General features: G+C 64.5%; 57 protein-coding genes, 1 tRNA gene and 1 pseudogene (2 of these 59 cut by a window edge). 49 read left to right on the top strand and 10 right to left on the bottom strand.

Annotated features, from left to right (window positions below; all coding sequences use genetic code 11):
- Window positions 1–517: the 3' portion of a methyltransferase domain-containing protein gene (locus tag A9995_RS02910; protein ID WP_067608868.1), read on the top strand. The gene continues 170 nt to the left of window position 1, outside the view; the window shows 517 of its 687 coding nt (coding positions 171–687); its start codon lies off the left edge, out of view; its stop codon occupies window positions 515–517.
- Window positions 514–1,617, top strand: coding sequence for an NAD(P)/FAD-dependent oxidoreductase (locus tag A9995_RS02905; protein ID WP_233998055.1), 1,104 nt, complete (start codon window positions 514–516; stop codon window positions 1,615–1,617). The genes A9995_RS02910 and A9995_RS02905 overlap by 4 nt, the downstream gene beginning before the upstream one ends.
- Before the next feature lie 9 nt (window positions 1,618–1,626).
- Here A9995_RS02905 and A9995_RS02900 read toward each other — a convergent pair whose 3' ends face one another.
- Together A9995_RS02900 and A9995_RS02895 are read right to left on the bottom strand one after the other, a co-directional pair.
- A complete protein-coding gene (locus A9995_RS02900; RefSeq protein WP_067608863.1) occupies window positions 1,627–2,706 on the bottom strand; it encodes a branched-chain amino acid aminotransferase in 1,080 nt (359 codons plus the stop codon).
- A 482-nt stretch (window positions 2,707–3,188) separates the two neighbouring features.
- On the bottom strand, window positions 3,189–3,719 hold the full coding sequence (locus tag A9995_RS02895) for a hypothetical protein (protein WP_168157312.1): 531 nt from the start codon (window positions 3,717–3,719) through the stop codon (window positions 3,189–3,191).
- Window positions 3,720–3,804: 85 nt separating this feature from the next.
- Between A9995_RS02895 and A9995_RS02890 the strand changes: the two genes are divergently transcribed.
- From A9995_RS02890 to A9995_RS02845, 11 genes and pseudogenes are all read left to right on the top strand, one after another.
- Window positions 3,805–4,545 (top strand): TlyA family RNA methyltransferase, encoded by a 741-nt coding sequence (locus tag A9995_RS02890; RefSeq protein ID WP_067608857.1) that lies wholly within the window; start codon window positions 3,805–3,807, stop codon window positions 4,543–4,545.
- An 87-nt stretch (window positions 4,546–4,632) separates the two neighbouring features.
- Window positions 4,633–6,163 (top strand): annotated as a pseudogene (locus A9995_RS02885) (acyl-CoA carboxylase subunit beta).
- A 2-nt stretch (window positions 6,164–6,165) separates the two neighbouring features.
- Window positions 6,166–6,729, top strand: a complete 564-nt coding sequence (locus A9995_RS16480; RefSeq protein ID WP_168157311.1) for a hypothetical protein — start codon at window positions 6,166–6,168, stop codon at window positions 6,727–6,729.
- A complete protein-coding gene (gene mce / locus A9995_RS02880) occupies window positions 6,726–7,175 on the top strand; it encodes a methylmalonyl-CoA epimerase (protein WP_067608854.1) in 450 nt (149 codons plus the stop codon). The genes A9995_RS16480 and mce overlap by 4 nt, the downstream gene beginning before the upstream one ends.
- Window positions 7,176–7,209: 34 nt before the next feature.
- Complete coding sequence (locus A9995_RS02875; RefSeq protein WP_067608850.1) at window positions 7,210–7,821, top strand: glutathione S-transferase family protein; 612 nt, start codon at window positions 7,210–7,212, stop codon at window positions 7,819–7,821.
- Between the two features lie 36 nt (window positions 7,822–7,857).
- Complete coding sequence (gene scpA / locus A9995_RS02870) at window positions 7,858–10,038, top strand: methylmalonyl-CoA mutase (protein ID WP_067608849.1); 2,181 nt, start codon at window positions 7,858–7,860, stop codon at window positions 10,036–10,038.
- 318 nt (window positions 10,039–10,356) lie between these two features.
- Window positions 10,357–11,367: a biotin synthase BioB gene (gene bioB, locus A9995_RS02865; RefSeq protein WP_067608846.1), complete on the top strand. Its 1,011-nt coding sequence runs from the start codon at window positions 10,357–10,359 to the stop codon at window positions 11,365–11,367.
- 46 nt (window positions 11,368–11,413) lie between these two features.
- Window positions 11,414–12,214, top strand: coding sequence for a DUF3445 domain-containing protein (locus A9995_RS02860; protein WP_067608843.1), 801 nt, complete (start codon window positions 11,414–11,416; stop codon window positions 12,212–12,214).
- A gap of 40 nt (window positions 12,215–12,254) precedes the next feature.
- Entirely contained in the window at window positions 12,255–12,692 is a 438-nt protein-coding gene (locus A9995_RS02855) for a lysozyme inhibitor LprI family protein (RefSeq protein WP_233998054.1), read from the top strand.
- A gap of 2 nt (window positions 12,693–12,694) precedes the next feature.
- Window positions 12,695–14,716, top strand: coding sequence for an acetyl/propionyl/methylcrotonyl-CoA carboxylase subunit alpha (locus A9995_RS02850; protein ID WP_067608840.1), 2,022 nt, complete (start codon window positions 12,695–12,697; stop codon window positions 14,714–14,716).
- A 15-nt stretch (window positions 14,717–14,731) separates the two neighbouring features.
- Entirely contained in the window at window positions 14,732–15,103 is a 372-nt protein-coding gene (locus A9995_RS02845) for a tRNA-binding protein (RefSeq protein ID WP_067608838.1), read from the top strand.
- A 3-nt stretch (window positions 15,104–15,106) separates the two neighbouring features.
- Here A9995_RS02845 and aroB read toward each other — a convergent pair whose 3' ends face one another.
- A complete protein-coding gene (gene aroB / locus A9995_RS02840; RefSeq protein WP_067608836.1) occupies window positions 15,107–16,216 on the bottom strand; it encodes a 3-dehydroquinate synthase in 1,110 nt (369 codons plus the stop codon).
- Window positions 16,207–16,776 carry a shikimate kinase gene (locus A9995_RS02835; protein ID WP_067608833.1) on the bottom strand — a complete coding sequence of 190 codons (570 nt, stop codon included), beginning with the start codon at window positions 16,774–16,776 and terminating at the stop codon, window positions 16,207–16,209. The genes aroB and A9995_RS02835 overlap by 10 nt, the downstream gene beginning before the upstream one ends.
- A gap of 72 nt (window positions 16,777–16,848) precedes the next feature.
- On the opposite strand from A9995_RS02835, the gene A9995_RS17495 reads away from it, so the two are divergent.
- From A9995_RS17495 to A9995_RS02815, 5 genes are all read left to right on the top strand, one after another.
- On the top strand, window positions 16,849–16,983 hold the full coding sequence (locus tag A9995_RS17495) for a hypothetical protein (protein WP_255360137.1): 135 nt from the start codon (window positions 16,849–16,851) through the stop codon (window positions 16,981–16,983).
- Entirely contained in the window at window positions 16,980–18,827 is a 1,848-nt protein-coding gene (locus A9995_RS02830; protein ID WP_067608830.1) for a hypothetical protein, read from the top strand. Before A9995_RS17495 ends, A9995_RS02830 begins: the two co-directional genes overlap by 4 nt.
- Window positions 18,828–18,846: 19 nt before the next feature.
- Window positions 18,847–19,734 carry a tyrosine recombinase gene (locus tag A9995_RS02825; protein ID WP_067608827.1) on the top strand — a complete coding sequence of 296 codons (888 nt, stop codon included), beginning with the start codon at window positions 18,847–18,849 and terminating at the stop codon, window positions 19,732–19,734.
- 10 nt (window positions 19,735–19,744) lie between these two features.
- Window positions 19,745–20,689: an acetyl-CoA carboxylase carboxyltransferase subunit alpha gene (locus tag A9995_RS02820; protein WP_067608826.1), complete on the top strand. Its 945-nt coding sequence runs from the start codon at window positions 19,745–19,747 to the stop codon at window positions 20,687–20,689.
- A 117-nt stretch (window positions 20,690–20,806) separates the two neighbouring features.
- Entirely contained in the window at window positions 20,807–22,276 is a 1,470-nt protein-coding gene (locus A9995_RS02815; RefSeq protein WP_067608821.1) for a M48 family metalloprotease, read from the top strand.
- A gap of 87 nt (window positions 22,277–22,363) precedes the next feature.
- Here the strand turns inward: A9995_RS02815 and A9995_RS02810 are convergent, their stop codons facing one another.
- The gene (locus A9995_RS02810; RefSeq protein WP_067608818.1) at window positions 22,364–22,564 is read right to left on the bottom strand and encodes a Flp family type IVb pilin; all 201 of its coding nucleotides are present in this window, start codon (window positions 22,562–22,564) and stop codon (window positions 22,364–22,366) included.
- 125 nt (window positions 22,565–22,689) lie between these two features.
- Window positions 22,690–22,869 (bottom strand): Flp family type IVb pilin, encoded by a 180-nt coding sequence (locus tag A9995_RS02805; RefSeq protein WP_067608814.1) that lies wholly within the window; start codon window positions 22,867–22,869, stop codon window positions 22,690–22,692.
- A gap of 83 nt (window positions 22,870–22,952) precedes the next feature.
- On the opposite strand from A9995_RS02805, the gene A9995_RS02800 reads away from it, so the two are divergent.
- Window positions 22,953–23,402 (top strand): (deoxy)nucleoside triphosphate pyrophosphohydrolase, encoded by a 450-nt coding sequence (locus tag A9995_RS02800; protein ID WP_067608811.1) that lies wholly within the window; start codon window positions 22,953–22,955, stop codon window positions 23,400–23,402.
- A 122-nt stretch (window positions 23,403–23,524) separates the two neighbouring features.
- Window positions 23,525–23,601, top strand: a tRNA-Arg gene (locus tag A9995_RS02795).
- 93 nt (window positions 23,602–23,694) lie between these two features.
- On the opposite strand, the gene A9995_RS02790 is transcribed toward A9995_RS02795, so the two are convergent.
- Entirely contained in the window at window positions 23,695–24,087 is a 393-nt protein-coding gene (locus A9995_RS02790; RefSeq protein ID WP_082992459.1) for a metallopeptidase family protein, read from the bottom strand.
- A gap of 107 nt (window positions 24,088–24,194) precedes the next feature.
- On the opposite strand from A9995_RS02790, the gene A9995_RS02785 reads away from it, so the two are divergent.
- The 4 genes from A9995_RS02785 to A9995_RS02770 all read left to right on the top strand — a co-directional run bounded on the left by A9995_RS02785 (window position 24,195) and on the right by A9995_RS02770 (window position 27,401).
- Window positions 24,195–24,686: a hemerythrin domain-containing protein gene (locus A9995_RS02785; RefSeq protein WP_067608805.1), complete on the top strand. Its 492-nt coding sequence runs from the start codon at window positions 24,195–24,197 to the stop codon at window positions 24,684–24,686.
- Window positions 24,687–24,708: 22 nt separating this feature from the next.
- Window positions 24,709–26,244: a phospholipase D-like domain-containing protein gene (locus A9995_RS02780; protein WP_067608803.1), complete on the top strand. Its 1,536-nt coding sequence runs from the start codon at window positions 24,709–24,711 to the stop codon at window positions 26,242–26,244.
- Window positions 26,241–26,849: a GTP cyclohydrolase I FolE gene (gene folE / locus A9995_RS02775; protein ID WP_067608801.1), complete on the top strand. Its 609-nt coding sequence runs from the start codon at window positions 26,241–26,243 to the stop codon at window positions 26,847–26,849. Before A9995_RS02780 ends, folE begins: the two co-directional genes overlap by 4 nt.
- Before the next feature lie 102 nt (window positions 26,850–26,951).
- The gene (locus A9995_RS02770; protein WP_067608799.1) at window positions 26,952–27,401 is read left to right on the top strand and encodes a PA2169 family four-helix-bundle protein; all 450 of its coding nucleotides are present in this window, start codon (window positions 26,952–26,954) and stop codon (window positions 27,399–27,401) included.
- 108 nt (window positions 27,402–27,509) lie between these two features.
- Here A9995_RS02770 and A9995_RS02765 read toward each other — a convergent pair whose 3' ends face one another.
- Entirely contained in the window at window positions 27,510–27,989 is a 480-nt protein-coding gene (locus A9995_RS02765; protein WP_067608798.1) for a peroxiredoxin, read from the bottom strand.
- A gap of 217 nt (window positions 27,990–28,206) precedes the next feature.
- On the opposite strand from A9995_RS02765, the gene ahcY reads away from it, so the two are divergent.
- From ahcY to trxA, 8 genes are all read left to right on the top strand, one after another.
- Entirely contained in the window at window positions 28,207–29,616 is a 1,410-nt protein-coding gene (gene ahcY, locus A9995_RS02760; protein ID WP_067608795.1) for an adenosylhomocysteinase, read from the top strand.
- A 123-nt stretch (window positions 29,617–29,739) separates the two neighbouring features.
- Entirely contained in the window at window positions 29,740–32,082 is a 2,343-nt protein-coding gene (locus tag A9995_RS02755; protein ID WP_067608792.1) for a PAS domain-containing sensor histidine kinase, read from the top strand.
- The gene (gene tsaE / locus A9995_RS02750; RefSeq protein WP_067608790.1) at window positions 32,079–32,516 is read left to right on the top strand and encodes a tRNA (adenosine(37)-N6)-threonylcarbamoyltransferase complex ATPase subunit type 1 TsaE; all 438 of its coding nucleotides are present in this window, start codon (window positions 32,079–32,081) and stop codon (window positions 32,514–32,516) included. The genes A9995_RS02755 and tsaE overlap by 4 nt, the downstream gene beginning before the upstream one ends.
- The gene (locus A9995_RS02745; protein ID WP_067608787.1) at window positions 32,513–33,487 is read left to right on the top strand and encodes an aminoglycoside phosphotransferase family protein; all 975 of its coding nucleotides are present in this window, start codon (window positions 32,513–32,515) and stop codon (window positions 33,485–33,487) included. The genes tsaE and A9995_RS02745 overlap by 4 nt, the downstream gene beginning before the upstream one ends.
- Window positions 33,484–34,206 (top strand): nucleotidyltransferase family protein, encoded by a 723-nt coding sequence (locus A9995_RS02740; RefSeq protein WP_067608784.1) that lies wholly within the window; start codon window positions 33,484–33,486, stop codon window positions 34,204–34,206. Before A9995_RS02745 ends, A9995_RS02740 begins: the two co-directional genes overlap by 4 nt.
- Window positions 34,199–37,219 carry a double-strand break repair protein AddB gene (gene addB / locus A9995_RS02735; RefSeq protein ID WP_067608781.1) on the top strand — a complete coding sequence of 1,007 codons (3,021 nt, stop codon included), beginning with the start codon at window positions 34,199–34,201 and terminating at the stop codon, window positions 37,217–37,219. The genes A9995_RS02740 and addB overlap by 8 nt, the downstream gene beginning before the upstream one ends.
- Window positions 37,216–40,704: a double-strand break repair helicase AddA gene (gene addA / locus A9995_RS02730; protein WP_067608778.1), complete on the top strand. Its 3,489-nt coding sequence runs from the start codon at window positions 37,216–37,218 to the stop codon at window positions 40,702–40,704. Before addB ends, addA begins: the two co-directional genes overlap by 4 nt.
- 57 nt (window positions 40,705–40,761) lie before the next feature.
- Window positions 40,762–41,082 carry a thioredoxin gene (gene trxA, locus A9995_RS02725; protein ID WP_067608775.1) on the top strand — a complete coding sequence of 107 codons (321 nt, stop codon included), beginning with the start codon at window positions 40,762–40,764 and terminating at the stop codon, window positions 41,080–41,082.
- Here trxA and A9995_RS02720 read toward each other — a convergent pair.
- A complete protein-coding gene (locus A9995_RS02720) occupies window positions 41,079–41,879 on the bottom strand; it encodes an inositol monophosphatase family protein (protein WP_233998053.1) in 801 nt (266 codons plus the stop codon). The two genes, trxA and A9995_RS02720, sit on opposite strands and share 4 nt — an antisense overlap.
- Window positions 41,876–43,102, bottom strand: a complete 1,227-nt coding sequence (gene argJ / locus A9995_RS02715; RefSeq protein WP_067608772.1) for a bifunctional glutamate N-acetyltransferase/amino-acid acetyltransferase ArgJ — start codon at window positions 43,100–43,102, stop codon at window positions 41,876–41,878. The genes A9995_RS02720 and argJ overlap by 4 nt, the downstream gene beginning before the upstream one ends.
- An 86-nt stretch (window positions 43,103–43,188) precedes the next feature.
- Between argJ and A9995_RS02710 the strand changes: the two genes are divergently transcribed.
- The 17 genes from A9995_RS02710 to A9995_RS02645 all read left to right on the top strand — a co-directional run.
- Window positions 43,189–43,461, top strand: coding sequence for a hypothetical protein (locus tag A9995_RS02710; RefSeq protein WP_067608769.1), 273 nt, complete (start codon window positions 43,189–43,191; stop codon window positions 43,459–43,461).
- 104 nt (window positions 43,462–43,565) lie between these two features.
- A complete protein-coding gene (gene secA / locus A9995_RS02705; protein ID WP_067608766.1) occupies window positions 43,566–46,325 on the top strand; it encodes a preprotein translocase subunit SecA in 2,760 nt (919 codons plus the stop codon).
- A gap of 29 nt (window positions 46,326–46,354) precedes the next feature.
- Window positions 46,355–47,095 (top strand): sulfite exporter TauE/SafE family protein, encoded by a 741-nt coding sequence (locus A9995_RS02700; protein ID WP_067608763.1) that lies wholly within the window; start codon window positions 46,355–46,357, stop codon window positions 47,093–47,095.
- A gap of 255 nt (window positions 47,096–47,350) precedes the next feature.
- Entirely contained in the window at window positions 47,351–48,532 is a 1,182-nt protein-coding gene (locus tag A9995_RS02695) for a site-specific integrase (protein WP_067608760.1), read from the top strand.
- The gene (locus tag A9995_RS16475) at window positions 48,525–49,205 is read left to right on the top strand and encodes a hypothetical protein (RefSeq protein WP_145916767.1); all 681 of its coding nucleotides are present in this window, start codon (window positions 48,525–48,527) and stop codon (window positions 49,203–49,205) included. The genes A9995_RS02695 and A9995_RS16475 overlap by 8 nt, the downstream gene beginning before the upstream one ends.
- Window positions 49,206–49,263: 58 nt before the next feature.
- Window positions 49,264–49,455 carry an AlpA family transcriptional regulator gene (locus tag A9995_RS02690; protein WP_199797198.1) on the top strand — a complete coding sequence of 64 codons (192 nt, stop codon included), beginning with the start codon at window positions 49,264–49,266 and terminating at the stop codon, window positions 49,453–49,455.
- Entirely contained in the window at window positions 49,455–49,613 is a 159-nt protein-coding gene (locus A9995_RS16940) for a hypothetical protein (RefSeq protein ID WP_168157310.1), read from the top strand. Before A9995_RS02690 ends, A9995_RS16940 begins: the two co-directional genes overlap by 1 nt.
- Window positions 49,610–49,810 carry a hypothetical protein gene (locus A9995_RS02685; protein ID WP_067608754.1) on the top strand — a complete coding sequence of 67 codons (201 nt, stop codon included), beginning with the start codon at window positions 49,610–49,612 and terminating at the stop codon, window positions 49,808–49,810. The genes A9995_RS16940 and A9995_RS02685 overlap by 4 nt, the downstream gene beginning before the upstream one ends.
- The gene (locus A9995_RS02680; protein WP_067608751.1) at window positions 49,807–50,118 is read left to right on the top strand and encodes a hypothetical protein; all 312 of its coding nucleotides are present in this window, start codon (window positions 49,807–49,809) and stop codon (window positions 50,116–50,118) included. Before A9995_RS02685 ends, A9995_RS02680 begins: the two co-directional genes overlap by 4 nt.
- Window positions 50,111–51,526, top strand: a complete 1,416-nt coding sequence (locus A9995_RS02675) for a primase-helicase family protein (RefSeq protein WP_067608748.1) — start codon at window positions 50,111–50,113, stop codon at window positions 51,524–51,526. Before A9995_RS02680 ends, A9995_RS02675 begins: the two co-directional genes overlap by 8 nt.
- Window positions 51,527–51,687: 161 nt before the next feature.
- Complete coding sequence (locus tag A9995_RS02670) at window positions 51,688–51,891, top strand: hypothetical protein (RefSeq protein ID WP_067608745.1); 204 nt, start codon at window positions 51,688–51,690, stop codon at window positions 51,889–51,891.
- Between the two features lie 71 nt (window positions 51,892–51,962).
- Complete coding sequence (locus A9995_RS02665; RefSeq protein ID WP_067608742.1) at window positions 51,963–52,466, top strand: hypothetical protein; 504 nt, start codon at window positions 51,963–51,965, stop codon at window positions 52,464–52,466.
- Complete coding sequence (locus tag A9995_RS17595; RefSeq protein ID WP_369815795.1) at window positions 52,459–52,851, top strand: HNH endonuclease; 393 nt, start codon at window positions 52,459–52,461, stop codon at window positions 52,849–52,851. Before A9995_RS02665 ends, A9995_RS17595 begins: the two co-directional genes overlap by 8 nt.
- Window positions 52,852–52,946: 95 nt before the next feature.
- Window positions 52,947–54,446, top strand: coding sequence for a terminase large subunit (locus tag A9995_RS02660; protein ID WP_082992458.1), 1,500 nt, complete (start codon window positions 52,947–52,949; stop codon window positions 54,444–54,446).
- A gap of 132 nt (window positions 54,447–54,578) precedes the next feature.
- A complete protein-coding gene (locus A9995_RS02655; protein ID WP_233998052.1) occupies window positions 54,579–55,793 on the top strand; it encodes a phage major capsid protein in 1,215 nt (404 codons plus the stop codon).
- A gap of 3 nt (window positions 55,794–55,796) precedes the next feature.
- Complete coding sequence (locus tag A9995_RS02650; protein ID WP_067608736.1) at window positions 55,797–56,360, top strand: HK97 family phage prohead protease; 564 nt, start codon at window positions 55,797–55,799, stop codon at window positions 56,358–56,360.
- Between the two features lie 17 nt (window positions 56,361–56,377).
- A protein-coding gene (locus A9995_RS02645) for a phage portal protein (protein ID WP_255360146.1) crosses the window boundary here: on the top strand, window positions 56,378–56,595 show its 5' end (the start). 898 nt of this gene lie beyond the right edge of the window; 218 of the gene's 1,116 nt are visible here — the first part of the coding sequence; its start codon is at window positions 56,378–56,380; its stop codon lies beyond the right edge, outside the window.

Below are 56,595 nucleotides of genomic sequence, written 5' to 3'. Positions count from 1 at the left end.
CCTGCTCGATGTCGGCTTCGGTGATGGCGACATGTTGCGCGAAATTGCGGCCTGGGCGAAACGCCGCGGGAAGAAGGCCTATCTGGTCGGGGTCGATCTCAACCCCAAGAGCAAAACTGTCGCGCGCGAGAGCACATCCCGCGATCTGCCGATCGAATACTGGACCGGCGATTATGCCGAGGTGATCGCGCGCGATTTCGACGTCGTTATTTCCAGCCTCGTCGCGCATCATATGACGCATGACGAGCTTATCGCCTTCCTGATCGCGATGGACACGCATGCTCGCTCCGGCTGGTTCATCAACGATCTGCACCGCCACGGCGTCTCCTATTTCGCCTATCCGCTGCTCGCGCAACTGGCCGGCTGGCACCCGATTGTGCGCCACGACGGCCATATGTCGATCGCGCGCTCCTATCGCCCGGCGGAGTGGAAATCGATCCTGTCCGAGGCAGGGATCGCGGATGCCCGTGTCCGCCGCGTGTTTCCCTTCCGCCTCTGCGTGGAGAAGCGGAAGTGACCGCGCCAGCGACTATGCCAGCGACCGCGCCGGTGGTTCTGGGGGCGGGGCCTGCCGGCTGCGCCGCTGCAATCGTGCTGGCCCGGAGCGGGGCCGAACCCCTTCTGATCGACCGCGACGCCGAGGTCGGCGACGCGCTGTGCGGCGGTTTCATGAGCTGGCGCACGGCTGCGACCACCAGGAAGCTTGGCATCGACCTCGAGCAACTCGGGGCGCAGCGGGTAACCGCGCTGCGGCTGTTCGCCGGTCGTCGGTTTGCGCAGAGTGCGTTGCCCGAACCCGCCTATGGCCTTTCGCGCCGCGGATTCGACAGCGCGCTGCGCCGCACCGCAGTTGCGGCGGGCGCGCGGCTCGAAGTCGACACGATCCGCGCCCTCGCGCCGGGCTGTGCCAGCGGCGAGAGCCGCGAGTACCGTTCCGATTCGCTGTTCCTCGCCAGTGGCAAGCACGATCTGCGCGGGGCCACCCGTCCGCGCGGCGCGCGCGATCCCGCGCTCGGGCTGCGGCTGCGGATCGCGCCCGACCCGCAGCTGACCGCGCTGATCGGCGAGACGATCGAGCTGCATCTGTTCGCGGGCGGCTATGCCGGGATCGTGCTGCAGGAGGACGGCAGCGCCAATATCTGCCTCGCCCTGCGCAAATCGCTGCTCGCCCGCGCGGGCAATGATCCCGCGCAATTGCTCGACCTGCTGGCCGGGGAATCCGAATCCTTCGCAGCGCGGTTGCAATTCGCGCCCGCCAACCCGCGCGTCGATACGATCGCCGCGGTCCCCTATGGCTGGATCGCGCAGGATACCGCGCCCGGTCTGTTCCGGCTGGGCGATCAGGCGGCGGTGATCCCGAGCCTTGCTGGCGAGGGGATGAGTATCGCCATCGCCAGCGGGATGGCTGCGGCGCAGGCCTGGCAGCAAGGCGGGGGCGGGGCGGCGCCGGCCTATCAGCAGACGTTCGCCCGCCGCGCGCGGCGCCCCGTCCGAGTTGCGGAAGCAATCTGGCAGCTCGCCGAACGCGAATTGGGCGGCCACGCGCTGACGCAAATTGCCCGGAGCGTGGCTCCGGCGGCACGGCTGGCGATGCGGCTCAGCCGGATTGCCGCCTAAAGTCTGCGCCTAAAGCTTGGTGACCCAGCCGCGGTCGTCGGCGACGGTGCCGCGCTGAATTCCCACCAACCGGTCGCGAAGCTTGCTGGTCAGCTGGCCGGGACCACCCGAGCCGATCGTGAACTCGCCGTCGGGTCCGGCGACTGTACCAACCGGGGTGACCACCGCCGCGGTGCCGCAGGCCATCGTCTCGAGCAGGTGCCCGGTGCCGGCGTCGATCCGCCACTGGTCGATACTGTAGGGTTCCTCGCGCACGGTCAGCCCCTCGTCGCGTAGCAGCGCGATCAGGCTGTCGCGGGTGATGCCGGGCAGGATCGTCCCGGTCAGCGGCGGGGTGATAACGCTGCCATCGTCGAAGACGAAGAACAGGTTCATGCCGCCCAGCTCCTCGATCCATTTCTTGTCGACCGCATCGAGGAACACGACCTGGTCGCAGCCTTGCGCGGTGGCTTCGGCCTGGGGGACGAGGCTGGCGGCGTAATTGCCTCCGGTCTTGGCGAAGCCCGTGCCGCCGGGCGCGGCGCGGGTGTAATTGCGGCTGACCCAGATCTTGACCGCCGGGGCGCCTGATTTGAAATAGCCGCCCACCGGGCTGGCGATGACGATATATTTGTACTGCCGCGCGGGGCGAACGCCGAGGAACGCCTCGCTGGCGAACATGAAGGGCCGCAAATACAGCGCGCCGCCCTCGATCTCGGGATACCAGTCGCGATCCTTGAGCACGAGCTGGCGGATCGATTCGAGAAACAGCTCCTCGGGGAGTTCGGGCATCGCCATCCGCCGCGCCGAATCGTTGAAGCGGCGCGCATTGGCCTCGGGACGGAACAGCGCGAGGCTATCGTCCTCGTGACGATAGGCCTTCATTCCTTCGAAGATTTCCTGGGCATAATGCAGCACCGCCGCCGCCGGATCGAGCGTGATCGGCTGGCGGGGGCCGATCCGAGCGGCGAACCAGCCGCCCTTGTCCGCATCATAGTCGATCTCGACCATGTGATCGGTGAACAACTTGCCGAATCCGGGATCGGCGAGCGCTTGGCTGCGGGTCGCGCCGGGGACGGGAGCGGGGTGGGCGATCTGTTCGAAGTCCATGACGAGCGGGTAATGCGACCGCCGCGCCAGAGCAAGCGGTGTGCATATCCGAACCGACCGGAGATCCCCGAATGGGTGAAAATAGCGCAAAAAGAAATTATGTTGCTACGGCCAACAACAAATGCCGCAAATATGTGAAGGGCAGCCCCGGCCCGGCACAAGTGCCAGGGATGGAACTGCCCTTCGCATGGTCAGCGGCGGGAAGCGCCGCTTCACGGAGCCTCTAAGGGTTGGTTTTACCGATAGTGCTCCGCGCGGAAACTTGCCGACCTCTCTGCTGAACCATGAGACATCGGATCACCTCCTTTCGCGCTGTTAGAGCCAAAGTACCCCGTCTCCGGGGACAAGACCGCGTTTCGCCGCTGATCTTGAGTCGCAATCTGGTTCGGACGCGGTTTTAAAACAAGGCTTGTAATAAAGTTTTCCCACGTCAGTATTGATCTTTCCGGTTCGCGCGATCCGCGCCGGGGTTTCATTGCAATTCAGCGACAGTCCTCGATCACCCGGGTCACTTCGGCCCAGGCAGGCAGATAAAGCGTCTGCGAGCCCTGCGCCTCGATCGCGAAGCGCCCCTTGGTCAGCGCCATGGCATCGAGGATCGGATCGCGCGCCGGGATCGCCACCGCCACCGAAGAGACCTGCCCTGCGACCGGCTGCGCCGTCACCACGCGTTCTGCGGTTTCGGTGCGGATCCGCATCGGCACCGGCTGCCCCGATCCCGATTCGCGGGTCAGCACGATCTCGCGCTGCGCGGCGTTGCAACGCATCGCAAAACCCGCCCCGGCTCCGGGCGTGCCGAACTGCGCCAGCGAACCGCCGGCCTGCGTCCGGTAGCTCCAGTCGCCCGCGGTGCGCGGCGCGTCCATCCAGTTTGAATAGGTCGGTTGCGCTGGCGCGGCAGGAGGGGGCGGGGGTGGAGAAGTCTGCACTGGCGGAGGCGTCGGAGCGGGCTCGGGGCGCGGCGCCGGGATACAGGCGGCGAGCGCAAAGGTGAGACCCAGGGCGGCGGCCATATGGCTGTAGATCGGTTTCATATGCCAACAATGCGCGCTAGGCCGCTTGTTTCCAATGGAACATCGCAAACCATGAGCAAGAACCATGAGCAAGAAACGCCGGATCGATCAGCTGCTCGTCGAGCGCGGGCTGGTGGAAAGCCGCACCCGCGCGCAGGCGCTGGTGATGGCCGGGCTGGTGTTTTCCAACGAGACCAAGCTCGCCAAGCCGGGCCAGCAATTGCCCGAGGATGCACCGCTCGAGGTGCGCGGGCGCGACCATCCCTGGGTCAGCCGCGGCGGGATCAAGCTGGCGCATGCGCTCGCCCATTTCGATCTCGATCCCGCTGGCGCAAATGCGATGGATATCGGCAGCTCGACCGGGGGCTTCACCGATGTGCTGCTGCATCACGGCGCGAGCCATGTCTTCGCGGTCGACAGCGGCACCAACCAGCTGGCGTGGAAGCTGCGGCAGGACCCGCGCGTCACCGTGCTCGAACAGACCAGCGCGCGCATCCTCACGCCTGCACTGATCGACCGCCCCTGCAGCTGGGTGGTCTGCGATGCGAGCTTCATATCGCTGGCCAAGGTGCTCGAGCGCCCGCTTGAGCTGGCGGCGCCGCAATGCCGGCTGGTGGCGCTGATCAAGCCGCAGTTCGAAGTGGGTCGTGAAGAGGTCGGCAAGGGCGGGGTGGTGCGCGATCCCCTCCTGCACGCGCGGGTCTGCGACGAGGTCCGGGGGTGGATCGCGGGGCTGGGCTTCGCGGTGCAGGGGGTGGTCGAAAGCCCGATCACCGGGCCGGAGGGCAATGTCGAGTTCCTGATTTCCGCGCTGCGCGACGCATAGACCGGCCTTGCGATTGACGGGTCGCGGTATTGTGCGAAGCGGCTGCGCTGGCTAACCGCAGGGCGCAGAAGTTTTCAGGGGAATCCGATGTCCGCCAATATCGCCGAAATGGAACGTCGCCGCGAGGCCGCGCAGATGGGAGGCGGGCAGAAGCGGATCGACGCGCAGCACGCCAAGGGCAAGCTGACGGCGCGCGAACGGCTCGAAGTGCTGCTCGACGAGGACTCATTCGAGGAAGTCGACACCTATGTCGAACACGATTGCACCGATTTCGGGATGCAGGACCAGAAAATCCCCGGCGATGGCGTGGTCACCGGGTCGGGCACGATCAACGGCCGGCTGGTGTTCGTTTTCAGCCAAGATTTCACCGTCTTCGGCGGCTCTCTTTCCAAGCGCCATGCTGAGAAAATCTGCAAGGTGATGGATATGGCGCTGAAAGTCGGCGCGCCGGTGATCGGGATCAACGATAGCGGGGGCGCGCGGATTCAGGAAGGCGTGGCGTCGCTCGGCGGCTATGCCGAGGTGTTCCAGCGCAACGTGCTTGCCAGCGGCGTCGTTCCGCAGATCAGCCTGATCATGGGCCCGTGCGCCGGCGGGGCGGTCTATTCCCCCGCAATGACCGACTTCATCTTCATGGTGAAGGACAGCTCATATATGTTCGTCACCGGGCCCGAGGTGGTCAAGACGGTCACAAACGAGGTGGTGACTCAGGAGGAACTGGGCGGGGCGGTGACCCACACCACCAAGACCAGCGTCGCCGATCTCGCCTTCGAGAACGATATCGAGACGCTGCTCGCGACGCGCGATTTCTTCGACTTCATGCCGCTCTCCAACCGGCTCGAAGTGCCCGAGCGGCCGACCGCCGATGCCTGGGACCGCGAGGAAACCAGCCTCGACACGCTGATCCCCGACAGCGCCTACCAGCCCTACGACATGCACGAAGTCCTCGCCAAGGTGCTCGACGAAGGCGATTTCTTCGAGATCCAGCCCGCACGCTGGTAACATCCTGTGCGGCTTCGGGCGGATCGAGGGGCGCACCGTGGGCGTCGTCGCCAACCAGCCGATGGTGCTCGCCGGGGTGCTCGATATCAACTCGTCCAAGAAGGCCGCGCGCTTCGTGCGCTACTGCGACGCCTTCTCGATCCCGATCGTGACCTTCGTCGATGTCCCCGGCTTCCTGCCCGGCACCGCGCAGGAGCACAATGGCATCATCAAGCACGGCGCCAAGCTGTTGTTCGCCTATGCCGAGGCGACCGTGCCCAAGATCACCGTGATCACCCGCAAGGCCTATGGCGGTGCCTACGACGTCATGGCGTCCAAGCATCTGCGCGGCGATTTCAACTACGCCTGGCCGACCGCCGAGATTGCGGTGATGGGCGCCAAGGGCGCGGTCGAGATCATCTTCCGGCAGGACCGCGACGATCCGGGCAAGATCGCCGAGAAGACCGCCGAATACGAGGAGCGCTTCGCCAACCCCTTCGTCGCGGCCTCACGCGGCTATATCGACGAGGTGATCCACCCGCGCGCCACCCGGCGGCGGATCGCGCTCGGGTTGAGGAAGCTACGCGGGAAGGTGTTGGAGAATCCGTGGAAGAAACATGACAACATTCCGCTTTAGGTTTGAAAAATGAGATGTTGAGGAATCTTACGTTTTGGAGTTGGATCATTGGTCTCGGCTGCGGGATCCTCGTTGGTCTATTGATGTCAACGGGATTTGCGTTCGATGATGAGGCCTCAGCGCGTTTCATGGGCGCGTTTGCAGGATCAATTTTCGCGGTTGGCGGTGCCGCCTCACTCTATTATTTACGCGAACGTGACGTTCAAAAAAAGCGAGAGGTTCACTTTCGGTCGTTGCTTGAGCAATCATGTCAATTTCTCGCTATGTCAGCTAAAGAATTGACGGGCAAAGACGTCCACGCCTTTTCTTTAGAGTCTACACGGATTCAAGTTGAACGCTTAAAGAGGTATGCAGACAATCAAGAATTCGATGACTTGAGGGTCAGTCAGGCAAATATTCATCTGAGTGGAATAGATCCAAAGTCCATAAAGTTGGATAAAGAACTTTTAGAAAACGATGAATATATTTCCAAAAAAGCAGCATACTTGCTAACAATAAAGAATCTTACTGATCAAGCCCTAGATGCATTTGATGGATATAAGTTAATTCGGAAGAAAACTAAATGAAACTCGGCCGTCTCAATCATATCGGCGTCGCGACGCCCTCAATCGAGGAATCGATCCGCTATTATCGCGAGGTGATGGGGGCGAACAACTTCCACAAGCCCTTCGATCTCGAAGAGCAGGGTGTGAAGGTCTGCTTCGTCGATACGCCCGGCGAGAACGGGACCCATGGCACCCAGATCGAGCTGATCGAGCCGCTCGGTCCCGACAGTCCCATCGCCAAGTTCATCGAGAAGAACCCCGCCGGGGCGCAGCACCATGTCTGCTACGAGGTTGCGGATATCGAGGAAGCTCGCGCGTGGTTCGAGGGGCTGGGCAAGCGCATCCTCGGGCCGACGCGGATCGGGGCGCATGGCACGCCGATCTTCTTTCTGCATCCCAAGGACATGATGGGCCAGCTGACCGAGATCATGGAAACGCCCAAGGACGCCACGCACTGGTCGAACTGACCGACTGGCACTGATCAACAAGGGACAAAATACCATGCTATTCTACGACAGCCCCAATCCTGCCCCCAATCCGCGCCGGGTGCGCATCTTCGCGGCGGAAAAGGGTATCGACCTGCCATCGCAGGAGGTCTCGATCCCCAAGCGCGAGCAAAAAGCAGCCGATTTCGTCGATAAAAATTCTCGCGGGCAGACGCCCATCCTCGAGTTGGACGATGGCACGGTGATCGCGGAGAGCGTCGCGATCATGCGCTATCTCGAAGCGCTGACCCCCGAGCCGCCATTGTTCGGCACCAGCCCGCTCGAAATCGCCGAGATCGAGATGTGGAACCGCCGCGTCGAATTGATCCTGATGCTGCCGATCGGCGCGGTCTGGGTCCACACCCATCCCTTCACCGCCGCACTCCCCGGTCGCAACACCGAATGGGGCGAAGCCAATCGCCCGCGGGTGGAGGAAGCGATGCGGTTCTTCGACACATCGCTAGACGGGCGCGAATTTCTGGCGGGCAAAGCTTTCACGGCCGCCGATATTCTCCTGGTGACGACATTGGACTTCGCGCAATTCGTCGGGCTGGAAATGCCGGACGATTGCGCCAATCTTCGGGCATGGCACAACCGGGTTTCCGCACGACCGAGCGCTTCCGCCTGATTGGCAAGCGCGGATCGGCGCGCTAGGCGTCCCGGCATGACTGACAAATCCAACCCTACCCCGAGTTACGCCGACTGGAAGACCCTCGCCGAAAAGGAGGTCAAGGGCCGCGACCTGACCTGGCAGACGCCGGAAGGCATCGCGATCAAGCCGCTCTACACATCTGCCGATGTCGGGGCCGAGGGTTCCACGCTCGATCCGGGCGTACCAGGAATAGCGCCCTATACGCGCGGGCCCTATGCCTCGATGTACACCGGGCGCCCGTGGACGATCCGCCAATATGCGGGCTTCTCCACCGCCGAGGAGAGCAACGCCTTCTATCGCCGCAATCTCGCTGCGGGGCAGAAAGGGCTGTCGGTCGCTTTCGATCTCGCGACCCACCGCGGTTACGATTCAGACCACCCCCGCGTGCGCGGCGATGTCGGCAAGGCCGGGGTCGCGATCGACACGGTGCGCGACATGGAGATCCTGTTCGATTCGATCCCGCTCGACGAGATGAGCGTGTCGATGACGATGAACGGCGCGGTGATCCCGATCATGGCCTTCTACATCGTCGCGGGCGAGCGCCAGGGCGTGCCGCAGGCCAAGCTCTCGGGGACCATCCAGAACGACATCCTCAAGGAGTTCATGGTCCGCAACACCTATATCTACCCGCCCGAGCCGAGCATGCGGATCGTCTCCGACATCATCGCATATACATCCGCCAACATGCCGAAATTCAACAGTATTTCGATCTCGGGCTATCACATGCACGAGGCCGGGGCGACCGCGGTGCAGGAGCTGGCCTTCACCATCGCCGACGGCAAGGAATACGCCAAGCGGGCGATGGAGACCGGGCTTGACATCGACGCCTTCGCGCCGCGCCTGTCGTTCTTCTGGGGCATCGGCATGAATTTCTTCATGGAGATCGCCAAGATGCGCGCCGCCCGCGCGCTGTGGCACGAGGTGATGGAAGACCTCGGCGCGCAATCCGAAAAATCCAAGATGCTGCGCACCCATTGCCAGACCAGCGGGGTCAGCCTGCAGGAACAAGACCCCTACAACAACGTCATCCGCACCACGATGGAGGCGATGGCGGCGGTGCTGGGTGGCACGCAATCGCTCCACACCAATGCGCTCGACGAGGCGATCGCGCTGCCGACCGAATTCTCCGCCCGCATCGCGCGCAACACCCAGCTGGTGATCCAGGAAGAAAGCGGCATCACCAATGTCGCCGATCCGCTGGGCGGCAGCTATTACGTCGAGAGCCTGACCGCGGCGCTGATCGAGCAGGCCCGGGCGTTGCTCGACGAGGTCGAGGAGGCTGGCGGGATGACCCGCTATGTCGCCAGCGGCAAGCCCAAGGCGGCGATCGAACGCGCCGCCGCGGTCAAGCAGGCGAGCGTGGATCGCGGCGAGACGGTGGTTGTGGGCGTGAACAAATATCGCCGCGATCAGGAAGACCCGATCGAGACGCTCGACATCGATAATGTCGCGGTGCGGCAGAGCCAGATCGAACGGCTCGAGAAAGTCCGTGCGACCCGCGACGACATGGGCTGCAGGGCGGCGCTCGACGCGCTCGCGCGCGGCGCGGCGCAGCGCGAGGGCAATCTGCTCGAACTCGCGGTCGAGGCGGCGCGCCACAATGCGACGCTGGGCGAGATCAGCCAGGCGATGGAAGACGCCTATGGCCGCTACGACACGCGGCCGGTGCCGGTGCGCGGGGTCTACACTGAGGCCTATGCCGGGGACGACCGCTACGAACAGGTCATGGAAGGCGTGAAGGCGGTCGAACGCCGGCTGGGCCATGCACCGCGGATGATGGTCGCGAAGATGGGTCAGGACGGCCACGATCGCGGCGCCAATGTGATCGCATCCGCCTTTGCCGATATGGGTTTCGAGGTCGTATCGGGGCCACTTTTCCAGACACCTAAGGAAGCGCTGGCGATGGCGCTGGAAGCCGAGGTCGATGCCATCGGCGCGAGCAGCCTTGCGGCGGGCCACAAGACGCTCGTCCCCGAGCTGATCGGGCTGCTCAAAGACGCAGGTCGCGCGGACATCAAGGTGATCGTGGGCGGGGTGATCCCTCAGAAGGATTACGAGTTCCTGCGCGAAGCGGGGGTGCAGGGCATCTACGGTCCAGGCTCGAACGTGGTCGAATGCGCTGCGGATGTGCTGCGGCTGCTTGGTCACAACATGCCACCGGCGGGCGAGGATCTGGACGAGGCGGCTGAGTGAGTGCAAACCATCCATTCTTCAAGGTTTGGGTCAACCGACCAGATGTCGACTACATTCACCTTTCTCAAGATGATGGACTTACGAGCCCCGTCATTCGTGCGTGGAAGAGCGACGGTTTCAAAGCCGGAGCACTCGCACGCCCCGATATTTGGGAGACTGAGTTCGAACGATTCATAGCTCATCTCTCCGACTACATTGGTAACGACGCGAAATGGACGGATGGCATAACTGGGAAAGAGATTACCGCCTGGGAAGCCATCTCTACACTCGCTCGGCCTCGGAACGCTCCGGAAGAATAGAAACCCCATCAGGAAACTCATGACACAAATCCGCACCGACTGGACCCGCGACGAGATCGCCGCGCTGTTCGAGCTGCCCTTCACCGAGCTGCTGTTCCAGGCCGCCAGCGTCCACCGCGCGAACCATCCGCCCGAGCAGGTCCAGCTCTGCACGCTGCTGAGCATTAAGACCGGCGGCTGTCCCGAGGATTGCGGCTATTGCTCGCAATCGGTGAAGGCCGACAGCGGCGTCGAGGCGACCAAGCTGATGGACGTGCAGGCGGTGCTGCAATCGGCGGCGCAGGCCAAGGATCATGGCAGCCAGCGGTTCTGCATGGGCGCTGCCTGGCGCAACCCCAAGGACCGCGACATGCCCGCGATTGTGGAAATCGTGAAGGGCGTGCGGGAGATGGGGCTCGAGACCTGCATGACGCTGGGGATGCTGACGCCCAAACAGGCGGAGATGCTCAACGAGGCGGGGCTCGATTATTACAACCACAATGTCGACACCGGGCCGGAATATTACGAGCGGGTGATCTCCAGCCGCAAATACGAGGACCGGCTCGATACGCTCCAGAACGTGCGCGATGCAGGGATCAACGTGTGCAGCGGCGGGATCGTGGGAATGGGCGAAACGCGCGCCGACCGGGTCGGCTTCGTCCACACGCTCGCCACGCTGGAACGACATCCCGAAAGCGTACCGGTCAACGCGCTGGTGCCGGTCAAGGGCACGGTGCTGGGTGACATGCTCGCCGACACGCCGCTGGCCAAGATCGACGATATCGAATTCGTCCGCACCGTTGCGGTGGCGCGGATCTGCATGCCGCTGAGCATGGTGCGGCTCTCCGCCGGGCGCGAGTCGATGTCTGAGGCGACGCAGGCGCTATGCTTCCTTGCAGGCGCGAATTCGATCTTCACCGGCGACAAGCTGCTCACCGCCGCCAACGCCGGCGACGCCAGCGACGCCGCGCTGTTCGCCAAGCTGGGGCTGACCCCGCTGCAGGGCGAGGAGCCGCTGCGCGCGGAGCGGGTGCGCGAACCGGCTGAGTGATGGACCCCGCGCCGTTCGCCCTGAGCCTGTCGAAGGGCGGCAGAGCGTGACCCTCGGCTTTTCCGTCGATGAACTCCTTCCCAAGGCGCGCGGGGGCGGGCAGTTGCGGATGGGGCTTACCAGGCTGGACGAAAGCGAGTGGCTGCAAACCGATCCCGACCGCGCGGCGCGGGCCGAGGGGTTTGCGGATTTTTCCGAGGGCATCCAGCTTGCGCCCGAAAGCGAGGCTGCGGGGGCGGAGTTGGCGGCGATGCTTGGCCTCGCTGGCGGTCTTCCGCACGCGGCAGCCGCGCATCACGAGGACATGTGTCTGCTTACCCGGGGCGGGAGCGAGGCGGTCTATCGCCTCGTCGGTGCGGCGGTGGCCTGGCCATCGGACTGGTTGCCCGCCGAGAAGCTCGGGCTGGCGCTGACCGCGCTGCACGCGCCGATCCAGGGCTATGAGGAGCAGCTGGCGAGCGGTGTCGATCATTTCATGGACCGGCTGGCGGCAGGACCGGTCTACGGGCGCTGCAACTGGTTCATCGCGCCGACCGGGGCGCGGCGCTGGGCGGCCGAGCCGCCTGAACTGGCCTTCGCGCATGTCGGACCCGAGAACGTCGGCGAGACGCTGTTCGTGCGCTCCGAGCGCCAGACGCTGCGGCGATTGCCCGAGACCGGTGCCATCCTCTTCACCATCGGGATTTATGTCGAACCGCTCGGCGCGCTGGCGGACGGCAATGTCGCGATGCTGGCGCGCGCAGTGCGCTCGCTGGTCGAGGGCGAGGGCGACCGGCGCGGCGCGGGGGCTTACGCAGCGGCACTGATCGGCTATGCGAGCCGCCGAGGCTTGGAGAGGGGATCATGATGCACGCTCGATTTCACTGCGGCATGAACGGACGCGCGGCGTGATCGCGCTCGCCCTGACATCGGCGCTGGCGCTCGCACTGCAGGCTGCGGGCCCGTCACCCGAGGCCTCCGATTGCGGCGAGCCTCTGACCCAGACTGCGATGAATATCTGCGCCGGTCAGGCCTTTGCCCGCGCCGATGCCGAATTGAACGAGGTCTGGCGCGAGCTGCGCGGTGTGGCGAAGGCCGCCGACGACTATCCCCATGACGACAACCAGCCCGGCCATTGGGCGAGCCTGCTCGAGGCGCAGCGCGCCTGGCTCGCCTATCGCGACGCGCATTGCCGCCTCGTGGGCTACGACGCGCGCGGCGGTTCGCTGGAGCCAATGCTCGTTTCTGCCTGCAAGGCCGAGTTGACCCGCGAGCGCACGCGGAGCATGCGCGCATTGCTTACCAATCAGGTGTCCGGCGAAACCAGGGCCGGGACGGAGAAATAATCGTGTTCAAAAAGATCCTCATCGCCAACCGCGGCGAGATCGCCTGCCGCGTGATCACAACCGCCCGCCGGATGGGTATCGCCACGGTAGCGGTTTATTCCGATGCCGATGCGCGCGCGCCTTTCGTCCGCATGGCCGACGAAGCGGTGCGGATCGGGCCGGCTCCGGCGTCCGAAAGCTATCTGATCGCCGAGAAGATCATCGAGGTCTGCAAGGCGACCGGTGCCGATGCGGTCCATCCGGGTTATGGTTTCCTCTCCGAACGCGCGAGCTTCGTCGAGGCGCTCGACGCCGCGGGGATCGCCTTCATCGGCCCGCCCGCCAGCGCGATCGCCGCGATGGGCGACAAGATCGAGAGCAAGAAGCTGGCGCGCGCGGCGGGGGTCAACACGGTGCCCGGCTCCGAAGGCGCGATCGCCGATACCGCCGAGGCGCTCGAATGGGCCAACCGGATCGGCTATCCGGTGATGATGAAGGCCAGTGCCGGCGGCGGCGGCAAAGGGATGCGGCTCGCCTGGAACGACAAGGATGTCGAGGAAGGTTTCGAGGCCACGCAGCGCGAGGGGCTCAACAGCTTCGGCGACGAACGGGTGTTCATCGAGAAATTCATCGAGGATCCGCGCCATATCGAGGTCCAGATCCTCGGCGATCAGCACGGCACTATCCTCTATCTCAACGAGCGCGAATGCTCGATCCAGCGCCGCCATCAAAAGGTCGTCGAGGAAGCGCCGTCGCCTTTCGTCACCCCGAAGATGCGCCAGGCGATGGGCGAGCAGAGCGTCGCGCTGGCGCGGGCGGTGGACTACCATTCGGCGGGCACCGTCGAGCTGATCGTCAGCGGCGCGGACACCACCGGCGAGAGCTTCTACTTTCTCGAGATGAACACCCGGCTTCAGGTCGAGCATCCGGTCACCGAGGCGATCACCGGGATCGACCTCGTCGAGCAGATGATCCGCGTCGCCGCGGGTGAAAAGCTGGCGATGACGCAGGACGACATCGGGATCGACGGCTGGGCGATCGAGAACCGCGTCTATGCCGAGGACCCGTATCGCGGCTTCCTGCCCTCGATCGGCCGGTTGGTCCATTACCAGCCTCCGGTGGAGCCCTGGAGCGACGACGGCGCCGCCAACGGGCGCCGCGGGGTCGCCGGCGTCCGCGTCGACGACGGGGTGTTTGAAGGCGGCGAGGTCTCGATGTTCTACGACCCGATGATCGCCAAACTGGTGACCTGGGGCGAAACCCGCGATATCGCAGCCGACCTGCAGGTGCGCGCGCTCGACGCCTTCCGCATCGAGGGGCTGGGGCACAATGTCGATTTCCTCAGCGCGATCATGCAGCATCCGCGTTTCCGCGCGGGCGAGCTCACCACCGGCTTCATCGCCGAGGAATATCCCGATGGCTTCGATGGCGCCGCGACATCCGAAGAACTCAAGCGCGGGCTCGCCGCAGTGGGCGGCATCATCGCCACCGCCGATGCCGATCGCGCGGGAAGGATCGACCAGCAGCTCAACGGCTCTCCCTATGCGCCGGGCGAATGGACTGTGCGGATCGCCGGAACTGACTACGCCGTTCAACTCGAGGAAGACGCAATCACGGTCGATGGCGAGCCGGTCGCGGTGGAGATGGAGTACACCCCCGGAGAGCGGGTCGTGGAAGTCGAACTCGAGGAAGAGTTGTTGACGCTCCAGCTCGCGCCCACCCGCGGTGGCTATATGGTGACGACGCGCGGCGCCAAGCACAGCCTGCGCATACTCCAGACCCGCGTTGCGCCACTTGCCGAGCACATGATCGAGAAGATCCCGCCGGATCTGTCGAAGCTGCTGATCTGCCCCATGCCCGGCCTGCTGGTGAAACTGCACGTTGCCGAAGGCGACGCGGTCCAGGCGGGTCAGCCGCTCGCCACGGTCGAGGCGATGAAGATGGAGAACATCCTACGCGCCGAGAAGGAAGCGACGGTGGCAAAGATCAACGCTGCGGAAGGCGACAGCCTCGCAGTGGATCAAGTGATCCTCGAGCTGGAATGAGCGGGCGGGCGCGGCATGCATCTCCACCACGCGCCAGACCAGCCTGCTGAGCCGGAGACCGATTTCGCAAGCTTTCTCGCGGTCGATATCCGCGTTGGGACGATCGTTTCAGCGCAAGCCTTCCCCGAAGCGCGCAAGCCGTCCTATCGGCTGGTAGTGGATTTCGGTCCGGCAATCGGGACCAGGAAGAGCTGCGCGCAGATCGCGGCCAATTACGCTCTGGAAGAGCTGCCCGGGCGGCAGGTCGCTGCGGTGGTCAATTTACCGCCGCGCCAGATCGGACCGACGATGTCCGAAGTGCTGGTGCTCGGCTTTGCCGATGCGGCGGGCGAGGTGGTACTGTTCGCCCCCGATGCGCCGGTGCCCAACGGCTCGCGACTGTTCTGAACTTCAGTGCGCGCGCAGCTGTTCGTCGAGGAACAGCGAAACGTCCTCCAGCGCCACCTCGCGATCGAGATAGGCTTCTCCGATCCCGCGCAGCAGGACGAAGGGCAGGGTGCCCGCATCCATTTTCTTGTCGTGCATCATATGCTCCACCAGCCGCGCGCCATCGCAATCGAACCCCAGCGCCGCGATCTCGGCGGGCAGGCCTGCGGCGTCCACAGCAGCAGTTATGCGTCCGGCTTCATCCAGCGTGAGCCGCCCGAGCCGTGCCGAATAGCGTCCCGCCAGCACCATTCCGAGCGCGACCGCCTCGCCATGCAGCAGGCGATCGGAGAACCCTGCTTCGGCCTCGAGCGCATGGCCGAAGGTGTGGCCCAGATTGAGCAGCGCGCGCGCGCCCGAGGTCTCGCGCTCATCCTCGGCGACGATCCGTGCCTTGGCGGCCACGCTGGTTGCGACCGCGTACTGTAGCGGCTCTTCCTCCAGTGCCAGCACCTTGGCGCAATTTTCTGCCAACCAGTCGAAGAACGCGGAATCGCCGAGCACGCCGTATTTCAGCACCTCGGCATAGCCCGCCCGCAATTCGCGCGGGGGCAGCGTGGCGAGGGTGGCGAGATCGGCGAGCACCAGCGTGGGCTGATGGAAGGCGCCGACGAGGTTCTTACCCGCCGCGGTGTTGATCGCCGTCTTGCCGCCAACCGAACTGTCGACCTGCGCAAGCAGCGTAGTGGGCAGTTGGATAAAGCCGCAGCCCCGCTTGAGGATAGCGCAGGCGAAACCGGTGAGATCGCCCACCACGCCGCCGCCGAGCGCGAGGACATGATCGCCGCGCTCCACGCCTTGGGCCAGCAGCCAGTTCGTCAACCGTTCGAGCTCGGACCAGGATTTGGAGCGCTCGCCGGGCGCGACATCGTACCACAGCGCCGTCTTCCCGATCGCCTGCAGCGTCTGCTCGAGCGTCGTGCCGCAGTGCTGCCGCGCATTGGCATCGGCGACGATCGGCACTGCGGATTTGCGCAGCAGGGCCCCGGCGAGCTCGGGAAGCCGCGCTAGCAGGCCAGAGCCGACGTGGACTTCGTAGGAGCGACCGGCGAGCGCGACGGGGATTACAGCCATGAGTCGATCGCCTCGAGAATGCGCAGCGCCGTGGCATTGTGCGGGCCATCGTCTGTCACGACATGGCAATCGGCCTGCGCGTAGGAATCGCTGCGTTTCTCTTTCAAGTCGAGCAGAATGGCGTGCGGATCGCCGCCGCGCAGCAAAGGGCGCGAATCGCGCCTCGCGGTGCGTTCGACCAGCGTCTCGATATCGCAGTCGAGCCAGACCGAGATTGCCTTGTCGCGGATCAGCGCGCGGGTCTCCGGATCGACGAAGGCGCCGCCGCCGGTGGCGATGACGCCATGCGTCTCGCCCATCAGCCGCGCGATCACCCGCCGCTCGCCGTCGCGGAAATAGGGTTCGCCGAATTCCTCGAAAATTTCCGCGACCGATCGGTCCGCCGCGCGCTCGATTTCCTCGTCGACATCGACGAAATCCACTCCAATCAAATTGGCGAGCCGCCGCCCGACGGTGGATTTGCCCACGCCCATCAGCCCGACGAGCACGATCGGCCGGTCGATCCGGTGCGCAATCTGCGCAATATCCTGCGGGGTAAGGCTTGGCGCCGTCTGGGTCATTGCTGGATGGCCTAGAGATGGGCTATCGGGCAGGCAAGCATGGCACATATTGCACGGACTAAAGCACAGATAATGAAGGGACAGCGTATCGGCATGATCGCCGCGTTCATCCTCCTGTCGATCCTCTTGCTCGCCTGGTACGACGGCGGCGAAGAGGCGATGCGCCCGATCGAGCAGGCCGTCCCGCTGCCCGAGGGCGTACGATGACCCGCGGCTGGCTGGCCGGCGGCGTCGCGGTCATGGCGCTGGGCTCGACGCTCGCGCTGGCGCAAGGGCAGCCCACAGACCTGCTCCCGCCCGGCTTCGACACGCCGGCGCCCACGCCCACTCCCGCACCGACTCCAGCTCCGGCTCCGGCTCCCGCCCCGCGGCCCACGGCGACTTCGGCGCCCGCGCCGGTAACGCAGCCCGGCGAGGTGGTGCAGCCGATCCCTTTCGCGCCCGCGGAGAGTTCTTCCGCCGCCGATCTCGACGACCTCCCGACGCTGCGCGAACTGGAGAACATGTCCACCGACGAGCTCGACGAACTGCTCGGGCTGAAGCCGCGTTTCGACATCCCCCCCGCTGCCCGCCGTTCTACCGAACGTGTCGGCATCATCGGTCCGCAGGAAGGCGGGATGCCGGTCGGCTCGCTCGCCAACCAGCCCGCCGCGCTGGTGCGCGCAGCGCTCGCCGGGACCGATGGCCGGCTGGTGTCGCGGTGGGGGCATATCCTGCTGCGCCGCGCGCTTGCCAGCCGGTTGGCCACGCCCGCCGGGATGAACCCGGTCGAATTCGCTGCGCTGCGCGCCGCCCTGCTCAACCGCATGGGCGAACACACCGCCGCGCGGACGCTGGTGCAGGACGTCGACACCGCCGATTATACCGCCAGTCTCACCAGTGCGGCGCTCGACGCATACATCGGGAGCACCGATATCGTCGGCGCCTGTCCGGCGGTGCGGCTCTCGCGCGAAGACCGCGAGGGCGGCGAATGGCGGATGCTGCAGGCGATCTGCAACGCCTATGCCGGCGAGGAAACTCGCGCGGGCAATGATCTGCGGCGGCTGATGAATTCGGGCGCGGTACCGCGCATCGATTCGCTGCTGGCGCAACGCTTCGCCGGGGCCGCAGGCGCCGGGAGGCGTGCGGTCAATATCGAGTGGAACGATGTCGAGGAGGTCACTCCGTGGCGTTTCGCCCTGGCGAATGCGCTGGGCGTGGAAATCCCCGATGAGCTTGCCGGATCGCTGTCGCCCGCGCTGCAGCGCCAGACCGCGACCGCGCCGATGCTGCCGCTGGCGCAACGCATCGATGGCGCGGGCATGGCCGCCGAGGCAGGAATCCTTTCGTCCGAAGCCATGATCGATCTCTATTCTCAGATCTACGCGCTCGACGATGGCGAGGGTGTGGCCCGCACCACGGCCATTCAACTGCGCAATGCGTATGTGGACAGTGATCCCGCCGCTCGGCTCGCCGCCCTTCGCGCGATCTGGGGCGACGCGCGGGGTGAGGATTTCGGACCCTTTGTGCTCACAGCCTATGCCGCGGCGCGGATGCTGCCGGATGAGGCCTTTGCCGAGGATGCGGCTGCGCTGATCACCTCGATGCTCGCCGCGGGGCTTGACCGCGATGCACAGCGCTGGGGTCCCGTTGTGGACGACGGCAGTCTTGCCTGGGGCATCCTCGCGGTTGCCATGCCGGGCGCTTCCGCCAGCGTCAGCGGTGGCGATCTGTCGAGTTTCCTCGGCAACGATACCAGCGCAGGCCAGCACAAGTCGCGGTTGTTGCTGGCCGGGCTTGCCGGGCTGGGGCGGATCGATCCGTCCGATGCGCGCAGCTATGATCTGGGGATCAATCTCGAACGCCGGAGCGTCTGGACCAATCGCATCAGCCAGGCGGCCCAGGCCGACAATCAGGCGCTGGTGGCCTTGCTTGCCGGACTCGGGATGCAGGGCGACGGCTGGGAGCGGATGACTGCGCTGCATCTCTATCACATCGTGCGCGCACTCGATGCGGTAGGTATGAACTCCGAAGCGCGGATGATCGCGGCCGAGGCCGTGTCCCGCGCCTGAGCGCACCGACGCCACGACCATGACCGCCATCGCCGATTTCCTCGCCATGCTCGCCGCCGAGCGCGGCGCGGCGCGCAACACGCTGCTGGCCTATCGCCGCGATCTCGAGCAGGCCGAGGGACTGGTGGGTGATCTGGCGGGCGCCCAAGCTTCCGATCTGGCGAAGCTGGGTCAGGCCTGGTCGCAGCTTGCGCCGTCCTCGCTGGCGCGCAAGGCTTCGGCGCTGCGCCAGTTCTACGGCTTCCTCGCCGAGGAGGGACTGCGCAGCGACGATCCCAGCCACGCGCTCCCGCGCCCCGTCGCGCGGCGCCCCTTGCCTAAAATTCTCTCGCATCCAGAAGTCGAGGCGCTGTTCGCCCGCGCTGAGCTCGAGGCGGCTGGCGATGCGCCGCTCGCCGTGAGGCAGCTTGCGCTGCTGGAGATGCTCTACGGCTCGGGCCTGCGCGCCACCGAGCTGGTGTCGCTGCCGCTCTCCGCGATGCCGCGCGACGCGCCGTTCCTCACCGTTACGGGGAAGGGTGGCGCGGCGCGGATGGTCCCCGTGAGCGGTCGCGCGAAGACCGCGCTCGGCCGCTGGCTGGCGGTCCGGCCGGAAGGTCCCAGGGCGGGCGCAAAATACCTTTTCCCCTCGCGGACCGGGCATATCAGCCGGGTGCGGCTGTTCCAGATCCTCAGGCAGCTTGCGGTACGCGCCGATCTCGACCCCGCGAAGCTGAGCCCGCATGTGCTGCGCCACGCTTTCGCCACCCATCTGCTCGAGGGCGGGGCCGATCTGCGTGCGCTGCAGCTGCTGCTCGGCCATGCCGATATCGCCACCACGCAGATATACACCCATGTCGATGCCGCGCGGCTGGTCAAGCTGGTCAACGAACGTCACCCGCTTGCGCGGCCGCGCAACAGCGACTAGCCCGCCAGCGATGATTTCCTACCTCGAATTCGAAAAGCCGGTCGCCGAACTGGAGACCCAGATCGCCGAGCTGCGCGCTGCCGCCGATGGCGACGATGTCGATATCGGCACCGAGCTCAAGCGCCTCGAGCGCAAGAGCGCGGAACTGCTGCGGACGATCTACCAGTCGCTGACCCCGTGGCAGAAGACCCAGGTGGCCCGCCATCCTTCGCGGCCCCACTTCCGAGACTATGTCGAACATGCCTTCGACGAATTCGTGCCGCTGAGCGGCGACCGCAGCTTTGCTGACGATTCCGCCATCCTCGGCGGGTTCGCCAAGCTCGACGGGCGCAAGATCATGCTGATCGGGCACGAGAAGGGCAACGACACCGCCAGCCGGATCAAGCACAATTTCGGCATGGGCAAGCCCGAAGGCTACCGCAAGGCGATCCGGCTGATGGAACTGGCGGGCCGTTTCGGCCTCCCGGTGGTGACGCTGGTGGATACCTCGGGCGCCTTTCCCGGCATCGAGGCCGAGGAGCGCGGCCAGGCCGAGGCCATCGCTCGCGCGACCGAGGCCTGTATCGCGCTGCCGGTGCCGATGATCGCGGCGATCGTCGGCGAGGGCGGTTCGGGCGGCGCGGTGGCGCTGGCGAGCGCCGAGCGGGTGCTGATGTTCCAGCACGCGGTCTATTCGGTGATCTCGCCCGAAGGCTGCGCTTCGATCCTGTGGCGCACTGCGGAACGGGCACCCGACGCGGCGGAAGCGATGAAAGTGACGGCCCAGCATCTTGAGGCGCTCGGCGTGATCGACCGGATCGTGCCCGAACCTGTCGGGGGCGCGCATCGCGATCCGCGCGCGGCGGCAGAAGCGCTCGGCGCGGCGCTGGCCGACGAGCTCGACACGCTTGGGACCAAGCCCGAGGCCGAGCTGCGGCGGATGCGTGAAGAGCGCTTTCTTTCGATGGCGGGTTAACCGCGTCCGAACGGACGCAAAATTCTGTCGGGAACCAACCACCGCACCGCAGGATTTCCAACCCGTAATCCGATGCGCGGGCGAACGGGCCAGCGCGCGAGTTTTGGGGAGAGATCCATGTCCACCATCAAGGCGCTTGCCGCCAGTTCCACCGCCGCGCTCGCGCTCGCCCTGAGCGGCTGCACCACTGCCAACATTCCCGGCTCCACCGCGCCCATCACCCAGAACGAAGCGCAGATCGGCGCCGAGGCGCATCCGCAGCTGCTGGCCGAGTTCGGCGGCGCGATGTCGGGCCCGCAGGCGCAATATGTCCAGCAGGTCGGCCAGAACATTGCGGTCCAGTCGGGGCTGGGCAATGCGCGCGAGTCCTTCACCGTTTCGATGCTCAACAGTCCGGTCAACAACGCTTTCGCGATCCCTGGCGGCTTCGTCTACACGACCCGCCAACTGGTCACGCTGATGGACAACGAAGCAGAACTGGCTGCGGTTCTGGGCCACGAGGTCGGCCATGTCGCCGCCCGCCATTCGCAGCGCCGCCAGGCCAACCAGCAGCGCAACACGCTGCTTGGCGCGGGCGCGGCAATCCTCTCGGGCATCCTGCTCGGCAACAGTGGACTCGGTCAGCAGATCGGCCAGGCCGCGATGCAGGGCTCGCAATTGCTGACGCTCAGCTTCTCGCGCAGTCAGGAACTCGAAGCCGATGCGCTGGGGATCCGCTATCTCACCCAGGCGGGCTACGATCCCAGTGCGATGGGCACGGTGCTCGCCAGCCTTGCGGCGCAAAACTCGCTCGATGCGCGGCTACAGGGCCGCGACAACGCCAGCCTTCCCGAATGGGCCTCGACCCACCCCGATCCCGCCAGCCGCGTTCAGGAAGCGCTGACCATGGCGCAAGGCGCTACCGGGGTCACCAATCGCGACACCTTCCTGACACGCATCGACGGTTTGCTTTACGGCGATGATCCGCAGCAGGGCGTGATCGAGGGGCGGCAGTTCATCCATCCCGATATGCGATTGTCGTTCACCGCGCCGCAGGGTTATTACATGATCAACGGTACGCGTGCGGTCAGCATCAATGGCCAGAGCGGGCAGGCACAGCTGACGTTGGCGCCCTACAGCGGCAATCTCGAGAATTACGTTGCGAGCGTGTTTTCGGGGTTGGGTGGCAATCAGCAACAGCTGCGCCCGCAATCAATCCAGCGCACCACGGTCAACGGTCTTTCAGCGGCCTACGGTACCGCCCGGGTCAACAGCGGGCAGGGCGAAGTCGATGTGGTGGTGTTCGCCTATGAATTCGCCAACGATCGCGCCTATCACTTCCAGGTGATCACCCAGCCGGGCGGCGCGAGCGCGTTCACGCCGATGTTCAACTCGATGCGCCGGATCAGTGCGACGGAAGCCGCCAATGTGGTCCCTCGCCATCTCGAGGTGGCGACCGTGCGCAGCGGCGACACGATCCGGACGCTGGCGAACCGGATGGCCTATACCGACGGCCAGCTCGAACGGTTCCTGGTGCTCAACTCGCTCGACGCGAACGCCACGCTGCGGACCGGGGACAAGGTCAAGCTGGTGGTCAGGGGGCGGTGAGGGCTCACTGAAGCGCCAGTTTCGGATTAAAAAAGAGGGCGGCGAAATTAATCGCCGCCCTCTTCAGCTAGTTTACCTCTTCTCGGATCAATCAGGAGCGACGGCAGGTCCGGTCGTCTTGTTTGCAGTGTCGAGTTGAGAGTCAACTGCATTGAAGGTATCACTCAGTTCGCCACCGAGGCTCTGCATCGCGGTGATGGCTGCGACTGCGATCAGCGCGGCGATCAGGCCGTACTCGATGGCGGTGGCGCCTTCTTCGTTCTTGCGGAGTTTCTTGAGAAATTTCATTGGTCGTCTCCTGGTTGGTCTTCGTTTCCCGACCCCCACCCGGAAATTCGTACCGGGAGCGAGCACTTTGCAGTTTCGGCGTCACAGGTTGAGAAATTGCTAACGCAAACCGAGAAGCCGAATTTTTACCCGCCGCCTGCGCCAGTGACGTTGTCGGCAACCATGGTCCAGAACGAGATCGCGGTGATCCCGAAGGACTGGATGGCGCCGACCATTGCCAGGAAGATGAGGGCAAGAATCAGTCCGTATTCGACCGCGGTGGCACCATCGGTCTCGCGACCGAGCATTTGCAGGAACTGGCGCATTCCGGTGTTTCCCCACTCGCAACCACGGGAGCTGATGGCTGCGGATGTAGGCGCTGGGCGTTAAGAAAGGGTTGAACCGGGCGATGGAAGTGGAAGAAAATCCGACATGGATGCTGGTCGTCGCGCTCGCGCTGGTCGACGAGCGCGGTCGCTGGCTGATGCACAAGCGGCCAGCGGGGAAGCATCACGCCGGGCTGTGGGAGTTTCCCGGTGGCAAGGTCGAAAGCGGCGAAACGCCCGCAAATGCGCTGGTTCGCGAGATCGCCGAGGAATTGGGACTGGCGCTTGCGCCCGGGTCTCTCGAGCCTTCCGGTTTCGCGCAGAACGGCGGGAATGGCGCCGAATGCGCGATTGTCATCCTGCTTTACACCTGCCGGGACTGGTCGGGGCAGCCGCGGGCTCTGGAAGGAGGAGAAATCGGCTGGTTCGCGCCGGAGGAAGCGGCCGGGCTGGACAAGCCGCCGCTCGATCATGCGTTGCTCGGGCAATTGTCCGCGCTGTTGGCGGGCCCTCCGGGTGACAGGCAGTCCTGATGGAGGGGCAGGTAAGGAAGGGCTCACAAGCAGCGCCCGACTGAGCGCGGAATAAATCCCGGGCCGGACCCCGATTGGGATTGCCAAGCCGAAACCACCTGCCTATGTGGCCCACCTCGAGTGCGCCCGTAGCTCAGCTGGATAGAGTACCTGACTACGAATCAGGTGGCCGGAGGTTCGAATCCTTCCGGGCGCACCATAAAAGGCCATCCTTCCTGCGAAGGGTGGCCTTTTATGGTTCTGGTGTCGTTAGGTTATGGCGTCGGAAAGTGCAGCTTTGGGGCCAACAGGCCTAGGCTTCGTCCTCGAGCCGATGCATGTCCTCGTCGGAAAAGCCGAAGTGATGTCCGGCCTCGTGGATCACCACGTGACGGACAAGCTCCTCCAGTCCAACCCCGGTCTCTCGCATCTCGGCGAGCAGCGGCTGGCGGAACAGCCAAATCCGGGGCGGCAGTTGGCCGCTCTCCCAGATCGAGGCTTCGGAAATCGGATGGCCTTCGTAGAGCCCGCTTAAATGCCATTTATTGTCGAGGTCGACCGAGGCGAGCTGATCGGGCGTGGCGAAATCGACCACCCGCATCACCGCACGGTCGAGCTCGCTGCGGAACTGTTCGGGAAGCGTGCGCAACACCTGCTCGGCAAGGCGCTGCATTTCTTCTTTGCTGGGTACGAAGACTTCGGTCATCCAACGCGGGATATGGATATGACGCATCAGGTGCGCAACCGGTGGAACAAGGGTGGGTCTGGCCTGTTTGACTGTCGCATTCACAAATTTATCGAAGGATCCAAGCGATGTCCAAGAACGACGAAATTTTCGCCCGGCTCAAGCAGGATCACGACAAGCATCGCGCGTTGCTCGATCGCCTGCTGGAGACCCACGGCGACACAGCGGAGCGCCAATCGCTGTTCGAAGAGTTGACCCGCGAATTGAAGGGCCATGCTGCCGCCGAGGAGCAGGCGCTTTATTCGACCATGCTGCGCAAGCCGCCGACCACCGACGAGACTCGCCATTCTGTTGCCGAGCATCACGAGATCGAAGAGGCGCTCAACGATCTGGCCGCCACGGATATGGCGAGCGGCGCGTGGCTGCAGAAGTTCAAGGAACTCGATCACGATTATCGCCATCACATCAACGAGGAAGAGGAAGATCACTTCCCCGATTTCGAGAAATATCTCGACGACAAGGATCGCGAGCACATGCGCGGGGTCTTCGAACGCCGCAAGCGGGAGGAAAAGTCCGACGCCGATGTGACACCGAAAAAGAAGGAAGACGCCAAGGAGTAGCGGTGAGCCGCGGAGGGACAGCGTGAGCGACGAACCGGTCGACCCAAAAAACATCACCCGGCTCGACGAAGGCGTCGAGCCGGGTGTCTGGCGTTATGCAAGGGCGGAGCGCGCAACGGTGATGATCGATGCGGCGGACTATTTCGCTGCGATGCAGGCGGCCATGCTCGAGGCGCGCCATCGGATATTTCTGGTCGGTTGGGATTTCGACACAAGGATCCATCTCGCGGACGGACGGCGATGGTGGCAACGGGCCTACTCTTCCAAGCATCCATCGCGTCTCGGCAGTTTCATTGCCTGGCTCAGCCGCAACCGCCCGACGATGGAAATTCGCATCCTCAAGTGGAGTTTCGGGGTCTTCAAATTCGCGATGCGCGGATCGATGTGGATGGACCTGGTGCGCTGGGCCCCGCATCGGCGGATCGATTTCAAGTTCGACAGCGCCCATGCGGTGGGGTGCTGCCACCACCAGAAGATTGCGGTGCTCGACAACCGGCTGGCGGTCTGCGGCGGGATCGACATGACCGTCAAGCGCTGGGACACACGCGAACACAAGGAGGTCGATGAGCGCCGTACGACCCCGCGAGGCGAGCAATACGGACCGTGGCATGACGCCTCGATGATGATGGAAGGCGAAATCGCCGAAGCCCTGAGCGAATTGGGTCGCGACCGCTGGATCAAGGCGGGCGGTGTGCCGCTGCTGCCGCTGAAGCCGCGGGAGGACTCGCTGTGGCCCGAGGGGTTGCGGGCCGGGTTCGAGAATGTCGAGATCGGCATCGCTCGGACCTGTTCGGCCTATCGCGACTGGGACGAGGTGACCGAGATCGCCGAATTGTTCGTGAACCACATCAAGCGCGCGCAGCATCACATCTATGCCGAGAGCCAGTATTTCGCTTCGCGCGTGGTAACCGAAGCGATCATGGCGCGGCTGGACGAAGACGATCCGCCAGAGATCGTCATCGTCCATCCGGAGCACGCCGACGGCTGGCTCGAAAAGCAGGCGATGGACCATGCGCGTGCCGAGCTGGTGCGTTGCGTCGAGGCGGCGCCCAACGGGGATCGGTTCACGATCTGGTGCCCCCAGACCGGCGAAACCCCCATCTACGTCCATGCCAAGATCATGATCGTCGACGACCAGATCCTGCGCATCGGCTCGGCCAATCTGAACAATCGCTCGCTGGGGCTCGACAGCGAATGCGACGTTTTCATCGACTCCACCCGCGAGGGCAACGGCCATGCCGCCGACGAGATCAGGCGGATCAGGCTGTCGCTGCTCGCAGAACATTGCGGTCTGGAAGAAGAAGCGATGCCCGAATTGCTCGATCACCACGGGTCGATGGCGGCCCTGATCGAGGCGAGCGACGGCGGAGCCCGCAAGCTGAAGCGGTATGTCGCACCCGAACTCGAAGCTGTTCAGGAGACCATCGCGCGGTCCCAACTGCTCGATCCCGAGAATCCCGAGGCGATGTTCGAGCCCTTTGCCGAAGGCGGACTTTTTCGTAAGGGCACTCGGCTTGGCCGCATTCGCGCCAGGCTCCGGAGGAAACAGAAGCAATGAGCAGCCTGGTTGGACCCGATGAAGACGATCCCCACGGCAAGCCGCCCGTTCCGGAGGAAATCCAGGACGCGATACGGACACTGATTCGCTGGGCCGGCGACGACCCCTCGCGAGAAGGTTTGCTCGACACGCCGGCACGCGTCGCGCGCGCATGGAAAGAATATTGCCAGGGCTACGATGAAGACCCGGCCTATCATCTGAGAAGGGTTTTCGAGGAAGTCGGTGGCTACAACGAGATCGTCCTGCTCAAGGACGTACCGTTCCAGAGCCATTGCGAGCATCACATGGCGCCCATCATCGGCAAAGCGGCGATCGCCTATATGCCCAATGATCGGGTCGTTGGGATATCGAAGCTGGCGCGGGTGCTCCACGGTTTCGCCCGGCGGTTGCAGGTGCAGGAGCGGCTGACCGCGGAAGTCGCGGACTGCATCTGGCTGCATCTTCAGCCAAAAGGTGTGGCGGTCGTGATCGAGGCCTCGCACAGCTGCATGACCGCTCGCGGCGTGCGCACGCCCGGTGTCGCCATGACCACCAGTCGCATGATGGGTACCTTCCTCAAAGATCCGCGCAGTCGCGAGGAAGTTCTCAAACTGATGGGCTATTGAGCCGGTCGTCTCGCGCCCGGAACGGATTGGCGCAGCACAGGAACGATGCTTTACCCGTTGAATTGATTGGATGAAACCATTCTCCAACCAAAGGAACGAGCAATGCACCATGACCACAAACACGACATCGAAGTCCTCAACGGCCTGATCGCTACCACGCTCGACAGCATGAAGGGCTATCGCGACGCCTGCGAGGATACCAAGGGAACCTACAGCGAGCTGTTCGCCGGGATGGCCGACGAGCGCAGCCGGGTCACCGCCGATCTACAGGCGCATGTCCGCACGCATGGCGGCGAGCCCGAGGATGACAGTTCCATCTCCGGCGCGCTTCACCGTGGCTTTATGAATTTGAAGGATGCCGTCACCGGTACCGACGACAAGGCGGTTATCGCCGAGGTCGAGCGGGGCGAGGACCACATCAAGGACAAGTACGAGACAGCGCTGAAGGACGACAAACTGTCGCCGGATTGTCGGCTGGTTGTCGAGCGCGCTTATCAGTCGGTTCGCGCAGGTCATGACAGGGTCAGCGGGATCAAGCACGCGACCGTCTGATCCGGATCGATCAACAACCGGTTTCATGGAATTGTCATGGAATCGAAAGGGGCGCCTCTCGGGCGCCCCTTTTTTATTGCGTATCGGGGGTAATGCCCGAAGAGCTGTCTAGAGCTGCTTGAGCATATGCTCGGCACTCGAAACCGAGAAATCGCCCGGCTGCTCGACATTGAGTTCCTTCACTACGCCGTCATCGACGATCATCGAGTAGCGCTGGGCGCGCTGGCCCATTCCGAAGCCCGACCCGTCCATCGTCAGGCCGATCGCTTGCGCGAAATCGCCATTGCCGTCGGCGAGCATGGTGACCTCGTCCGAACCGGCGGAGTCCTTCCACGCACCCATGACAAAGGCATCGTTCACCGCGGTGCAGGCGATCTCGTCGACGCCTTTGGCGCGCAGTTCGTCCGCCTTCTCGACATAGCCGGGCAGGTGCTTTGCCGAACAGGTCGGGGTGAACGCGCCGGGTACCGAGAACAGCGCCACCTTGCGACCCGCGAAGAAGTCGCTGGCAGCGATCTGCTCGGGCCCGTTCTGGGTCGCCTTGACCAGTTTCACATCGGGCAGTTTGTCGCCCACCGAAATCGTCATGATCGCGTCTCCTGTTGTGTGGTTATCCGTCCCGACGCGGCTTAGCCCAGCGCCAGTTCCGTGCAACCGCTTTTCATGCCGCCCCCTTGGCAAGCGAGCGCTTCCCCACCAGTTGCCCTGTGGCGGGCGAGAGGTTAGAGGCAGCGACAAAATCGCACCGCTGCGGCTCCCATGCCCGGTGCCCAAGTTTGCCCCGATAACAATCCAAGGACCGCCCATGACCGACTTCACCGACTACGTCATCAAGGACATTGCGCTTGCCGATTACGGCCGCGCGGAAATCAACATCGCCGAAACCGAAATGCCCGGGCTGATGGCCACGCGCGAGGAATACGGCGCCGCCAAGCCGCTCAAGGGCGCGCGGATCACCGGCTCGCTGCACATGACGATCCAGACCGCGGTGCTGATCGAGACGCTGGTCGAACTGGGTGCCGAAGTGCGCTGGGCGACCTGCAACATCTATTCGACGCAGGACCACGCCGCCGCCGCGATCGCGGCTCAGGATATCCCGGTCTTCGCGATCAAGGGCGAGAGCCTGGCCGATTACTGGGACTATGTCGGGCGGATCTTCGACTGGTCGACCGAGGACGACCATGACCTCACCACCAATCTGATCCTCGACGATGGCGGCGATGCGACCATGTTCGCGTTGTGGGGCGCGCGGATCGAGGCGGGCGAGACCATGCCCGAGCCGCAGAACGCCGAAGAGATCGAGATGCAGCGCGCGCTCAAGGATTTCCTCAAGCGCAAGCCAGGCTATCTGACCAAAAGCGTCAAGGCAATCAAGGGTGTCTCGGAAGAGACCACCACCGGGGTCCATCGCCTCTATCATCTTGCCAAGCAGGACAAGCTGCCGTTCCCGGCGATCAATGTGAACGACAGTGTCACCAAGTCGAAATTCGACAATCTCTATGGCTGCCGCGAGTCGCTGGTCGATGCGATCCGCCGCGCCACCGATGTCATGCTCTCGGGCAAGGTCGCCTGCGTCGCGGGCTATGGCGATGTCGGCAAGGGCTCGGCGCAGAGCCTGCGCAACGGCGGCGCGCGCGTGCTGGTGACCGAGATCGATCCGATCTGCGCGCTGCAGGCGGCGATGGAGGGTTTCGAGGTGACGACGATGGAGGATGCGGTGACCCGCGCCGACATCTTCTGCACCACCACCGGCAATGAGGACGTCATCACCGCCGAGCACATGAAGGCGATGAAGCCGATGGCGATCGTCTGCAACATTGGCCATTTCGACAGCGAGATCCAGATCTCGGCGCTCGACAATTACGAATGGACCGAGCTCAAGCCCGGCACCGATCTGGTCAAGTTCCCCGATGGCAAGGAGATCATCATTCTCGCCAAGGGACGGCTGGTGAACCTCGCCTGCGCCACCGGGCACCCCAGCTTCGTGATGAGCTGCTCCTTCACCAATCAGGTGCTGGCGCAGATCGAGCTGTGGGAGAACGAGGACAAGTACGAGAACGACGTCTACGTACTGCCCAAGCATCTCGACGAGAAGGTCGCCGCGCTGCATCTCGACAAGCTCGGGGTCAAGCTGACCAAGCTGAGCAAGGTCCAGGCCGACTATATCGGCGTTCCGGTCGAGGGTCCGTTCAAGCCCGAGCACTACCGCTACTGAGGCACGAAGGTCCGGGGTTGCGCTCTAAGGCGCTCCCCGGACCGTTACTCCCCGCAGCTGACCGGGGGGTGGTGCGGCCCTAACCCATTGCATCGCCGCCCACTCGCGCATAGCTGGACGGCGATGGATTCCTCGCCCCTTCTGCTGACGCTGATCGGTCTGCTGCTTGCGCTGTGGACCGTCGCGGCGGGCTGGATCATGATCCGCGCCAGCATAAGGGTCGAGGCCGCCGAGGGCACCAAGCGCGCGGTGCGGCGGCTGTCGCGGATGATCGAGGAATCGCCCGCAATTCCCTTACTGGTGCGTGCCGATGGGCGGATCGAGGCGCCCGACCGGCTTGCCGGCTGGTTTGGGCTGGCCGCGGTGCCGCAATATCTCAGCGAACTTTCGCCTTCGGGTCCCGGCGGCCTGGACGAGGACCAGCTCGAGGAGCTGACCAACCATGTCCGGCGCACGCAGAAAACCGCAGCGCCGTTCCAGATGTCGATCAAGCCCAAGGGCTCGAAGCGTGCCCTGGCGCTGCGCGGATCGCTCGCCGACCCCAATGTCTCGCCCAGCGGCGCGGCGCTGGTCTGGGTGTTCGACTTTACCGAAAGCGAGGACGAGGTCGGCGTGTTGCGCGAAGAGGCTGCGCGCGCGCGCGAAGATTTTGGCGCGCTGGTCGGGCTGATCGAAGCCGCTCCGATGCCGATGTGGTTTCGCAGCCCCCAGATGCAGCTGCGCCTGGTCAACACCGCCTATGTGGCTGCGGTCGGTGCGCAGAGCCCCGACGAAGTCGTCGCCAAGCAGATCGAGCTGATCGAGAGAGTCGACGGAGCCAGCGCCGCCGAAGTCGCGAGCCAGGCGGGCGAGCGGCGCAAGCCGATCGAGCGTATCGTGAGCGCCACCATCAAGGGCGCGCGCCGGACCATGCGCGTCACCGACCTGCCGTTGATCGGCGAGGGGATCGCCGGCTATGCGGTCGATATCGAGGAGATGGAGGAGCAGGCACGCGAGTTCCGCGCTTTTCGCGAGGCGCAACGCTCAATGCTCGACCAGCTCTCGATCGGCGTCGCCCAGTTCGATGCCCGCCGGCGGATGACTTTTGCGAACCAGCCGTTCCACCGGGTTTTCGCGCTCCCCCCGGGGATCGTCAACGACAGGACGGGCTTCGAACAGATGCTCATGGTCGCCCGCGAGAACGGGCGCATCCCAGAGGTTCGCGACTTTCCCGCCTGGCGCGCCGAGCTCGGCGAGTGGTTTCTGTCCGACGAGACCCAGGACGAAGCCTGGCCATTGAGTGATTCCACCCATTTGCGGATCGTCGCGCAGCCCATGCCCGATGGCGGGCTGGTGATGATCGCGGAAGATCGCACCGAGCAACTGGCGCTGTCGGCGACGCGCGACACGCTGCTGCGCACCCGGACCGCGACCTTCGACAATCTGTTCGAGGCGCTGGCCGTGTTCGCGCCCGACGGTCATCTCGAATTGTGGAACCGCAGTTTCGCTGGGGTCTGGGGGCTCAATCCCGAAGCGCTCGACGGGCACCCGATGGCGGAGGATCTGCTCGAGGCGATCACCCTGCAACTCGCCGATCCCAAGGAAGTCGGCACGATCAACCTTGTCATCCGCTCGGCCACGCTCGACCGCAAGAAGAAGCAGAGCAATGTCCAGCTCAACGACGGTCGGACGCTCGAGTTCGCCGGGGTGCCGCTGCCCGACGGCAATGGCCTGCTTACCGTGCTCGACGTCACCGCCTCGCGCCAGGCCGAGGAAGCCTTGCGCGAACGCAACCGCGCGCTCGAGGAAGCAGACGCGGTGATGACGCGCTTCCTCGCCAATATGAGCTATGAATTCCGCACTCCGCTGACCTCGATCGGCGGCTTTGCCGAATTGCTCACCAGCGGAGTGGCGGGCGAACTGACCCCGCAGGCACGCGACTACGCCGAAGCGATCTCGCTGTCGGTCGGTAAGCTGACCGAGCAGGTCGAGAACGTCCTCGACCTGTCGCAGAGCGAGGCAGGGCTGATGCCGCTGTCCAAGCAGAAGCTCGAATTGCTGCCGCTGATCACCCAGGTGGTGCGCAAGCGCGAAGCGGCGATCGTCGATGCGGGGCTGACGCTCGACCTGCGCGGCGACCCGGGCAAGCAGGTCGATGCCGATCCCCAGCAGATTCGCCGGGCGATTGCCCACCTGCTCGACAACGCGATCACCGCCACCCAGCGCGACGGCAAGATTTCCGTCGAGCTGCGGCAGAACAAGGGCGTCACGAAGATCACCATTTCGGACAATGGTCGCGGCATGACCCAGCACGAGCTGGCGCGCGCGCTGGAAGGCATCCGGCCGACGCAGGATGGCAAGGGGATCGAACGGCGGCAGGGGCTGGGCATCCCGCTCGCGCGGCATCTGATCGAGGCGCATGGCGGCACGCTCGAGATTCATACCCGCAAGGGTGTTGGCACCAGCGCGACGATCACGCTGTCATGATGATCGATCTTCCCGATCTCGCGGCGATGGAAGGCCTTGGCCAGCGCATCGCCATCAAGCTGCGCGCAGGCGATGTCGTGGCGCTGTCGGGCGATCTGGGTGCGGGCAAGACCACGCTGGCGCGTGCCGTGCTCGCTGCGCTGGGGCATCGCGGCGAGGTGCCGTCGCCGACCTTCACCATCGTCGAGAGCTACGACGCGCTCGACCCTCCGATGGTCCACGCCGATTTCTATCGCCTCGATCACCCGCGTGAGGCGGAGGAGCTCGGGCTCGAGGATTACCGCGAGGGTGCGGCGCTGCTGGCCGAATGGCCCGAACGTGCCGGCGGCTTCACGCAGGAGCCTGGCTGCCTGTCTTTAACGCTGGAAAAGGTGGGCGAGGGGCGGCGCGCCATTGTGGAAGGCGGCGGAGCTTGGCAAGGCCGCATGCCATGAGCGAATTTCCCCATGGGCTTGAGTCCTTTATCGAATATGCCGGCTGGAGCGGGGCGACGATCGCGCCGCTGCCCGGCGATGCCTCGTTCCGCCGCTATTTCCGTCTCCATCGCGGTGGCGAGACGGCGATGCTGATGCATGCGCCGCCGCCCGAGGAAGACCCGCGTCCGTTTCTCTATGTTGCGCGCTGGCTGGACGAGCATGGCATGCGCTCGCCGCGGATCATCGCCGAGCGTGCGCAGGATGGCTGGGTGCTGACCGAGGATTTCGGCGAGCAGCGGATGCGCGAATGGCTCGACGAATATCCCCAGCAGGAGCAGTCGATCTACGCGGCGGCGGTGGATGCGCTGGTCGAACTGCATCGCAAACCGCCCGGCGCGTTCGATCCTTACGACATGTCGGTCTACCAGCGCGAGGCAGACCTGCTGACCGAATGGTACTGTCCGGCGGCAGACCTGTCGGTCGACGCGGCAGGCTATACCGCCGCGTGGCGAGCGGTGCTCGAACCGCTGCTCCCGCGCCAGCGACCCGGCGTGACCGTGCTGCGCGATTATCACGCCGAGAACATCATGCTGCCACCCGATGGTACGCAGGGGCTGATCGATTTCCAGGACGCGCTTGTGGGCCATCGCGCCTATGATCTGGTCTCGCTGCTGCAGGATGCCCGGCGCGAGGTCTCTGTGGAGTTGGAACGAGCGATGCTCGACCGCTATCGCACCGCCGTCGAAGCGGACGCCGAGTTCGAGGCCGATTACGCGCGGCTCGGCGCGCAGCGCAACGCCAAGATCGTCGGCATATTTACGCGCCTTGCGAAACGCGATGGCAAGCCGCGCTATCTCGACCTGATCCCGCGGGTGTGGAACGCGATGGAGCGCGACCTGCGCCACCCCGCGCTCGCCCCCGTCGCCCGCTGGTTCGACGCCAATATCCCGCAGGATTTGCGCGACCGCAGCGGCGGGACGATCGCATGACCGGTCTCGTATCCGACACCGCCATGGTCATGGCCGCAGGGCTGGGCAAGCGGATGCGACCGCTTACCGCCAGCCAGCCCAAGCCGCTGGTGCGGGTCGCGGGCAAGGCGCTGATCGACTATACGCTCGACCGGCTGGCAGATGCGGGTGTCGCGCGCGCGGTGGTCAATGTGCACTATCTCGCCGATGCGCTCGAGGCGCACGTGCGGGATCGCCAATCGCCCGAAGTTGTAATTTCCGATGAGCGCGAGGCGCTGCTCGAAACCGGCGGCGGGCTGGTCAAGGCGCGCGATGCGGGGCTGCTCCCCGATCCGGTGTTCTGCTCCAACGCCGACAGCATCTGGCTTGAAGGCCCGCGCAATGCCTTCGCCGATCTTTCGGCGGTGTGGGACCCGGAGCGGATGGACGCGCTGCTGCTGCTGGTGTCGCACAGCCAGACGCACAATTTCACCGGGCCGGGCGATTTCTATATGGACGGCGGCGGGCGGTTGAGCCGCAAGCTGCCGTCGCGGATCGCGCCCTTCATCTTCACCGGCATACAGCTGCTCTCGCACCGCCTGCTGCGCGACCCGCCCGAGGGCAAGTTCTCGACCAATGTGTTGTGGGATCGCGCCATCGGGGAGGGGCGGCTTTACGGCGCGGCCTTCACCGGTCGGTGGATCGAAGTCGGGCGGCCCGAGCACCTCAAAACCGCCGCCGAAGTCCTTCGGGGTGGCTGAAGCGCACCACCCGCGGATCTATTCGATTGCTGCGCATCGCGGTTTTGCCGATGCGCTGGTGGCGGGGCTGGTGCCGCGCTACCGGGATCCCGAATTCGGGCTCGCAAAACTTACGCTGCTGCTGCCGAGTTCGCGCGCGCAGCGGATCGTCACCGCAGCCTTTATCCGCCACGCCGGCGAGGAAGATCGGGCCGGGCTGCTGATGCCGCGGATGGCGGTGGTCGGCGATCTCGATCTCGACGAGGCGCTGGGCGCGCTGCTCGATCCGCTGGGCGCGCCGGATATCCCTCGCGCCATCGACCCGACCCGCCGCTGGCTGGCGCTGGCGCGGCTGATCGGCGAGGAAATGGGCAGCGATGCGCCCAAGGGTGCGACCCTGCTGCGGCTGGCGCGCGAGACCGGTGCCACGATGGACCGGCTGCTGGTCGAGGACATCGGCCCCGAGGAACTGGTTGGCGCGAATGTGCTGGAGCTTGTCGGAGAGCTCTCGGCGCATTGGCAGGCCTCGCTGCGAACCTTCGCGCGGGTACAGGCGCGGTGGTTGGCCTGGCTGGGCGAGCAGGGCGCGGTAGATAGCGCGGCGCGGCGCAACCGATTGTTCGAACACGCCGCGCGGCGCTGGCGCGAGAACCCGCCCGCAACCCCCATCGTCGCTGCCGGGGTAACCAGTGCGGCGCCCGCGCTCGCGGGCCTGTTGCGCGTCGTTAGCGAATTGCCCGAGGGCGCGGTGGTGCTGCCCGATCTCGACCTGTCGCTGTCCGATGCGGTCTGGGATGAGCTGGGCCGTGCCGGCGCGGCGCCCGAGCCGGGAGCGGAGCCCTTCGCGCGCCAGGATGCCGTGGCGCATCCGCAATACCACCTCAAGCTGCTGCTCAACCGGATGGGCGTCGCGCGCGAGGAGGTGCAGCAATGGCACCGCAAGGGCGCCGCCGCCGCGCCGCCCGAGCGCAGCCATGCGATCTCCAACCTCTTCCTGCCGCCCATCGCGAGCCGCGAATGGGTCGACCTGCCCGCCGAAAAACGCCGCCTCTCGAACGTCCGGATCATGCAGGCCGCCAATCCCGAAGAAGAAGCGCAGGCCATCGCGCTGCTGGTGCGAGAGGCGCTGGAGACCCCGGAAAAGCGGATCGCGGTGATCACCCCCGACCGTGCGCTGGCGAGGCGTGTGGTCCATCATCTGGCGCGGTGGGAGATCGTGGCGGATGATTCCGCCGGTCGCCCGCTGTCGGACACCGCGGCGGGTCGGCTGATGTTGCTGCTGGCCGAAGTCGCCGCCAATGGCGCCGCGCCGGTCGCGCTGATGGCGCTGGCCATGCACCCGCTGGTTCACGGCGGGATGGACCGGCGCGAATGGCTGGCGCAGGCGCGGATCGTCGAGCGCGAATTGCGCGGACCGCGACCGCGCGAAGGGCTGGAGCCGCTCGACGATCTGGTTGCGCGGTTGGCGAAGCACGATCCCGGTGTGGCGGAATGGTGGGCGGCGCTGCGCTCGGCACTGGTGCCGCTGGTCGAAAGTCAAGGCGCGCAGCCGCTCGCCGATTTGCTCGATTTGCTCGCCGCGGCTGGCGAGGCACTGTGCGGCGAGAGCCTGTGGGCGCGCGAGGACGGGCGCGCGCTGGCGCGCTTCGTCGAGGATCTGCGCTTCCATGCCCGAGCGGCCGAAACGCAGGCCGATGCCGGCGATCTCGATATCGTGCTGCGCGATGCAATGGACGATGTCGCGGTGCGCCCGCCCTATGGCGGCCATCCGCGCGTGGCGATCTACGGCCTGCTCGAATCGCGGATGAGCCGCGCCGAACTGGTGATCTGCGCGGGCCTCAACGAGGGCGTCTGGCCGCCGCGCGGCGGGGTCGATGCATTGCTGGCGCCGACCGTGCTGCGCGCACTCGGCGTGCCCGGAGCAGAGTTCCGCAGCGGGCTCTCGGCGCATGACCTTGCCGGCGCGCTCGGCGCACCCGAGGTGGTGCTCAGCCGCGCCGCGCGCGATGAGGCGGGGCCGGCGATCCCCTCGCGCTTCCTGCTGCGGGTCCAGGCGTTGCTGGGCGAATTGCTGCCGCGCCACCAGGAGACAGGCGCGATCGAACTGGCGCGCGCGATGGGGCGGCCGCAGTCGCTGCCAGTACCCTATCCGCGGCCCAAACCCATGCCCAGCGCGGCGCAGCGCGATGTGCCGATCGCGGTCACCGCGCTCGACCGGCTGCGCGGCGATCCCTTCCAGTTCTACGCCGCTTCGATTCTCGGACTGCGCACGCTCGACGCGCTCGAGGCGGCACCCTCGCCGGCGTGGCAGGGCGAGGTCGCTCATGCCATTCTCGAACGCTGGCACGCTGCGCGCGAGAGCGACCAGGGGGCGAAGCTGGCCCCGATTATGGACGCAGTCATGATCGAGAAAAACGCCCATCCGCTGATGCGCGGATTGTGGCAGCCCAGGTTGCTAGCCGCGCTCGAATGGATCGAAGAAAGTGTCACAAGCTACGAGGATCGCAGCGTTGTCGGCTGGGAGCGCAAGGGTGATATGCAGGTCGACGGAGTCAAGCTGCACGGCCGCGCCGACCGGATCGACCGGCTGTCGGACGGCACGCTTGTTATCGTCGACTACAAGACCGGCTCGCCGCCTTCGGCCAGCATGGTCGAGCAGGGCTTCGCGCTCCAGCTCGGTCTGCTCGGGATGATTGCGCGCGCCGGCGGTTTCGGCACCGTGTCGGGCGAACCCGGCGCTTTCGAATACTGGTCGCTCGGCAAATCGAAGGACGAGGATAACCGCTTCGGCTTCGGCTATGTCGAAACCCCGCTCAAGCAGGGCAAAAAGCGCAGCGGCCTCGCGCCCGAGGATTTCCTCCCCGAGACCGAACGCTACCTCAAGGGCGCAATCGCCGACTGGATCAAGGGCGAGCAGCCTTTCACCGCGAAGTTCAATCCCGATTATGCGGGCTATTCGGATTACGATCAGCTGATGCGGCTCGAGGAATGGCTGCCGCGGCTCGCCGACGACGAAACGGAGGAGAGCGCATGAGCGGCGCGGTCTATCCGCTCGCCGGAGCGCAGCGCGACGCGGTCGATCCGCGCGAAAGCGTCTGGCTGTCGGCCTCGGCGGGGACGGGCAAGACACAGGTGCTTTCGGCGCGCGTCCTGCGGCTGTTGCTGCAGCAGGACGTCGAGCCTTCCGATATCCTCTGCCTGACCTTTACCAAGGCGGGCGCCGCCGAAATGGCGGTGCGGGTCAACGAGGTGCTCGCGCGCTGGGTGCGGCTACCCGATACCAGGCTGGCCGAGGAGCTGACCCATCTCGGCGCCCCGGTCGACGCCGCGACCCGGTCGCACGCGCGCTCGCTGTTTGCCAGCGTGCTCGACAGCCCCGGCGGGGGCCTGCGGGTCGACACCATCCACGCCTTCGCGCAATATCTGCTCGCCGCCTTCCCCGAGGAAGCGCGGATCGCACCCGGCTCCCGGCCGATGGAGGATCGCGAGCGCGAATTGCTCAGCGAGGAGGTGCTCGGCGATCTGCTGACGGGTGCCGAGGCCAGCAACGACCGCCGCACGCTCGACGCGATCGCGGCGATGAGCCGCATCAAGGGACCCGACGGGGTGCGCCGCTGGCTGATGCGCTGCGCCGGGGCGATCCAACTGTGGACCGGCCCGAGCGGTTGGCAGGCGCCGATGCACGCGCGCGTCTGCGGGTTGCTCGGTATTCCTGCGGATGCTGGCGAGGAATGGGTCGCAAGCGCCTGCGCAGATGAGTCTTTCCCGGTCGCGCTGCTGCGCGCCTGCCGCGAGGGCAATGCGCAATGGGGCACCAAGACCGGTCTGGCTTGCGTTGAGTTCGTCGACAGCTGGCTCGCAGCAGGGCCGGTCGAACGCGCGGCGCTGCTTGACGGATTTTACGGCACTCTGCTGACCAAGACGGGCGAACCCAAGAGTCTCAAGAACCTTGAGAAGCTCGATTCCGATTATGGCGGACGCGTCGCCGAGGTGATCGAGGCGATCGCGCTTGTCGCCGAACGGCGCACACTGGTTGAACTGGCCGCTTTCCTCGCGCCGCAGCTCGAGGTCGGCCGCCAGTTCGCGCTGATGTGGGACGATGCCAAGGCGCGCGAGAGGCTGGTGGATTTCGACGACCAGATCCGCCGCGCCGCCGCGCTGCTTGCCGACAGCGCGATGGGCGACTGGATCCGCTACAAGCTCGACCGCCGCTTCGACCATATCCTGATCGACGAGGCGCAGGACACCAATGCCGACCAATGGGCGATCATCTTCGCGCTGACCGACGATTTCTTCTCGGGGCTGGGCGCGCAGGGCGATGCGATCCGCACGATCTTTACCGTGGGCGACTACAAGCAGGCGATCTTCGGTTTTCAGGGCACCAGCCCGGAGAATTTCGCTTCCGCCCAGCGCCGTGTTTCCGAGGACATGGCGCGGCTGGGGCCGGGCGCGGACACCATGACCGATGCGCCCGAAGCGCGGCTGTTGCGCGATCTCGATCTGGGCCAGTCGTTCCGCACCGCCGACCCGATCCTGCAATTTGTCGACAAGGCCATCGCCGCGATCGGTCCGGCATCCTTCGGGCTCAAGCGCCCGCCCGAACCACATGTCGGGCAGGATCGCCCCGGGCTGGTGACGCTGTGGAACACCGTGGCCGATATCCGCGATGGCGACGAGGACGGCGCCGAAGGATGGCTCGCGCGGCACGACCGGCGGATGGCCGATCGCATCGCGCAGCAGATTTGCGCCTGGATGGACCCCGAGGGCCCCGGCTTCCCGCTGGTGAAGGGCGAGAAGCCCGGTCAGGCGCGGCGCGCGACCGCTGGCGATGTGATGATCCTCGTCCGCAAACGCCGCGAGCTGGCGTCGCTGATCGTCGCGCGGCTTTATACGCATGGCGTGCCGGTTGCTGGGGTGGACCGGTTGCGGCTGGGCGCGCCGCTCGCGGTCAAGGATCTGATGGCGGCGCTGCGCTTTGCCGCGCAGCCGCTCGACGATCTCAACCTCGCAAACCTGCTGGTCTCGCCGCTGGGGGGCTGGACGCAGGAGGAGCTGCTCGAACACGGCTATCGTCCCCGCCAACAACGGCTGTGGGAGCATCTGCGCCAGTCGCAAGCCCCGGCGGTGGCGCGCACCATTGCCAGTTTGCGCGAAATCCTCCGCCGCGCCGATTTCGACAGCCCGCAGGCGCTGTTGCACTGGCTGCTGGTCGGCCCGTTCGACGGACGCCGCAGACTGGTGGCCCGGCTCGGCGCGGAGGCCAACGACCCGATCGACGAATTGCTCAACGCTGCCAATGCCTATGCCAGCGCGCACACCGCCAGCCTGCAGGGTTTCATCCGCTGGTTCGATGCCGGCGATGGCGAGCTGAAACGCGAGGCGGGCGCCAATCGCGATCAGGTGCGGGTGATGACCGTCCACGGCTCCAAGGGGCTGCAGGCGCCGATCGTGATCCTCGCGGATGCCGCGATCGGGCCGGACGCGCCGGGCGAGCTTGCGCTGGTCGATCCCGCGGACGAGCGGAACAAGGTACCACTTCCCGGGCTTTCGGCCGAGCAACGCGTCGGCCCGATCGCCACCGCGCACGAGGTTGCGGCGCGGACCGAGATGGAGGAGCACTGGCGGCTGCTCTATGTTGCGATGACCCGCGCCGAGGAGGCGCTGTTCGTCGGCGGCTCGCTGGGCCCGCGCGAGGCGAAGCGCGGCACGCCGCATGAGGACAGCTGGTACGCCCGGCTCGCCCCGCTGTTCGAGGGCGATCCGGTCGAGGACGCGATCTGGGGCGCACGGCGCGAATGGGGGGCGACCAGCACGATCGTGCCGCGCATGCCCGATGCGACCGATCGTGCGACAACTGAACTGCCCGCCTGGACCGCGACACTCCCGCCCGCCGAGGCGCGGCCGCCGCGGCCGCTCTCGCCATCGGGGCTGGGCGAGCCAGAGGGCAGCGATCCGCCGCTGCCGCCCGAACATTCGGCCATCGCCGCGCAGCGCGGGGTGCTGATCCACGCGCTGCTCGAGCGGTTGCCCGAAGTGCCGGCTGCCGAGCGTACTGAGCGGGCCGAGCGATGGCTTGCGCGTCAGGCGCCCGAGCTCGACGGGCAAGTTCGCAGCGAGATGCTCGAGCGCGCGCTTGCCGTGCTCGACAACGAGGATTTCCGCGATATCTTCGCGGCGGGCGCACTGGCCGAAGTTCCGCTGGCTGCCGTGGTCGGCGGCGAAGTGGTGGTGGGCGTGGCCGACCGGTTGCTGGTAACCCCCGAGCGCGTGACGGTGGTGGATTTCAAGACCGCGCGTCGCCCGCCCGCATCGCTGGAGCAGGTGCCCGACCATAGTTTGCGCCAGATGGCCGCCTATGTCGCCGCACTGGAGGTCATCTATCCCGGTCGCGTAGTGCGCGCCGCGCTGCTCTACACCCAGACCCCGCAGCTGATCGCGCTTCCCGGCGATGTCCTCGCTACCCACAAAGCCCGGCTTTCCGATCCGCAGGAAAGCTTTGCCGCATCGCCCGTTGAGTAACCGCAGCACAGCCTTACATGTGGCTCTACAGGGGCCGAACCCCACAGGAGAATTATCATGCCGACCCTCGCCGTAACCGATGCCAGTTTCCAGACCGATGTCCTTGAGTCGGACAAGCCGGTGCTGGTCGATTTCTGGGCCGAATGGTGCGGTCCGTGCAAGATGATCGCGCCCGCGCTCGAGGAATTGAGCGACGAGATGGGCGATCAGGTCACCATCGCCAAGATGGATATCATGGAGAACACCGGCGTTCCCGGACAGATGGGCGTCCAGTCGATCCCCTATCTGGTGCTATTCAAGGACGGCAAGCCTGCGGCGCAGATGCGCGGTGCGGCGCCGAAAGGCCAGCTCAAGAGCTGGCTCGAAGGCGAACTCTAGGCCATTCTGGCGTAAAGCGCGGCGAGGTCGTCCCACAGGGCCGGGCTCGCCGCGCCAATCAGGCCGCTGCGCTGGGGTTCGTCGACGCGATAAGGTGAGCCGTCGGGCCGCGCGGCCCTGCCACCCGCCTCGTTGAGCCACAGCACTCCCGCGGCGTGGTCCCATGCCAATGTGCGCTCGAATAGCGAGACATCGTTCTCGCCCAGCGCCAACCGCGGATACTGCTCGGCGGCGCAGCGCGGCGTGTCGACCAGCATGTAGGCGGGCGCGATATGGTCGCGCACCGCCTTGCGTCGTGCCGGATCGAGAAAGAGCGTCGAAATCGCGGCCACCGGGGGAGTCGTGCCGGTAGGCCGCGCCGTGAAGCGCTCGCCATCGACCCAGGCACCCTGTCCCGCATGCGCAGAGCAGAAACGGCCCGAAAGACAATCGTAGATCCAGCCCGATTGGCAAATCCCCTCGGCGCAGCGCGCCAGCAGGATCCCGAAGGGCCCGCGGCCATGCGCAAAATTGTGAGTCCCGTCGATCGGGTCGATCACCCAGCAGTCGCCCGCAAGACCCTCGAGCACCGCCGGATCGGCATGCGCCGCTTCCTCTCCGACGACGGCAAGCGATGCGTCGATGCCAGCGAGTCCCTCGGTCAGCAGGACCTCGGCCTCGCGATCGGCGATGGTTACCAGATCGTCCACGGCCTTCTCGATGATCTGTTCGGGCGACAGATTGCGATAGCGTGGCAGGATCGCGGTTTGGGTGACGCTGCGCATCAGCGCCTGGATCGCGCGGTCGAGCGCGTTCACGAACGGTAATCCGCGTTGATGGCAATGTAGCCATGGGTGAGGTCGCAGGTCCACACGGTCGCGCGGCCATCGCCCAGCCCGAGGTCGACCTCGATGGTGATCTCTTCGCCTGCGAGGTGCCGGGCAACCGGTGTTTCGTCGTAATCGGCCAGCGGCTGGCCTTCGCGCGCGGCCCAGACCCCGCCGAAACCGATCGACAGCCGGTCGCGGTCGGCGGGTTCGCCGGCCTTGCCGACCGCCATCACGACCCGGCCCCAATTCGCATCGCCGCCCGCGATCGCAGTTTTCACCAATGGCGAATTGGCGATCGACAATCCGACCCGGCGCGCGCTGTCGTCGCTCTGCGCGCCCGACACGCTGACTGCGATGAACTTGCTTGCGCCTTCGCCGTCGCGGACCACCAGCTGCGCCAGCTCGCGGCAGACCGAGAGCAGCGCTGCATAGACCGCATCGGCGCCGACATCGTCCCAGGAGCGGATGTCCGGATGATCCGCCTTGCCGGTCGCGAAGGCCAGCACCGTGTCGCTGGTCGAAGTGTCGCCATCGACGGTGATGGAGGAGAAGGTTGCGGTATTCGCCTTTGCGAGCATGTCCTGCAGCAGTGCGGGCGCGATCCGCGCATCGGTGAAGACATAGCCCAGCATGGTGGCCATGTCGGGCGCGATCATGCCGCTGCCCTTGACGATCCCGGCGAATTCGACCCGCGTCTCTCCCACCATCGCGCTGGCACCGGCGCCCTTGGTGAAAGTGTCGGTCGTGCCGATCGCCGCTGCCGCTTGCTCCCAGGAACAGGGCTGCGCCTGCAATGCCGCCGCCACGCCCGCGCGTGCGATGTCGCGGGGCAGCGGCACGCCGATGACCCCGGTCGACGAGACGAACACCGCGTCGGTTGCGCAACCGAGCCCCTTGGCGACCTGCGCCACGATCTGCTCGACCGCCTCGCGCCCGCGATATCCGGTGAAGGCGTTGGAATTGCCTGCGTTGACCACCAGTGCGCGCGCCGAGCCGTGGCGGAGTTGTTCGCGACCCATCTCGACCTCGCTCGAGGCGCAGGCGCTCTTGGTGAAGACCCCGGCCACCGCTGTACCCTCCGCGAGCTCGACGAGCGTCAGATCGGCGCGATCCCACGCCTTGTAACCCGCGCGCACGGTGCGCAACGTCACGCCGGCGATGGCGGGCAGTGCGGGGAAGGGGCGGGCGAGGGGGGAGCGTTCGAGGTCCATCTTTGCCCCTTAGGAAGGAAGCGCGGGCGGGTAAACGCGCTTCGGGGGTGGACGTGCCGGGCCGGAAAACCTATTTATGCTGCACGATGCTCCGCCGCCTTCTCACCTGTCTCGCCATCGCGACCGGTCTCGTCGCGGCTTCGGCACCTGCGCAGGCGTCGGTAATCGGCGCGCTGGAGTCCCAGATCGAGCAGTCCCAAAGGGCCTGTGAGAAGGACCGCAGCGAAGAATGCGCCTGCATCGAACGGCACCGTCAGCAGCGCGCCCGCGGCGAAAAGCCCGCGCCCTGCCGCACCGCCACTCCGCTCCGGATTTACATTCCGACCGTGCACTTCGGCGCCGATCGCGCGTACGAATAGGTTCGGTTCGGGGGCCAGACCCCCGGCCTTACCCCTTGTATCCGGCCCGGCCTGTATGAAGCGCCCGGGCGTTTTCCTCAAAATTCCATCGCGAGATCGCGCCCATGCTCAAATCCCTTTCCAAAGCCGTCTTCGGCTCGTCCAATGAACGTTACGTCCGCTCGATGCGCAAGACGGTCGACCAGATCAACGCGCTCGAGGAGCAGATCCAGGCGCTCTCCGACGAAGAGCTGACCGCGCAGACCGACAAGTTCCGCGAGCAGCTCGCCTCTGGCAAGACGCTCGACCAAATCCTGCCCGAAGCCTTCGCCACGGTCCGCGAGGCCTCGGTGCGCGTGCTGGGCATGCGTCATTTCGACGTCCAGATGATCGGCGGCATCGTGCTCCATCGCGGCGAGATTTCCGAGATGCGTACGGGCGAGGGCAAGACCCTGGTCGCGACGCTGGCGACCTATCTCAACGCGATCGAGGGCAAGGGCGTCCATGTCATCACGGTCAACGACTACCTTGCCGCGCGCGATGCCGATTGGATGGGACAGCTCTATCGTTTCCTTGGGCTGACCGTCGGGGTGATCGTCCCCAATATCGACGAATTCCAGCGCCGCGACGCCTACAATGCCGATGTCACCTACGGCACCAACAACGAGTTCGGCTTCGATTACCTGCGCGACAACATGAAGCACGAGCGCGGCCAGATGGTCCAGCGCCCCTTCAACTATGCGATCCTCGACGAAGTCGATTCGATCCTCGTCGACGAAGCCCGTACCCCGCTGATCATTTCCGGCCCGACCGAAGACAAATCCGACCTTTACGTTTCGATCGACGCCATCGTGAAGGATCTCGATCCCGAATGGTACGAGGCGGACGAGAAATCCAAGAACATCACCTGGACCGAGGATGGCACCGACGCGATCGAGGCCAAGCTCTCCGAGGCCGGTCTGCTCGAGACCGAGAACCTCTACGATGTCGAGAACACGCTGGTGATCCACCATCTCGACCAGGCGCTGCGCGCCAACATCATGTTCAAGCGCGACACCGATTACATCGTCAAGGACGAGAAGATCGTCATCATCGACGAATTCACCGGCCGGATGATGGAAGGCCGCCGCTGGTCGAACGGCCTGCACCAGGCGGTAGAGGCCAAGGAAGGCGTCAAGATCGAGCCCGAGAACCAGACGCTGGCCTCGATCACCTTCCAGAACTATTTCCGCATGTATCCCAAGCTGTCGGGCATGACCGGCACCGCGGCCACCGAAGCGGCCGAATTCTGGGACATTTACAAGCTCAATGTCGCCGAGATCCCGACGCACAAGCCGGTCGCCCGCATCGACGAAGACGACCAGTTCTACAAGAACACGATGGACAAGTTCCAGGCCATCGCCAAGGCGATCCGCGAGCAGAACGAGATCGGCCAGCCGGTGCTGGTGGGCACGGTCTCGATCGAGAAGTCCGAACTGCTGAGCCAGTTTCTGGACAAAGAGGGCGTCGAGCACGCCATCCTCAACGCCCGGATGCACGAAAAGGAAGCGCGTATCGTCGCGCAGGCCGGGCGCACCGGCTCGGTCACCATCGCCACCAACATGGCCGGTCGCGGCACCGACATCCAGCTAGGCGGCAATCTCGAATTCCGCGTCGAGGACGAACTCGGCGAAATACCCGAGGGTCCCGAGCGCGACCAGGCGATTGCGCGGATCAAGCAGGAAATCGAGGACGAGAAGAGCCGCGTGATCGAGGCGGGCGGACTGTTCGTGCTCGGCACCGAACGCCACGAAAGCCGCCGGATCGACAACCAGCTGCGCGGCCGCTCGGGTCGTCAGGGAGATCCCGGCCTGTCGCGCTTCTACCTGTGCCTCGAAGACGATCTGTTGCGCATCTTCGGTCCCGACACGCTGTTTTCCAAGATGATGAATTCCAATCTGGAAGACGGCGAAGCGATCGGCTCCAAATGGCTCTCCAAGGCGATCGAGACCGCGCAGAAGAAGGTCGAAGGTCGCAATTACGAGGTCCGCAAGAACGTCGTCCAGTACGACGACGTGATGAACGACCAGCGCAAGGTCATCTACGAACAGCGCGCCGAGATCATGGACAGCGAGACGGTGGACGAGGTCGTTCTCGATATGCGCTACGACACGATCAACGCGATGGTTGAAGAAGCCTGCCCCCCCGGCTCCTACCCCGAGCAGTGGAAGATCGACGGTCTCAAGACCCGGCTCGACGAGACGCTCGGCCTCAACCTGCCGCTCGATGCCTGGCTCGAGGAAGACACCCTCGAGCCCGAGATCATCGAGGAGCGGATCCGCGCCGAGGTCGACGGGCAGATGGATGCCAAGATCACCCGCGTCGATCCCTCGATGTGGCGCAGCATCGAGAAAAGCGTGCTGCTCCAGACGCTCGATCACCATTGGAAGGAACACCTCGCGACGCTCGATGCGCTGCGTCAGGTGGTGGGCCTGCGCGCCCATGCGCAGAAGCAGCCGATCAACGAATACAAGCAGGAGGCCTTCGGTCTGTTCGAGCGCCTGCTCGAAACACTACGCGAGGATGTCACCGGCAAGCTCATGAAGCTCAACGTGCGCGAGCCCGAGCCGATGCCGCAGGGCAGCCTGCCCGATCTTCCGGATTTCCTGACCGGCCATATCGATCCGCTCACCGGGCTCGACAATTCGAACGATGGCGACGGATCGAGCCGGCAGGCAGGCCTGTTCGGGTCGCTGGCGGGCAGTGCGCGTGCCGCAGTCGGCCATGGCGGATCGGATACCTCCAATCCCTATGCGGGTATGGAAGTCAGCCGCAACGCCCCGTGCCCCTGCGGTTCGGGCAACAAATACAAGCATTGCCACGGAGCGATGACCGCTCGGGCCTGACGCGGCCGCGAGCGCGATAGGGCGGCGACATGCTCTGGCTGGCCGCCGCCTTCCTCGCGACCGCGCTGCTTTATGCCTCGGTGGGCTTCGGCGGTGGCTCGACCTATAGCGCGCTGCTGGCACTGGCCGGGGCCGACTATCGCATTCTCCCGCTGATCGCGCTGGCGTGCAACATCGTGGTCGTGGCGGGCAGCAGTGTGCGCTACGGTCAGGCGCGGATCACGCCATGGCGCGGCGCGCTCACGCTGACCGCGCTGGCCGCGCCTGCCGCCTTTCTGGGTGGCCTGACGCCGATCGGCGAACGCAGCTTCCTGCTGCTGCTGGGCGCCAGTCTGGTTCTGACTGGCCTCACCCTGCTGATCCCGGTCCGCGGTACAAGGGCGGGCGAGCCGACTGCACTGGCGCGTCTCATGCCGATTGTCGCGGTCCCGCTGGGCTATCTTGCCGGACTTGTCGGCATCGGCGGAGGAATCTTCCTCGCGCCGCTGCTCCACCTCGTCCGCTGGCGCGACGCGCGCGCCATCGCTGCCAGCGCGAGCCTGTTCATATTGGTCAACTCGCTGTTCGGGCTGGCCGGACAATTGCTCAAGGGCGGGACGGGACGGCTCGAAGCCGCGATCGCATTCGGACTGCCGCTGATGCTGGCCGTGGCGATCGGCGGACAGATCGGCAGCCTGCTGGCAGTCCGCCTGCTGCCCAAGCACTGGATCAGGTGGCTGACCGCCGCGCTCACTCTCTGGGTGGGGCTGCGGCTGCTATGGGGTTCGTGAAGATATGTCGGCCCGGCCGGACTGCGCACGGGTGCGCCGCATCGAAATGCGGCGCTCTCGGCGGTCTGGCTGTTGCGGAAAATGGCTCCCCGAGTTTGAAACTGGGGCCTTTCCACACCCTTCCATAAATGTCCAAAAACGCTAGGCTTCACTAAGGCTTAGGTCTGATACCTTATCCATACTGTTCCATTGACAACCGTCCAAATCCACGTCTAAGTGTGGGAAATAGTGTTGTAACGGAAAGATGGCTCCACATTGGGCAAGCTAACTGCAAAAGAAGTTCAACGGGCAAAACCGGGCGTCTATATCGACGGCAAGGGGCTGCTGCTGAGGGTCAAAAACGACAACGCGAAATCCTGGGTTTTGCGCGTCCAATATGACGGGCGGCGGCGCGACATCGGCTTAGGGTCCACCGATATCCTCACATTGGCGGAGGCGCGCGAGAAATCCGCTGCGCTTCGTAAGGTCGCACTGACGGGTGGCGACCCGATAGCCGAGCGGGACAAGAACAAGACTAAGGTGCCGACCTTCGCTGAGGCAATGCAGCGCACCCATGACGAGCTGGGCAAGGGCTGGGGAGACAAGACCGGCGCTCAATTCCTGTCGAGCCTGACAACCCATGCCCTGCCAACGCTGGGTAAGCACAAGGTGGACATGATCGAGACGGAACACGTCACTGCCGCGCTGGCGAGGATTTGGAACGAGAAACCCCAGATCGCGCGCAAGGTGCGGCACCGGATAAATCAGGTGCTGGCGTTCTCAAAATCGCGCGGGTGGCGGACATCGCCAGTGCCGCTGGCAAAAGAGATCACGGACGGGCTGGCCAAGCAGCCGGAGAGCAAAGGCTTTCGAGCAATGCCCTATAAGGAACTTCCTGCTTATATCGCAGCCGAATTGGCCAAAGCGGATTCACCTGCGCGCCTAGCGGTGCTGTTCACGATATTCACGGCGGCTAGATCGGGCGAGGTTCGGTTTGCTGAGTGGCGGCAGATCGACCGCGAGGATCGCGAGTGGAAGCGGCCCGGCGAGATTATGAAAAACGGCAAGCCCCACACCATTACCCTCAATGATGCGGCGCTGGCGATATTGGACCGGGCGGCGGCGCTGTTCGGAACCGAGGGCCTGATATTCCCCAGCCTGCGCGGCAAGGTGCTGTCGAATGCGGCGCTGGGCAAAATGCTGCGCGATAGCGGGCGGACCGAAACCGTGCATGGTTTCCGCTCGACGTTTCGCGATTGGGCGGCAGAGCGGATGCCAAATGTTCCCTATGCCGTGGCAGAGATGGCGCTGGCGCACACCGTGGGCGATGCGACCGAGCGGGCCTATCTGCGAACCGACCTGCGCGCCCATAGGCGGGCGCTGATGGATGCGTGGACCGCATACGCGGCACCGGCCCTGTCGAGCGGCGTTGATAACGTGGTGGCGCTCCATGGATAGCGGCCCAAAATATCTAGGTTCGGGGATCACGCGCGAGCGGGTCTATAATTACGACGATCCTGATGCTGCCGAGGCTGTCGAGCGGCTAACAATCGAAGGGCTTTGCGCTCAAATTGAGCGAGAATGCTTTGCCATAATGAGCGCCAATGACCTCCCGGACCGGCATTGTTCTTATTTCTGCGACGAGTCGGGAAATTGGTCATTTGAGCGACCGCCACCGCCCTACGGTATCTTTGGAATCCCACGAGGTTGGAGCGTTTGCAACGATGTCTCTACTGTCGTGAAAAGGCGGGGGTATGAATACGATAGCACAGTGGGTTTCGCCGCTGGGATGCTCTGCGACCTGATTTGGCTGAGACGCCATATGCAGGACGGAAATACAACCGAAGTTGCCCTTCACGGGTTTCACCTAGGAAACAAATGGGCGAAGCGGAACCTAAAGCAGAATTGGGAAGCCGATGCGCTACGGGGTCGCAAATGGAGTGAAAGCGCAGTCTCGACGCGCAAGGCTGATGATGCAGATCGTCTCGCTCTGATTGAGGAAATCAAAACCGAGCGGGGCAAGGGCAACCGCGATGCGTTTCGTATTGCGGCCATGCGTCGGCCTGAGTGGGGAAGCGAAAGCACGTTTCGCAACGCATTCTACAAAAAGGCGTCTAAACCTAGCGATTAGACACCCGCACTACCTATAGATGGTCTGCCATTCAATTCCATACAGGAAAGGATGGCAAATGTCGGAACGTCTATTGCGGCTTGAAGCGGTCGAGGATCGCGTCGGCTGGAGAAAATCGAAAATCTATCAGGAAGTGGCGTCGGGCAATTTCCCCCGGCCCATTAAGCACGGCGCTATTAACACTTGGCCCGAAAGTGAAATCGAAGCCTACATCGCCCGCCTGATCGCTGAGCGGATGGAGAAAGCCTAATGCAGAAACGCCTCCCCGCAAGGGAAGGCGCTGTTCTGCTTGGCGGCGAACGCACCTTCTCTACCTCAACCCGCCCCAAAATTCAAGCGAATGCGGCCATGCGCCTGCGCCTCGCGGCGTTGCTGTGGTCCGATGCGCACCGCGAGGTGACGGCATGATCGTGGGCGAAATCTGCGATACCCAGACCGGCTGGACCTACACCCAGGCAGGCCGCCCGGTCGCCTTTGTCATGCCGCTCGATGATCCCGGCGGCGCGACTTACATCCAGTTCGACAACTGGTGGAACGCGCTGCGCTTCGCCCTGACCTTCGCGCACTACAACGGCTGCGAATATGTGGGAGGGCCGGAATCGTGAACGCTCAAACCGCTATCAAACCCGACGAAATCTACACGTTCATGGGCCACATTCCCGCCGAGGAATATGAGCGCCGCGCCAAGCTGCGGTCCTATCGTAACGCTGCCAGCGGCATGATCGCCAGCACCGAATGCGACACGGCCCGCCAGCTTGCTTGGCTTGTGGTCGAGTACGCCACCCCGAACCTCTACGCGGACGCGCCGGTCGAATGGCTGGATAAGCTGAACCTGCTGTCGAAGCGGCTGATGCTGACTGCCATGCAGGCCGAAGAAATGACCCTCCTGTTGCGGGAGGTCTCCGATGCTTGATCCCGACGAGCGCATGGCAGACTTGGAGCGCCAGTACGACGAGCGAATGGCAAAGCTGGATCGTGAACGCGACGGTTCGGACGACACCCGCTCAGCACCCAAGAGCGGCGGCGTGGGGGTCGATGACTTCCGCGCCTACATGCCGAGCCATAACTACATTTTCGCACCCAGCGGCGAACTGTGGCCCGCCACGAGCGTAAATTCCCGGATCAAGCCGATCCCCTTGCTCAATCGCCGCGGTGAACCTGTTTGCGACAAGAAGGGCAATCCGGTCGAGCAGCGGGCAAGCGTATGGTTGGATGAAAACCGTGCGGTCGAGCAGATGACGTGGGCGCCGGGACAAGAGCAGGTGATCGCCGACCGGCTGGTTTCCGATGGCGGATGGATCGACCGCAAGGGCTGCAACATCTTTAATCTGTACCGCCCGCCGGTCGAAACCCCCGGCGATGCAAAGAAGGCGGGCCGCTGGGTCGAGCATGTTCGCAGGGTCTATCCCGAGGACGCCGATCACCTGATTTCGTGGATGGCGCACCGGGTCCAAAAGCCTGCCGAGAAGGTCAATCACGCGATTGTCATGGGCGGCGCGCAGGGCATCGGAAAGGACTCGATCCTAGAGCCGGTGAAGCTCGCGATCGGCCCGTGGAACTTTGCCGAAGTTTCCCCCCAGCACTTGCTTGGGCGATTCAATGGTTTCGTCAAATCCGTGATCCTTCGCGTTAGCGAGGCTCGCGACTTGGGCGACGTGGACCGCTTCAGCTTCTACGATCACATGAAAACCTACACCGCCGCGCCGCCGGACGTGCTGCGCGTCGATGAAAAACACCTGCGCGAGCATTCGGTTTTCAACGTTTGCGGCGTGATTATCACGAGCAATCACAAGACCGATGGCATCTACCTGCCAGCGGACGACCGGCGCCATTACGTTGCATGGTCTAATCTCGACCGCGAAAGCTTCCCGGCTGAATACTGGTCGGAACTGTACGGCTGGTACGGGCAGGGCGGGCTAGGGCACGTTGCGGCCTATCTGCGCGAACTGCCGCTCGACAAGTTCGACGCCAAGTCTCCCCCGCTCAAAACCAAAGCCTTCTGGGATATCGTTGCGGCCAATCAGGCACCCGAGGACGCAGAGCTTGCCGATGCGCTCGAAACCCTCGCGTGGCCCAGCGCAGTCACGATCTCCCACATTGTTAGCGTTGCTCCCCCCGGCTTCGCGGAATGGCTTTGCGACCGGCGCAACAGCCGGAAGATCCCGCACCGGCTTGAGGAATGCGGATACGCAGTCGTTCGCAACCGACACGCCGTTGATGGCTTGCACAAGGTCAGTGGCCGCCGCTGCGTTGTCTATGCGCGCAAAACCCTCTCCCCCCATGACCAGATCGCCGCTGCCGAGCGGCTGGTCGGTAGGTGAAGTCAGTGAAGTCAGTGATCCGCCATTGCGTCTCTAATCTAAAAACAAGGAAAACCAATAACTTAGAAATGGCAAAGCGTACACGCGGGAAAGGGCGTGAAAAGATAATGCCAGATCACTGACTTCACTGACCACACTGACCGAACCAAGGATCAACTAAGATGAACAACGATCTACTGTATGGATTGAAGCGGGTCGCCAAGTTCTTGGAGATAACCCCGAGGCAGGCGCAACACCTTCACGATACCGACCAGATACCGACCTTCAAGCTAGGCAAAATTGTATGCGCTCGCAAGACCGGGCTCAACGAACACTTTGCCAATATTGACGCGCAGTTACGTAACGCAGGCGACCATACCGGCTAATACGCGCTAAGATTAAGGCAGCGATGGCTGTTAGACTAGAGGTGGAAACAATTAAATAAAAGGAACGATAAATGCCCGAACTGACCATTACCGATATGCGCCTGCTGCTGGACGTTGGCACGAGCAACACGCAAGTCCTGGCCTATTTTGACTGCGAGGATGGCAGTTACGTATTCGAGGGATGCACCCTCCTGCGCTTCGCCTCGACCCATACAGTACGCGCCAACCTGCCGACTGTGCATCACTACACCGACCGGCAGTGTGCAATCCGGTTTGCTGACCGCGGGATCAGGGATGACCTGACCGAACTGGCGAAGAAAAGCTTTATGGACCTTGGCGGCGACCCCGACCTTGTGCTGCACCCCTATCGCGGATGCGATGTAAACGGCTGGCCTACCCACCCCTTACACCCGGCAAACCTTGCGGCTGCTAGAGAAGAATATAGCGATATACCACCGAAGTTCCGCCCGCGCGGCACACCTTCCGACCCGGTGAAGGTGACACGCAAAAAGCGGATGATCGACGGACACGAACTGCCGCTTCCCCCGCCCATCAGGAATCCCAAGGGTGAGTGAGTGGCCCTATCACACCGCCCGCTGGCGCAGGCTGCGTAAGGTGCATCTACAGATCGAGCCGCTATGCCGAGGATGCCCCATGCCAACGGTTGCCAGCCACGTGGACCACGTTCAGGCCATAAGCCAAGGCGGAGACCCGTTCCCGTCGCATGATGGCTTGGCCTCATACTGTCCTAGCTGTCACTCGCGTAAGACTGCGCGGGGCCCGGAAGCGGGCGCAGTCTCGACCGACCGACCGATGAAGGGCTGCGATGCGCAGGGCAATCCGCTCGACCCGTCGCACCCGTGGGCAGGAAATCGCTCAGGGCTAAGGGATCGCAGCCCGCCGGGGAATAAACACGCTAAGTTTGTTGTTGCAAATGTAACTAAACCGGGGCTTGGCTAATGGGCGTTCGCGGTCCCGGCGATAAGCGCTTGCGCGCAGCGGCGCGATCATATGACGAAGCGGCCCAGACTGCCCACCCGTGGGAAAAGGTCGGGATGCCCGAAGCCGAGCGGGTGATCGCCTTCCTCGAAACACTGCCAATTGTCATGGGCCTGAAGGCGGGTGAAAACCTGCGCCTGCTAGAGTTTCAAAAGCAATTCGTCCGGGGCGTTTATGGCCCCCGCGATGAGGATGGCGAGCGCCTAGTGCGATTGGCGGCGCTAAGCTGCGCAAGGGGTAATGGGAAATCCGCCGTTCTGAGCGGTCTATCCCTCGCGCATTTAATCGGACCTTGTGCTGAGCCCTACGGCGAAATTTATGCTTCAGCCTTGGACCGTGAGCAAGCGAGCGTTTTATATCATCAAACGCGGGCCTTTATCGAAGCGACCCCGTGGATGGCTGCGCGCGTCGAGATTAAGGAATACAACAAGACGATCACAGACGTGGAGACGCAATCGCGCTGGCGAGCCCTGACAGCCGACGCGCGCAAGGCGCATGGCCTAGCACCCTCGTTTTGGATTGCGGATGAGGTTGCGCAATGGCGCAGCCGGGACCTGTGGGACAATCTCGCCACCGGCATGGGCAAGCGGGCATCGGCGCTAGGTGTGACAATCTCCACCCAGGCGGCGGACGATCTCCATTTTTTCAGCGAAATGCTGGATGCCGAGCCGACGCCTACAGTTTACACCCAGCTTCACGCGGCACCCGACGATTGCGCACTGGATGACCCCGAGGCGTGGGCGGCTGCCAATCCCGCGCTGGGTGATTTTTTGAATGAGGATCAATTTGCCGACGCAGCGGCGCGGGCGATCCGGTCCCCTTCGTTCGAGCCTAGTTTCAGACTTCTACAGCTTAACCAGCGGATCGCAGCCGAGGGCCGCTTCATCGAGCAGGGTGAGTGGGACGCCAATGGCGAGCCCTTCGACATTGAGACCTTGGAAGGTTGCGAATGTTACGGCGGGCTCGACCTTGGCAGCACCCGCGATTTAACCAGCCTAGCCTTGTATTTTCCCGGCGAGGGCAAGCTGCTTTCGTGGCACTGGATTCCTTCCGATACCGTCGCCAAGCGGGCCGAAAAGGACCGGGTGCCCTATGGTCAGTGGATAGCCGAGGGATGGGCCGAGGCGACCAACGGCAATGCGCGCGACGACTTGGCAATCCTGCTGAAGATCGCAGACGTTCGCGGACGCTTTGACATTCGCGGGATTGCCTATGACCGCTGGCAGATCGAGCGGCTGAAAAAGATGCTTTCCGACGAAGGCATCGACCTGCCGATGGTCGAATTTGTGCAAGGGTTTCGCAGCTTCGCCCCGGCGGTCGATTCCTTCGAGACCGCGCTATTGACCGGCAAGCTGCGCCACAATGGCAATCCGCTCCTGCGCTGGCAGGCTGGCAACACGATGGTCGAGACAGATGCCGCCGGAAACCGAAAACCCTCGAAAAATAAGTCTCTCGACAAAACAGACGGGATCGTCGCCGCAATAATGGCCTGCGGCTTGGCAGCTACGCAAAAACCAGAGTCCTACATTACGGCTGACTCGATCCACGTTCTGTAGAACAAACGACCGTCTCCGTTAATACGCGCTGAGATTAAGGCAGTCCGTTCCTGTATAATTCGCATTGGCCGGATTAAGGGAACGGGCGGCCTTTCGCTTCAAGTCCCTTGGCAACAACAACGGAGACTTGAATTGACCAAACTTCACGAATTGCAGGAACAGCGCGCAGCCGCGCACGACCGGATGAAAACTGCGGACGGGGCGGAAGATCAATCCGCTTTCGCGACTGCGGAGACCGAATGGCGCGGCCTAGACGCCAAGATCAAGCGGGCGCAGGCAATTGAGAATGCCGAGCGCCTTGAGGCAGGCGAGCCGATCCACGGTGAAACCGACCCCCAGCTTCGCGCTGCCTACCGCGATTTCAGCATTCGCAAGATGATCGCACACCGCTGCGGCTTCGACGTGGACGCGGGCCGCGAGATCGAAATGCAGGCAGAGCTTCAGCGCCGCGCTGGTAAGCCTGCCGAGGGCTTCTACGTGCCGACTGAGGCACTTGAGACCCGCGTGGGCACCACCGCCTCCAACGGGCAGATTGTCAGCGATGACTACCGCCCGGAACAGTTCATCAATGCGCTGACAAATTCGACGGTGATGAGCCAGATGGGCGCGACCGTCCTGACCGGCCTGACCGGCGATGTCATCCTGCCCCGCGAGACCGGCTCCCCGAATGTGGGATGGGTGAACGAAAATGAGGCGCTTTCGACCAGCGATGCCTCGTTCGACACTGTGAGCCTCAGCCCGCACCACGTTGGGGGCCTGAGCGAGTTCTCGCGCCAGATGGTGATGCAGTCGAGCCCGGACATTGAACGCCTGCTGCGGAACATGCTCGCGCGCGACATTGCGCTCGAAATCGACCGGGCGGCTATCAATGGCAGCGGGACCGGAGCGGAGCCGCGAGGCATCCTGAACGATCCGGGCGTCCCGACCGTGGCATTCGATACGGACTTGTTCACCACGACTGCCGACATGATCGCTGCGGCTGACCTTGCCAACGTGGCTGACACGCGCAGCTTCCTCGCGACCAACGGCATCAAGGCCGATGCGATGAAATTGCGGGACTTGGATGGTCGCCCGATCAGCATGGCCGACACGTTCCATAGCGAGCCGGTCCGCTTCACCAATCAAGCGCCTAACGACCTTGGCGCGGGCACCGACGAACACGCGCTGATCTATGGCGACTGGCGTGATTTCTTGATCGGCGTTTGGAGCCAGCTCGACGTTCTGGTAAATCCCTATGCGGAAAGCGCGTACTCTAAAGGCAATCTTTTGATTCGCGCGATGGCGACGGTCGATTTCGCTGTACGGCGCCCTGCGTCGTTCTCTGCGGCAACTGGTGTGATCGTCTAGGATATGGCGGCGCTTGCCCCCCTTAGCGCCGCCATCGAGCGGCGGGCCTTCACCGAGATTCGCGCCAACTATGGCGCCCGCCGGATTGAAGGTTACGCTGCCACGTTCGGCGCGGAAGCGGACTTAGGTTCCTTCGTGGAAACGATAGAGCCGGGTGCCTTCCGCGCCGCACTAACGGGCGATATTCTGGCCCTCTACGATCACGATATGGGCAAGGTCCTTGGCCGCACCCGATCCGGCACCCTGCGCTTGGCAGAGGATAGCCGGGGTCTGTCGTTCGACCTCTCAATTCCTGACACGCAAGCGGGCCGGGACGTTCTGGCATTGGCAGAGCGCGACGACCTTGGCGGTATGAGCTTTGGCTTCAATATCCCCGATGGCGGCGAGCGTTGGGAGGGCCGCAAGCGCAGCCTGACCACAATCGGCCTGCGCGAGATTTCAGTCGTTAGCGCCTGGCCTGCTTACCCTGACACCGAGATTGCCCTGCGCGCCTTCCAGAACGGCTGTGAAGCTGCGCGGCGGCGCCGGGTCCTTATCCTAGCGGAGACTGCCCAGTGGGACTCCTGACCCGCACCCTTGGCCTTATGGGCCTCGAAATCCGATCCGATGCAAGCCCCACCGATGCTTCATGGCTGGCGCTATCCCCCGGCGTTGGCGCGACCACCGCGACCAGCGCGCGGCAGGCGGAACAGCTTTCCGCGATTTCGGCTTGCGTGGGCGCCATTAGTTCGGCGCTCGCCTACGTCCCCGCGTACGTCTATCGCAGGCAGTCGGATGGAACGCGGCTTGAGGTGACAAACCA

The organism is Erythrobacter sp. QSSC1-22B, assembly GCF_001678665.1.
Classification (GTDB): Bacteria; Pseudomonadota; Alphaproteobacteria; order Sphingomonadales; family Sphingomonadaceae; genus Qipengyuania.
The sequence above is the reverse complement of the archived record's forward strand: the minus strand, read 5'-3'. Positions and strand labels throughout refer to the sequence as shown.

Coding starts and splice junctions, on each gene's coding strand:
- A9995_RS02900 (WP_067608863.1), bottom strand. CDS start 2,706: ATGGACTTCGAACAGATCGCCCACCCCGCTCCCGTCCCCGGCGCGACC.
- A9995_RS02895 (WP_168157312.1), bottom strand. CDS start 3,719: ATGGCCGCCGCCCTGGGTCTCACCTTTGCGCTCGCCGCCTGTATCCCG.
- A9995_RS02890 (WP_067608857.1), top strand. CDS start 3,805: ATGAGCAAGAAACGCCGGATCGATCAGCTGCTCGTCGAGCGCGGGCTG.
- mce (WP_067608854.1), top strand. CDS start 6,726: ATGAAACTCGGCCGTCTCAATCATATCGGCGTCGCGACGCCCTCAATC.
- A9995_RS02875 (WP_067608850.1), top strand. CDS start 7,210: ATGCTATTCTACGACAGCCCCAATCCTGCCCCCAATCCGCGCCGGGTG.
- scpA (WP_067608849.1), top strand. CDS start 7,858: ATGACTGACAAATCCAACCCTACCCCGAGTTACGCCGACTGGAAGACC.
- bioB (WP_067608846.1), top strand. CDS start 10,357: ATGACACAAATCCGCACCGACTGGACCCGCGACGAGATCGCCGCGCTG.
- A9995_RS02845 (WP_067608838.1), top strand. CDS start 14,732: ATGCATCTCCACCACGCGCCAGACCAGCCTGCTGAGCCGGAGACCGAT.
- aroB (WP_067608836.1), bottom strand. CDS start 16,216: ATGGCTGTAATCCCCGTCGCGCTCGCCGGTCGCTCCTACGAAGTCCAC.
- A9995_RS02835 (WP_067608833.1), bottom strand. CDS start 16,776: ATGACCCAGACGGCGCCAAGCCTTACCCCGCAGGATATTGCGCAGATT.
- A9995_RS17495 (WP_255360137.1), top strand. CDS start 16,849: ATGAAGGGACAGCGTATCGGCATGATCGCCGCGTTCATCCTCCTGTCG.
- A9995_RS02830 (WP_067608830.1), top strand. CDS start 16,980: ATGACCCGCGGCTGGCTGGCCGGCGGCGTCGCGGTCATGGCGCTGGGC.
- A9995_RS02825 (WP_067608827.1), top strand. CDS start 18,847: ATGACCGCCATCGCCGATTTCCTCGCCATGCTCGCCGCCGAGCGCGGC.
- A9995_RS02820 (WP_067608826.1), top strand. CDS start 19,745: ATGATTTCCTACCTCGAATTCGAAAAGCCGGTCGCCGAACTGGAGACC.
- A9995_RS02815 (WP_067608821.1), top strand. CDS start 20,807: ATGTCCACCATCAAGGCGCTTGCCGCCAGTTCCACCGCCGCGCTCGCG.
- A9995_RS02810 (WP_067608818.1), bottom strand. CDS start 22,564: ATGAAATTTCTCAAGAAACTCCGCAAGAACGAAGAAGGCGCCACCGCC.
- A9995_RS02805 (WP_067608814.1), bottom strand. CDS start 22,869: ATGCGCCAGTTCCTGCAAATGCTCGGTCGCGAGACCGATGGTGCCACC.
- A9995_RS02800 (WP_067608811.1), top strand. CDS start 22,953: ATGGAAGTGGAAGAAAATCCGACATGGATGCTGGTCGTCGCGCTCGCG.
- A9995_RS02790 (WP_082992459.1), bottom strand. CDS start 24,087: ATGACCGAAGTCTTCGTACCCAGCAAAGAAGAAATGCAGCGCCTTGCC.
- A9995_RS02785 (WP_067608805.1), top strand. CDS start 24,195: ATGTCCAAGAACGACGAAATTTTCGCCCGGCTCAAGCAGGATCACGAC.
- folE (WP_067608801.1), top strand. CDS start 26,241: ATGAGCAGCCTGGTTGGACCCGATGAAGACGATCCCCACGGCAAGCCG.
- A9995_RS02770 (WP_067608799.1), top strand. CDS start 26,952: ATGCACCATGACCACAAACACGACATCGAAGTCCTCAACGGCCTGATC.
- A9995_RS02765 (WP_067608798.1), bottom strand. CDS start 27,989: ATGACGATTTCGGTGGGCGACAAACTGCCCGATGTGAAACTGGTCAAG.
- ahcY (WP_067608795.1), top strand. CDS start 28,207: ATGACCGACTTCACCGACTACGTCATCAAGGACATTGCGCTTGCCGAT.
- A9995_RS02755 (WP_067608792.1), top strand. CDS start 29,740: ATGGATTCCTCGCCCCTTCTGCTGACGCTGATCGGTCTGCTGCTTGCG.
- tsaE (WP_067608790.1), top strand. CDS start 32,079: ATGATGATCGATCTTCCCGATCTCGCGGCGATGGAAGGCCTTGGCCAG.
- A9995_RS02745 (WP_067608787.1), top strand. CDS start 32,513: ATGAGCGAATTTCCCCATGGGCTTGAGTCCTTTATCGAATATGCCGGC.
- A9995_RS02740 (WP_067608784.1), top strand. CDS start 33,484: ATGACCGGTCTCGTATCCGACACCGCCATGGTCATGGCCGCAGGGCTG.
- addA (WP_067608778.1), top strand. CDS start 37,216: ATGAGCGGCGCGGTCTATCCGCTCGCCGGAGCGCAGCGCGACGCGGTC.
- trxA (WP_067608775.1), top strand. CDS start 40,762: ATGCCGACCCTCGCCGTAACCGATGCCAGTTTCCAGACCGATGTCCTT.
- argJ (WP_067608772.1), bottom strand. CDS start 43,102: ATGGACCTCGAACGCTCCCCCCTCGCCCGCCCCTTCCCCGCACTGCCC.
- A9995_RS02710 (WP_067608769.1), top strand. CDS start 43,189: ATGCTCCGCCGCCTTCTCACCTGTCTCGCCATCGCGACCGGTCTCGTC.
- secA (WP_067608766.1), top strand. CDS start 43,566: ATGCTCAAATCCCTTTCCAAAGCCGTCTTCGGCTCGTCCAATGAACGT.
- A9995_RS02700 (WP_067608763.1), top strand. CDS start 46,355: ATGCTCTGGCTGGCCGCCGCCTTCCTCGCGACCGCGCTGCTTTATGCC.
- A9995_RS16475 (WP_145916767.1), top strand. CDS start 48,525: ATGGATAGCGGCCCAAAATATCTAGGTTCGGGGATCACGCGCGAGCGG.
- A9995_RS02690 (WP_199797198.1), top strand. CDS start 49,264: ATGTCGGAACGTCTATTGCGGCTTGAAGCGGTCGAGGATCGCGTCGGC.
- A9995_RS16940 (WP_168157310.1), top strand. CDS start 49,455: ATGCAGAAACGCCTCCCCGCAAGGGAAGGCGCTGTTCTGCTTGGCGGC.
- A9995_RS02685 (WP_067608754.1), top strand. CDS start 49,610: ATGATCGTGGGCGAAATCTGCGATACCCAGACCGGCTGGACCTACACC.
- A9995_RS02675 (WP_067608748.1), top strand. CDS start 50,111: ATGCTTGATCCCGACGAGCGCATGGCAGACTTGGAGCGCCAGTACGAC.
- A9995_RS02670 (WP_067608745.1), top strand. CDS start 51,688: ATGAACAACGATCTACTGTATGGATTGAAGCGGGTCGCCAAGTTCTTG.
- A9995_RS02665 (WP_067608742.1), top strand. CDS start 51,963: ATGCCCGAACTGACCATTACCGATATGCGCCTGCTGCTGGACGTTGGC.
- A9995_RS02660 (WP_082992458.1), top strand. CDS start 52,947: ATGCCCGAAGCCGAGCGGGTGATCGCCTTCCTCGAAACACTGCCAATT.
- A9995_RS02650 (WP_067608736.1), top strand. CDS start 55,797: ATGGCGGCGCTTGCCCCCCTTAGCGCCGCCATCGAGCGGCGGGCCTTC.